At 43.9% G+C, this 57671-nt stretch carries 44 protein-coding genes and 1 tRNA gene (1 of these 45 running past the window's edge); 11 read left to right on the top strand and 34 right to left on the bottom strand.

All coding sequences use genetic code 11. From position 1 onward, the window contains the following. Positions 1 to 354, top strand: partial view of a MalM family protein gene (locus AB4274_RS01865; protein WP_372110731.1) — the 3' end only. The gene continues 552 nt to the left of window position 1, outside the view; the window shows 354 of its 906 coding nt (coding positions 553-906); its start codon lies beyond the left edge, outside the window; it ends in the stop codon at positions 352 to 354. Positions 355 to 442: 88 nt separating this feature from the next. Here AB4274_RS01865 and AB4274_RS01860 read toward each other — a convergent pair whose 3' ends face one another. After that, the gene (locus AB4274_RS01860) at positions 443 to 3256 is read right to left on the bottom strand and encodes a glycoside hydrolase family 3 C-terminal domain-containing protein (RefSeq protein WP_372110728.1); all 2814 of its coding nucleotides are present in this window, start codon (positions 3254 to 3256) and stop codon (positions 443 to 445) included. Between the two features lie 143 nt (positions 3257 to 3399). Here AB4274_RS01860 and AB4274_RS01855 point away from each other — a divergent pair, with 143 nt between their 5' ends. Continuing rightward, on the top strand, positions 3400 to 4278 hold the full coding sequence (locus AB4274_RS01855) for a helix-turn-helix domain-containing protein (RefSeq protein WP_102480523.1): 879 nt from the start codon (positions 3400 to 3402) through the stop codon (positions 4276 to 4278). Positions 4279 to 4571: 293 nt separating this feature from the next. On the opposite strand, the gene AB4274_RS01850 is transcribed toward AB4274_RS01855, so the two are convergent. Both AB4274_RS01850 and AB4274_RS01845 read right to left on the bottom strand, forming a co-directional pair. After that, the gene (locus tag AB4274_RS01850) at positions 4572 to 5903 is read right to left on the bottom strand and encodes a carbohydrate porin (protein WP_017070688.1); all 1332 of its coding nucleotides are present in this window, start codon (positions 5901 to 5903) and stop codon (positions 4572 to 4574) included. Between the two features lie 456 nt (positions 5904 to 6359). Further along, the gene (locus tag AB4274_RS01845) at positions 6360 to 7901 is read right to left on the bottom strand and encodes a family 16 glycosylhydrolase (protein WP_372110803.1); all 1542 of its coding nucleotides are present in this window, start codon (positions 7899 to 7901) and stop codon (positions 6360 to 6362) included. Between the two features lie 612 nt (positions 7902 to 8513). Between AB4274_RS01845 and AB4274_RS01840 the strand changes: the two genes are divergently transcribed. Then, a complete protein-coding gene (locus AB4274_RS01840) occupies positions 8514 to 9509 on the top strand; it encodes a LacI family DNA-binding transcriptional regulator (RefSeq protein ID WP_019821076.1) in 996 nt (331 codons plus the stop codon). A gap of 90 nt (positions 9510 to 9599) precedes the next feature. On the opposite strand, the gene AB4274_RS01835 is transcribed toward AB4274_RS01840, so the two are convergent. The 6 genes from AB4274_RS01835 to AB4274_RS01810 all read right to left on the bottom strand — a co-directional run bounded on the left by AB4274_RS01835 (position 9600) and on the right by AB4274_RS01810 (position 18733). Continuing rightward, positions 9600 to 13043, bottom strand: coding sequence for a hypothetical protein (locus tag AB4274_RS01835; RefSeq protein WP_102319663.1), 3444 nt, complete (start codon positions 13041 to 13043; stop codon positions 9600 to 9602). 74 nt (positions 13044 to 13117) lie between these two features. After that, positions 13118 to 14107 carry an ABC transporter ATP-binding protein gene (locus AB4274_RS01830; RefSeq protein ID WP_017071889.1) on the bottom strand — a complete coding sequence of 330 codons (990 nt, stop codon included), beginning with the start codon at positions 14105 to 14107 and terminating at the stop codon, positions 13118 to 13120. 10 nt (positions 14108 to 14117) lie between these two features. After that, a complete protein-coding gene (locus AB4274_RS01825) occupies positions 14118 to 15071 on the bottom strand; it encodes an ABC transporter ATP-binding protein (protein ID WP_048659634.1) in 954 nt (317 codons plus the stop codon). Continuing rightward, a complete protein-coding gene (locus tag AB4274_RS01820; protein ID WP_371957688.1) occupies positions 15071 to 16048 on the bottom strand; it encodes an ABC transporter permease in 978 nt (325 codons plus the stop codon). The genes AB4274_RS01825 and AB4274_RS01820 overlap by 1 nt, the downstream gene beginning before the upstream one ends. Before the next feature lie 20 nt (positions 16049 to 16068). After that, positions 16069 to 17043: an ABC transporter permease gene (locus tag AB4274_RS01815; protein ID WP_017071753.1), complete on the bottom strand. Its 975-nt coding sequence runs from the start codon at positions 17041 to 17043 to the stop codon at positions 16069 to 16071. Positions 17044 to 17098: 55 nt separating this feature from the next. Further along, on the bottom strand, positions 17099 to 18733 hold the full coding sequence (locus tag AB4274_RS01810; protein WP_017071752.1) for an ABC transporter substrate-binding protein: 1635 nt from the start codon (positions 18731 to 18733) through the stop codon (positions 17099 to 17101). 499 nt (positions 18734 to 19232) lie between these two features. On the opposite strand from AB4274_RS01810, the gene AB4274_RS01805 reads away from it, so the two are divergent. Then, positions 19233 to 20012 carry an ABC transporter substrate-binding protein gene (locus tag AB4274_RS01805; RefSeq protein WP_372110723.1) on the top strand — a complete coding sequence of 260 codons (780 nt, stop codon included), beginning with the start codon at positions 19233 to 19235 and terminating at the stop codon, positions 20010 to 20012. Positions 20013 to 20129: 117 nt separating this feature from the next. On the opposite strand, the gene AB4274_RS01800 is transcribed toward AB4274_RS01805, so the two are convergent. The 6 genes from AB4274_RS01800 to AB4274_RS01775 form a co-directional block, all read right to left on the bottom strand. After that, positions 20130 to 21383: a D-amino acid dehydrogenase gene (locus tag AB4274_RS01800; protein ID WP_136973585.1), complete on the bottom strand. Its 1254-nt coding sequence runs from the start codon at positions 21381 to 21383 to the stop codon at positions 20130 to 20132. A 225-nt stretch (positions 21384 to 21608) separates the two neighbouring features. Then, positions 21609 to 22535, bottom strand: coding sequence for a LysR family transcriptional regulator (locus AB4274_RS01795; RefSeq protein ID WP_136973584.1), 927 nt, complete (start codon positions 22533 to 22535; stop codon positions 21609 to 21611). A 251-nt stretch (positions 22536 to 22786) separates the two neighbouring features. After that, positions 22787 to 24001 (bottom strand): sodium/glutamate symporter, encoded by a 1215-nt coding sequence (gltS, locus tag AB4274_RS01790; RefSeq protein ID WP_017062061.1) that lies wholly within the window; start codon positions 23999 to 24001, stop codon positions 22787 to 22789. 254 nt (positions 24002 to 24255) lie between these two features. Then, positions 24256 to 24346: transfer RNA gene (locus AB4274_RS01785), tRNA-Ser, on the bottom strand. Between the two features lie 180 nt (positions 24347 to 24526). After that, positions 24527 to 24976 carry an L-alanine exporter AlaE gene (locus AB4274_RS01780; RefSeq protein WP_372110720.1) on the bottom strand — a complete coding sequence of 150 codons (450 nt, stop codon included), beginning with the start codon at positions 24974 to 24976 and terminating at the stop codon, positions 24527 to 24529. 248 nt (positions 24977 to 25224) lie between these two features. Then, positions 25225 to 27678, bottom strand: coding sequence for an ATP-binding protein (locus tag AB4274_RS01775; protein ID WP_372110717.1), 2454 nt, complete (start codon positions 27676 to 27678; stop codon positions 25225 to 25227). Positions 27679 to 27849: 171 nt separating this feature from the next. On the opposite strand from AB4274_RS01775, the gene AB4274_RS01770 reads away from it, so the two are divergent. Beyond that, positions 27850 to 28419, top strand: coding sequence for a UPF0149 family protein (locus AB4274_RS01770; protein WP_136978944.1), 570 nt, complete (start codon positions 27850 to 27852; stop codon positions 28417 to 28419). 75 nt (positions 28420 to 28494) lie between these two features. Here AB4274_RS01770 and AB4274_RS01765 read toward each other — a convergent pair whose 3' ends face one another. From AB4274_RS01765 to aspS, 18 genes are all read right to left on the bottom strand, one after another. Then, positions 28495 to 29526, bottom strand: coding sequence for a potassium channel family protein (locus AB4274_RS01765; protein WP_017063519.1), 1032 nt, complete (start codon positions 29524 to 29526; stop codon positions 28495 to 28497). 174 nt (positions 29527 to 29700) lie between these two features. Continuing rightward, a complete protein-coding gene (gene nadA, locus AB4274_RS01760; RefSeq protein WP_017062067.1) occupies positions 29701 to 30762 on the bottom strand; it encodes a quinolinate synthase NadA in 1062 nt (353 codons plus the stop codon). 209 nt (positions 30763 to 30971) lie between these two features. After that, positions 30972 to 31754 (bottom strand): tol-pal system protein YbgF, encoded by a 783-nt coding sequence (gene ybgF, locus AB4274_RS01755; RefSeq protein ID WP_017062068.1) that lies wholly within the window; start codon positions 31752 to 31754, stop codon positions 30972 to 30974. A 33-nt stretch (positions 31755 to 31787) separates the two neighbouring features. Continuing rightward, positions 31788 to 32330: a peptidoglycan-associated lipoprotein Pal gene (pal, locus tag AB4274_RS01750; RefSeq protein WP_017062069.1), complete on the bottom strand. Its 543-nt coding sequence runs from the start codon at positions 32328 to 32330 to the stop codon at positions 31788 to 31790. Between the two features lie 113 nt (positions 32331 to 32443). After that, on the bottom strand, positions 32444 to 33796 hold the full coding sequence (tolB, locus tag AB4274_RS01745) for a Tol-Pal system beta propeller repeat protein TolB (protein WP_372110714.1): 1353 nt from the start codon (positions 33794 to 33796) through the stop codon (positions 32444 to 32446). A 12-nt stretch (positions 33797 to 33808) separates the two neighbouring features. Continuing rightward, positions 33809 to 34876, bottom strand: a complete 1068-nt coding sequence (gene tolA, locus AB4274_RS01740) for a cell envelope integrity protein TolA (RefSeq protein WP_017062071.1) — start codon at positions 34874 to 34876, stop codon at positions 33809 to 33811. Between the two features lie 13 nt (positions 34877 to 34889). Next, the gene (gene tolR / locus AB4274_RS01735; protein WP_017062072.1) at positions 34890 to 35333 is read right to left on the bottom strand and encodes a protein TolR; all 444 of its coding nucleotides are present in this window, start codon (positions 35331 to 35333) and stop codon (positions 34890 to 34892) included. 3 nt (positions 35334 to 35336) lie between these two features. Beyond that, a complete protein-coding gene (gene tolQ, locus AB4274_RS01730; RefSeq protein WP_017062073.1) occupies positions 35337 to 36020 on the bottom strand; it encodes a protein TolQ in 684 nt (227 codons plus the stop codon). Next, positions 36010 to 36447: a tol-pal system-associated acyl-CoA thioesterase gene (ybgC, locus tag AB4274_RS01725; protein WP_017062074.1), complete on the bottom strand. Its 438-nt coding sequence runs from the start codon at positions 36445 to 36447 to the stop codon at positions 36010 to 36012. Before ybgC ends, tolQ begins: the two co-directional genes overlap by 11 nt. Positions 36448 to 36618: 171 nt before the next feature. Continuing rightward, the gene (gene ybgE / locus AB4274_RS01720) at positions 36619 to 36921 is read right to left on the bottom strand and encodes a cyd operon protein YbgE (RefSeq protein WP_017062075.1); all 303 of its coding nucleotides are present in this window, start codon (positions 36919 to 36921) and stop codon (positions 36619 to 36621) included. Then, entirely contained in the window at positions 36914 to 37021 is a 108-nt protein-coding gene (gene cydX, locus AB4274_RS01715; protein ID WP_000270284.1) for a cytochrome bd-I oxidase subunit CydX, read from the bottom strand. The genes ybgE and cydX overlap by 8 nt, the downstream gene beginning before the upstream one ends. Before the next feature lie 31 nt (positions 37022 to 37052). After that, positions 37053 to 38189, bottom strand: a complete 1137-nt coding sequence (gene cydB / locus AB4274_RS01710) for a cytochrome d ubiquinol oxidase subunit II (RefSeq protein ID WP_017067531.1) — start codon at positions 38187 to 38189, stop codon at positions 37053 to 37055. A gap of 13 nt (positions 38190 to 38202) precedes the next feature. Next, complete coding sequence (cydA, locus tag AB4274_RS01705) at positions 38203 to 39789, bottom strand: cytochrome ubiquinol oxidase subunit I (protein WP_017062077.1); 1587 nt, start codon at positions 39787 to 39789, stop codon at positions 38203 to 38205. A 552-nt stretch (positions 39790 to 40341) separates the two neighbouring features. Further along, the gene (ruvB, locus tag AB4274_RS01700) at positions 40342 to 41358 is read right to left on the bottom strand and encodes a Holliday junction branch migration DNA helicase RuvB (protein WP_017062078.1); all 1017 of its coding nucleotides are present in this window, start codon (positions 41356 to 41358) and stop codon (positions 40342 to 40344) included. 103 nt (positions 41359 to 41461) lie between these two features. Further along, on the bottom strand, positions 41462 to 42073 hold the full coding sequence (ruvA, locus tag AB4274_RS01695; RefSeq protein ID WP_017062079.1) for a Holliday junction branch migration protein RuvA: 612 nt from the start codon (positions 42071 to 42073) through the stop codon (positions 41462 to 41464). Positions 42074 to 42165: 92 nt separating this feature from the next. After that, positions 42166 to 43626, bottom strand: coding sequence for a methyl-accepting chemotaxis protein (locus AB4274_RS01690; RefSeq protein ID WP_372110713.1), 1461 nt, complete (start codon positions 43624 to 43626; stop codon positions 42166 to 42168). Positions 43627 to 43821: 195 nt separating this feature from the next. After that, positions 43822 to 44343: a crossover junction endodeoxyribonuclease RuvC gene (gene ruvC / locus AB4274_RS01685; RefSeq protein ID WP_372110710.1), complete on the bottom strand. Its 522-nt coding sequence runs from the start codon at positions 44341 to 44343 to the stop codon at positions 43822 to 43824. Between the two features lie 159 nt (positions 44344 to 44502). Then, a complete protein-coding gene (aspS, locus tag AB4274_RS01680) occupies positions 44503 to 46275 on the bottom strand; it encodes an aspartate--tRNA ligase (RefSeq protein WP_065585130.1) in 1773 nt (590 codons plus the stop codon). 314 nt (positions 46276 to 46589) lie between these two features. Between aspS and AB4274_RS01675 the strand changes: the two genes are divergently transcribed. From AB4274_RS01675 to AB4274_RS01650, 6 genes are all read left to right on the top strand, one after another. Further along, on the top strand, positions 46590 to 47495 hold the full coding sequence (locus AB4274_RS01675) for a DUF72 domain-containing protein (protein ID WP_372110708.1): 906 nt from the start codon (positions 46590 to 46592) through the stop codon (positions 47493 to 47495). A 139-nt stretch (positions 47496 to 47634) separates the two neighbouring features. Beyond that, positions 47635 to 48363 (top strand): carboxy-S-adenosyl-L-methionine synthase CmoA, encoded by a 729-nt coding sequence (cmoA, locus tag AB4274_RS01670; RefSeq protein ID WP_017062083.1) that lies wholly within the window; start codon positions 47635 to 47637, stop codon positions 48361 to 48363. A gap of 186 nt (positions 48364 to 48549) precedes the next feature. Further along, on the top strand, positions 48550 to 49521 hold the full coding sequence (gene cmoB / locus AB4274_RS01665) for a tRNA 5-methoxyuridine(34)/uridine 5-oxyacetic acid(34) synthase CmoB (RefSeq protein WP_017062084.1): 972 nt from the start codon (positions 48550 to 48552) through the stop codon (positions 49519 to 49521). 312 nt (positions 49522 to 49833) lie between these two features. After that, positions 49834 to 50574 (top strand): ATP-dependent zinc protease, encoded by a 741-nt coding sequence (locus AB4274_RS01660; RefSeq protein WP_372110706.1) that lies wholly within the window; start codon positions 49834 to 49836, stop codon positions 50572 to 50574. A 17-nt stretch (positions 50575 to 50591) separates the two neighbouring features. Beyond that, a complete protein-coding gene (locus AB4274_RS01655; RefSeq protein ID WP_048659662.1) occupies positions 50592 to 52097 on the top strand; it encodes an inactive transglutaminase family protein in 1506 nt (501 codons plus the stop codon). 3 nt (positions 52098 to 52100) lie between these two features. Then, positions 52101 to 53081 carry an alpha-L-glutamate ligase-like protein gene (locus AB4274_RS01650; protein WP_026084277.1) on the top strand — a complete coding sequence of 327 codons (981 nt, stop codon included), beginning with the start codon at positions 52101 to 52103 and terminating at the stop codon, positions 53079 to 53081. Between the two features lie 110 nt (positions 53082 to 53191). On the opposite strand, the gene fdhF is transcribed toward AB4274_RS01650, so the two are convergent. After that, complete coding sequence (gene fdhF / locus AB4274_RS01645) at positions 53192 to 57421, bottom strand: formate dehydrogenase subunit alpha (RefSeq protein WP_372110702.1); 4230 nt, start codon at positions 57419 to 57421, stop codon at positions 53192 to 53194. Positions 57422 to 57671 lie beyond the last annotated feature (250 nt).

The following is a 57671-nucleotide window of genomic DNA, read 5'->3' as shown; positions in this document are numbered from 1 at the left end:
GGTGATATCCAGGCAAACATCGCTCATAACACGGACTACGCCATCCCTCATTCTGCAATCGGGAAAGTCTCCTTTGATTTTAAATTCACAGCGGTAACCACCGTTGTTGAAGAACAAAACCGTCAAAAGCGAGTTCAACAAATTATTCCAGAATCAACCGTAGCCCAATCAGATTTATTAACGGAAAATACACTGAATAAGAAAGAGGTTTATCAAACTCTTATAGAAAACTCGGTTTCATCTGGAGATTTTAGTGCAGCACTGACTTACGTTGAAGAATCTGAGCGATTAGGAATCGAAGGGATGCGAAACTCCTTTGTTGACGCGATGAAGCAATATCAAAAAGCACAATAACTCAACCTCAAAGTAGTCGTTTATTTTCTCTCACTTTACCTCTTTTTTGAGCAACGAGAGTTAAATAAACGACTGTTATCCCTTAGCCCTATTCAGGCATAAACGAAAATACTAATTGCTCCAATTCTAAGCCTAATTTGATGAATTCAATATCCAAAGAATAAAAGCCTTTATCAAGCTTAACGGAGAGCCCCTCAACTGAAACTGTCTCGCCATTAGTACCATTCACTGATAGAGACATCGCGTACACGTTATTGAGACTTAAACTACACGCAGATTGAGCCAAAGTGCCACTATCGTAGTTAACAATACCTGCACATCGATACACACCAGCCTGTTTAACTTCCAAAACAATGCTACGGTTTTCTCTGATATTAAGTGGTAATACTATTGCATGTTGCTCTGCCGTCAGAGAGCAAAAGTCTCCATCAGTTTTACTCTGTTGTTTATTAAGATTTTGGGTCGCCTCAAAGCTCTTAACTGGATCAAAAGCGACTAATGGGCGACCCATTGCTGGAGAGTCCATAATAAAACGACAAATATTCATCGCGCTTCGTTGCAACTCCCCTAAGCTCAACGTTCCGTTTTCAAGCGCCTGTAACGTATCGTCATTCGACACGTTATTTTCCGCACCATCATGCTCAACAACCATATAAAGATCATTTTGAGAGCGAAGCATAAAGGATGTGTAACTTCGACTTTCAGAGCCACCTTTGATTGGGTCATTCATTTTTGCCCACCAATCCGTCATCACTATCCCTTTATAACCCCACTCCCCACGAAGAATCGTAGTATTGAGGTCGTAATTGGATGCAGCCCAGTGACCATTAATAGGGTTGTAGGAGGTCATAACACTCGAAGCTCCTCCTTGTTTTACCGCTATTTCAAAAGGCTTCAGATGAATCTCACGAAGTGCTCTTTGAGATATAACACTATCAACATCAAACCGTGACGTTTCTTGATCATTCGCCACCAAATGCTTGATTGTGCCAGATACTCCTGCAGCTTTAAGACCAAGAGTTTGAGATGCAGCTATTACCCCTGAGAGAAATGGATCTTCTGAGAAATACTCAAAATTTCGACCATTCAAAGGGTGGCGGTGGATGTTAATCCCAGGACCAAGCAACGTATCAATATGATTGGCTTGCATCTCTTTCCCCACTAAATGAAATAGTTTCTCATTCAGTTCTGGGTTCCATGTACAGCCTAATAATGTACCAATTGGGACTTGAGATGCTTTATGTCCGCTGTCCATTCGGATACCAGACGGACCATCAGCAGCTGCAACGACAGGGATACCTAAATCAAATAAGCTCGGCGAAACACCCCCAAAAGCAGCAGCAGTACCTGGCGTCACCTTAGGGCTGCACATACCTTCCCCACGAACAATTGTCGCTAACTGCTTTACGGTCATTTGCGAGATAAATTCGTCAATGTTCGCTCGCCCCTGCTTAACATCCAGTAAACGAATGCCCGTATCTTCACCAAGAGGAATAGAGCTTGGAAGCTCACTCAGAATACGTTTACTCAAATCAATAGTTCGCAGCGGCACAGATTCGTAATCGCAACTGTAAACACCATTTTCCTCGTTGCCTTTTGGGATCAACCTACTAAATCCGGTGACAGGAGCAAGTGCTTCCGTTAATTGCTCAACAACTAACAGCTCTTCTATTTTAACGCTCTCACTAACAAGCTTTGCCTGGCGAACACTTCCTCCTAGATAAAAGTGATATTCTCCAGCTTCAAGTACGTAACTATTTGGGTGTCCCGTTTTACCGGAGTCATCAAATGATGCGAAGGAAGATAGAGGACATGAAATAGTCAAACACACCGTATCTTGCGGGTCCAAGGTCGGTGTTTTCACAAAACCGATCAGTGCTCGTGAAGGCTTACCAAGGTGACCTTGAGGCGATTCAACATACAGTTGAACCACATCCTTACCACTGTATTTCTCGCCTATGTTTTTAACTTCAATATCGAAGACCAACTCTTGTTCAGAGCCGGAACCAAGAGTCGTCAATGCATTTAATTTATTGGAAAAGCGGGTGTAGGAAAGCCCGAAACCAAATTCAAATTGAACAGCTTTAGGATTGAAAGTTTCAAAATACCGATACCCGACATAGATATCTTCTTGATATAAATTCCGCTCTTTGTTTCCAAAATTCGAGCTCGAAGGGTATTCAGATAAAGAGTGCGCAATCGTGTCGGTCAAACGGCCACTTGGGCTAACATCACCAGATAAAACATCCGCAAGAGCATGCCCACCTTCCATGCCTGCGGCCCAACTATACAAAATCGCCTTGATCGACCTTGCATCTTTGAGTGAGTTTACCCATGACATATCAATAATGTTGGTCACGTTCAGTATCACAATGACATCATCAAAATGTTCTGTCACTTTCTCCAACACTTGCATTTCAAGCACGGTTAAATTGTAACTGCCTTGCTGCTGTGCATTATCTTGATCCTCACCCGCCGTTCGACCGATAAAGATAATGGCTTTGTTAGATTTGGCGGCGGCATCCATCGCAACAGAAGTTGAAAGAGGCATTTCATCTTGAAACCAAGGTTCAGCTGCCCAACCACCACCGCCGTCATTGAACGGGTTGTCCTTGATCCAACGTTGGTATACCTCCACCAAACTGAGATTAAGATTGATGTTTGGAGTTTCATACAAGCCCTGTAATGCATTTACGGAATAAGGGACATTCACCGCTCCACCAGATCCAGTGCCACTTCGGTAGGTATCAATCTGACAGCGACCAAAAAGAGACACCGTATCATTAGCCTGCAATGGCAATATTGAATCACTATTTTTTAGTAGCACAATGCCCTCAGCAGCCGCTTGTCGACTTATGGGTGCAAGTTGCTTCTGTGCTTCGAGAATTTCCACAGTATTCATTTTGAGTCCTACTATTTTTTTTACTTAGAGCAAAAGTTTTGCCTCTCGCTCTAAAAGTTAATATTGTCTTTGTTCAAAAAATAGTAATCTTAACTACGGCGTGTAACTACCAAATAAGCGACAGAAGTAGGTAAAATAGCGACATGAAAACCAAGTTTAGACTCCAAAGTCATCAGAGATATCCTCAGATAAAATTTGCCTATGTCGATGGTCATCACGATTTCGACTTTGACGTACATAGCCATGACTTTTCTGAACTTTTCTTAGTTGTGAGCGGTAGTGGAAAGCATACGGTAGCTAGCCACACCTACCCTTTAAGTACAGGAGATGTATTTGTTATTAATGGGGATATTGAACATGGATTTTGCGAAGTAAATAAACTGAAGATTGTAAACTTGATGTTTGATACGGCATTGCCTTTTTTTGAGGTCCCTTCAATGCGTCAAATGCCAGGCTATCAAGCGCTTTTCAAGGTAGAACCAATTGCTCGACAAGCATCTGAATATCAAGCAAAGCTTACGTTATCACTTTCTCAGTTGAAACGAATTAATGGACTTCTACAACAAATCAAATCGGAATACGACAACGCAGAACAGGGGTTTGAAATCATATTGACGAGCACAATGCAGCAACTTGCGATAGAACTTTCTCGGCGATATCAAGAACAGACCCATAGCTTACCAAAAACAACCTTGGCATTGAGCCGTGCTCTCGCACATATTGACCGTCATTACAAAGACGTGGGATTGGATACAGAAGCTATCGCGCAAGCGGCTTATATTAGCAAGCGGCAACTAGAAAGGCTATTTAGGCAATTTTTAAATACATCCCCAAATCAATACCTCAAAGGCCTTCAAATTAGACATTCGGCGACGCTATTATTAAACGACAGCAACAGTATCCAGCATATCGCTGAGTCTTGTGGGTTTTCTGACAGCAACTATTTTTCCAAGTGCTTTAAACTTCAAAATGGATGCAGCCCTCGAGAGTTTAGAAATCAACATGCTTGCCATAACTCATAATCCTTTCCCCCTTAAGCCTTAAGCCTTAAGCCTTAAAAGATTAGATATACCACACATAAAAAAACCGCTTCTTTCGAAGCGGTCGATGAGTATCTTTGGCAAGAACACATTTGAAATGAAATTCAAATATGGAAGACTCATAGCAATAAAAATGAAACTCTTTGTGCTGCTAGGAAAGAGCTCAACTATTGCAATAAATAGGATATCGAGAACCTTGCCCGCCCTAAAGGCAAGGCCGTCATACCACTCCCCCGGTATGCTCGATATCACTTAAGACCCGAAGGTAAAAAATTCTACCACCACATGTCAGCTTGAATACCTACAACAAAGTCGCCCTCTTTACCCGTACCATCTTGCATTTCACCATCAAGGTAAGATGCCATGAAGCGAATTTCTGGAGATGGACCGAAGCCAGAGTGCACAACTAGAGTCGGTGCTACTGTTAGCTTGTAATCATAAGAATTCTTTGACTCACCATTACGGTCTTCGTAGTTGTACATGTAACCAGCTTCGGTAGCGATAAAGAAGTTTTCTGAAATTGGGAACGTTGGTCGCACCATTGCTGATACCCAGCCGTCTGTGTCACCATTGTCAAAATCGTTGTACTGGGTTTGAAGAGAGTGGAAAATATTCACACCATTTTCAAAAAAGTACCCACCCCATGCTAAAGCACGTAGCGATACATCGTTTTCATCAACAGCCTTCAAACAAGACGTACCACAGCCCGTGCCTGTCGTTAACCAACTTTGATAGTCGCTACCAGGCTTGTACGTGTTGTAAGTCGTAAGAGTACCGCCTAAAAGGTTACCTGAACCTAAGCCTTTACCAGCCTGCGCGATGTATTTTGTAAAACCTTTATCTGACAACCCAAAGACAGACTCAGTGTGAACAATTGCCGTCATTTCATAGCCATTCTCAGCGAATGCTTCTGGGCCATTACCAAAACCTAAATCGACCATATTGTCTGGCATATACTTAGCCATAGCGTGAAGCTCAACACTGCCAAAGTTCACGCCAGCATGAAGTGCATGCATGATGTTGTTGCTGTCACCCCAGAAACTTGTATCGCCAGAGTCATCGCTTGCAATATAAGCAAAGTCCCACTTATTACCACCTAGCTCAACACCTTCAATACCAACACCAGTACCTGACATATCCGTGTAGAAAAAGTCGGTCATAAAGATGTAATTATCTTTACCATAAAAGCGCTTACCACCCCATACAACACCGGTTTCAGATACACCTTCAAACTCGACAAAAGTTTCTGCCATACCAATTTCGCTGTTGGTTGCATCGGCATTGGCACCAAGTTGGTTGGTTGCATATTCCGCATTGTTGGCTGCTGCTCGTGTTTTGATTCGAATTTTCTGACCACCGTCATTCTCAAAATTTTTCTGCAGTGCAACTTCAAAGTGGCTATCCGACTCAACACCCAATCGACCTAAACGCTCTTTAGATGCTGGGAACTTTGCTCGTTTAAAATCATCATTTTCACTGAATAGAACACCAGCACGGAAATAACCGTGAAATTCAAATCCATCCGATTTTTCGGCATGTACAGCAGGTACAGTAGACAAGCCAGCAGTAGCGACTAAACAAGCAAGGGTAAGCTTAGAAAGTTTCATAATAACTCCATGTTCCAAATTATACTTTCAAAAAGAAAGCGCTTTCTTTGTTTTTCTTAAAAAAACCAATCGAACAGATTTAAAGAAGATCAAATCTAAGCCCACATTCACTATGCACTCTTAATCTTATTGGCTCTAACCGCTCAGTTGGTATGGAAAGAGTATAAATCGATCTCGTGAATATAAACCGTGATCAACCCCACCAAAGAAAGCGCTTTCTTATGCGTGAGTCACAAAAATAAAGATGTTAAGTATTTTGTTTGAACAATCATGGAACCAAGAAAAATGTCACTGTTTACATATTAAGGACGAATTGCTCCGTTCAATCACTCAGAACCTGTTTCGGAATACATCGTCGATTGCCTTCCTCAAATAATCGTCAAAATAAAAAAGGGAACATACATTGTATGTTCCCTTTATATTCAGACTTTTATTCAAACCCCTTAGTTAAAATGCTTACTTTTCAAATCGCATATTGTCTAATTTAAAACTCATTTTTCCTTGAGGCTCAAACACTAAAAGGTTAGTGATCATTGTTGGATCAGCCTGATTCCCACCAGCAAAACGGTTGTCTCTCTTTAAAATGTCAGCTATTGGAATACGTACCGTCTTCCATTCATTCATTGCTGATAGCGGCACGGTATAGTCACTTGTTTTCGGCCAGCCACTGTCCATCTTAACCAGTAGTTCAACCCCGTCGGCCATACTCTCAACTTTCAAATCAAAGACCAGTTCACCCGTTTCTTGCCAATGTGTCACATCCGTTACAGGAGAACGAAAATAGATATTTCCTGATCCTTCATTCTTATTCACTTGTAGCATTGTTCCACGATCTGGTTCGCTCACTTCTTGATAGTCAACAATATCCAATGGGTCATAACTTGCATAAGCCAAGCTTGCGTTAAGAGTTTCGGTAAAAATCTCCAACGTTGGTCCATCAGCATAACTATCATCGGTTGCTAAGATCTCTGGAGCTTCGTGCCCTATTACTTGTATTGCATGTTCAGAGCGACTTGCACACCCTTTTCCTTTCCAACGATCAACCTTACAACGGTATACCTTTACTGAATCAACTAGCATTGTTTTCGGAAACAAACCTTCGTCGATGCCTTTATCATTTGCGTTTGCTGACCACGCTCCACCGACAGCCAAGTTCAATAACAAATGAAACTTTTCATCAAACGGAGCTGCTCCACTCGCATTAATGAGTTCCCCTTCTTCCGCTTCATATTGGCTGTACCAGCCCTCTTGAGTTTGAGTCGCGTAATGAATATTGTCTACATACCAACGAATTTCACCTTCTTCCCACTCAATCGCGTATGTATGGAAGCCCTCAGTAGGGTTCACACCATTTGGCAATGTCGCGGCCTGCCCTTTATAAACATTGTCTGGCCAATTTCGTCCGTAATGTAACGTCCCGTAGACTCGGCTCTCTAGATCATCATTTTTCACTCCCGCCGCATCTGAAAGTGTGTTTAGGTTAACCGCTTCCATAATATCGATTTCGCCAGAAGCTGCCCATGTGCCATATTTATTGTCGGTTGGCAGCATCCAAATTGCGGGCCATGAACCTTGTCCACCAGGTAACTTTGCTCTGATTTCATAACGGCCATATTTGGTGTCACGCTTGTCTTTTGTGCTAAGCCTCGCAGAAGTATAAGGGAGTGTCTTAGTTGCTCCGCCAATCGTACCTTCAGCATTGTCAGGCCCAGTATGACTTTGCTTCAGCGCGACAATGTGTAAAAAGCCATCTTTAACAAATGCGTTATTGGGATCATCCGTGTAGCACTGTTGTTCATTGTTCCCGCCCCCCCAACAGTTCACTTCTAATGACCAATTACGTTTATTTATTTGCTCGCCTTCAAACTGGTCTTCCCATACCAATAGCCAGTCTGGACTTAAAGTAACTGGAGCATGGGATAGCACGATCGGTTTTTCAGTTTGAGCTAAGTCCGGACTTTCGGATACCGGCAGCTCTATCGCCGTGCAGCCAGACATCAAAGCGGCAGAAATAAAAGACGTTAATATCTTTACCTGATTGGTTAGATGTTGCATTACAACTCCTTGTATCACGACTTTCAATGCAGGCGACACGTAATGTCGGCACCCATAAAAGAAAGTCGATTAGTGAATAACTCCGCGAGCATGGATCTAATATGAATATGCCATGCACGACTTTTTCAAAATGAGTATATAAAAGTGCATAGTTCAAAAAAGAGACAACGCTCACTTTAAGAAAGCGCTTTCTTGTTGGGTTTCACATTTTGCTAAAGTTCATTGCGGTTTATATAGATTCCCAAGAATTTTCATAACCCAATTATCTGCGATAACGCCCTAGTAGCCCTTTATTCTCAGACTTCTATTTTATCTAGTTCATAACTAAGATCAGAAAAACAGATTCACTTTCACTACAACAACAAAGAAAGCGCTTGCTTGATATTTAATCGAGTATATGAAAATATTCGTTACCTTACTTTGTATGCTTGACCTTCAAATTTAGCGTTAAGCAGTTCAGAGTTTTTAAATATTAATCATTGGATTACTAGGCTCTTATTGATCACGAAGGTAATATAGCTTAGTTCACTCCTTGTAGAGATAAGGCCACTACCATTGATCACCATTAAAGAAGTATCTGAACTTGCTCAAGTTTCTCAATCAACCGTCTCACGAGCATTAAATGGTCACCCTACGGTAAAGGAAGCCAATCGCGAAAAAGTATTCAAAGCTATTGAGCAACTGGGCTACAAGCCTAATGCGTTTGCACAAGCTCTAGCCTCCAGTCGTTCAAATAGCATTGGCATGCTAGTTGGTTCGCTTGATGGGCCTTTCTATGGACCATTAATGCATACAGCCGAAGATACCGTTCGCCAAAATAATATTCACTTAATCGTTACAAGTGGCCAGGAATCACGAACCAAAGAGCTCGATTCTATCCAGTTTTTGCAATCTAAACTTGTGGATGGCCTCATTGTTCACTCAGACAAGCTCAGTGATGACGAACTGATCAAAATCGCGAAAGACAGTGAAACAATGATTGTTCTCAACCGTTTTATTCCTGAGATTTCTGATCGCTGTATTTACATTGATAATGAGCTTGGTGGCTACCTTGCAACGAAGCACTTACTTGAAAATGGGCATAAAAAAGTCGCTTGTATCACAGGCCAGTTGAGTAAAGTTGATAGTAGAGATCGCTTTCAAGGATATCGAAATGCCTTGTTAGAGTTCGGTATCGAATACGACGCAGGGCTGTTTGTAGAGGGACGCTTTGATCATCAAGGCAACCACGAAGCTGCGCGACGCTTGTTAGACCGAGACCCTGAGATCACCGCGATTTTCTGTCAAAATGACAACATCGCGCTTGCTGTATATGACGTAGCAGCAGAGCGAAACCTCATTATTGGGCGAGACCTTTCAGTCGTAGGCTTCGATAACGATACTCATAGCCAGCATATTCGTCCTCGCTTATCGACGGTCGACTTTCCAGTTCATGAGATGGGAGAAGAAGCTGCAAAAGGTGTTTTATCGTTAATTAATAAACGCGACTACCCATTGAAGCACAAACTAACCCCGACATTGATTGTAAGAGAGTCCGTGGCTAAGCTTTGATTTTTGTATATCAAGCACCCCATTTTTTACACTTAAAAGAAAGGCTCTAAGTATTCACTTAGAGCCTTTTTATTTCACTTTAAATTAGAATTAGAGTAACTGGTGCTTTGACAACACGACAACGACTTTCTCAATAAGACCACTACGAGAAAAGAGCTGTGAAGCCATTTCATGGTTTAGCGTTAACGATGCAAATGCCTCACTTGTTCCGTCTTTAAACTGAACTTCAATACCCTGTGTTGGCTCATCATTGAGTTGGTAAATAAACGGTACCTGACAGTAAGTAAAAGCCAGTTGCCCAGCCTGAACAATAAAGCTCTGCATTTGTCCTTCAATATTTTGGCAGTCAAAAGTCGCCGCTTTTTGTAAGAACTCTTTAGGACTAAGAAGTGAAGGGTTAATTACAATTGTGCCATCAACGACCTCTAGACCTAGCTCTCCAAAACGAGTAATCACTTCTTCCTTAACTTGCCCTGTCATGCCTGGCTGCTGTGCTCCAGAGTGCTTTGGCGTATGAGAATACGGATCCGTCGGAAACGCACCGTAGTTTTCCGGCGTTTTGTTGAAACCAATACCAGCTCTCACTTTGTAATAGTAATCCGCTAATTTAAGAGTTTCCTGGCTATTAGAGTCCATACTCCAAGCATGCTGATAGTTTTCTTGCACAGCTAGCAGCAACTTAGAAACCATATGCCAATAGATACAACCTAAACCTTCATAACCAAACATGGTTCCCGAACGCCCAGTAAAGGCTTTATGGTTGAATACACGCTCATACAAACTAGATACATGACAAAATTCATCATCACTAATTGACGGGTAATCGGCTTTAATTTCATCAATCGCAGCCTGAAGGAAACCTTTGTTTTCAAAGCTTGAATTGAAGTGGTAAGAACCTTTGCTGTCTTGGTTTACTAATCGGTTATCTTTGGCAACAACCATCATGCTTAACAATTTGCTCTGGTCAATGTCTTTAGCGTCTAAACAGTTTTTGTCCATAAAAGAAGCCAGCTCACGGTCAGGGTAAAGCATGAAGCTATTTTGATCAGCACGATACATGTCACTGGCAAACAATTTATCCAACAACTCAACCGCTTGTTTAGATGATAATAGACCCGAGCTCAATACTGCAACTTGCCCTTCTAGCATAGGGTAAAGCTCTTCAACCATTAAGCTCTCACCAGAACAACTCAAGATGTTATACGCATTGTACAAACCGTCTTCACGCAAGTTGTTTGCAATCGTAGAATCTAGGACTTTTAAGCTCGCGCCCATCAATTGAACAATCGCTTCTTTCTCAACTTTCGTTTTCCCTGAGAATCCATTTACTCGGTACACGCGCTCACGATAATTAGCAGCGGATTTAGCCAGCTTAGTCAGCATTGCTTTACGCGTTTGACGAGTGACCGTATCTTGACGAATCTCTGTATTTGCCTCTGAAACGATCTGTGTAACAGAAGACATCCACTCAAACACTTCTTTGGAAATACTGTATGACGATGGTGACTTCTCTAACAGGCGCTGCATAAAGGCAACATAGCGACGCATGTAGTACAAGGTTACCATTGAGAGGCCGTTGCCAACGATAGCGTTGTTTGCATCATTCCATTCTGGACGTTGTGTATTGAGCCAAATACCACCATCAAGCACTAAGTTACTCAATTTCGCCAATAAAGGGACGAGTATCTTCTCCATTAAGTTGACCATATAAACTTCTTGGTCACCCGTCATCAACAAGCGACCGTCACTGCCTAAGCTCTTTACACGTTGCTCTGTCAATTCCTGCAAGTCTTGGTTGAACTCTACGGTATCTTTAGGGTTATCAAAGAGGCCTTGAACTCCACAAAGCTCGTAAGGCACGTTGGCATAACTAAAAATGTCACTCTCTAGTAATTCGATAAGATCGCTTTGCTCAAATTTGTCTGCTAACTCAAGGAATTTTAATAGATAAATGATTTGATGATCGCCCCAGTAACCAATGTTACTCCAAGGATCATCCGCCTCTAACAGCTCCCAATCTACACCATCTTTAGTAATTCGATACGGATTGTAACCATCCACCGTTGAAGCATTAACAAACTTAGAGATGAATGATTTGATGAACCCTGGATAACTAAGAGCCATCGCTTCCCAGTTTTGGAAAATATCACGCCAGTTGCCTTGATAAGAAAGTAAGCGTTCGCCATTTTCATCTTTAAGCTTAATCTCATAGTGGTTCCAAGGGCGACTAGGGTCACCATGACGACGTCCAAAAGTAAGCGGTAGATACTCGTAGCTCAATCGAACTAATTGAGAATCCCCTGTCGCTTTAGCGCGCGAAACTAATTCAGAATGGCTGAAAACATCCCCTAACTGATCAAAAAAGTCTTGATGGCGGCCAGCTACCTGAGAGTTGGCCTTTTCCATAGTTTTAACTACGTCAACCTTTTCTAACATATAGCCGTTTTCAAACACGCCACCACGCATGTTATTGAACAACACATTGGCATAATGGTGAACGCTGGTATTTTCTTCAGCTGTTATTTGCCACGCATCCGCGCCAGACATTAATGTGATCAATTCATCTTGATTATCTGCAACGCTCTTTTCTAAAGCTAGTGCTAGGTTAGCAGGAACAGAGAGCTCAGATTGAAGCTGACAGATATCGGAATGAGTCTTGTCTATATCAGCGACAATCGACCAAACTTTGGTTTGATGTGCTCGCAGCGTCAGAGACTTATGAACTAAATAGCTCCCTCTAACCCCTTTCGTTAAAGGTTCACTTTTAACCGCTCGACCTTTTCTGAACGCATTAACTTGAGCACTCGTCAATAAAATTTGGCTGCTTTCCGTTTCTAAGCTGAAGACTGTCGTCGCTAGCAAAGATTCAGCAGGGTCGGCTCTATCGCTCAATTTCGCGTACATGCTGAACAGAGCTAATGAACTACCATCAACTTGTTCATTCCACTTGTACGCATCAACTAATGCACTTCTTGTTTGAAGAGCTGATAACGGAGCGCCTGAAGGAAGTATATTTTGTAAGCCATCTAGTGCTTCGACTTTACGCTCAAAGCTCGCGAGGTTGGTCAGTTTTGAACGACGAATAAAGCCGTATTTTTCACTCGTATTCCAGCTGTATTGGAACTGTAGTTGCAAAGTATGGTTTATCTCTTCAAATACAATCTTGTCTCCAATCGTATTTTTATAAAGATTGCGTTCAACATCAAAAATACCATCATGGAATGTATTAAACGGTTCCCAAAGTACAACCTTGTCGCCATGTTCAATACGGAAGATGGATTTTGAGCCGGTGTTTTCCGCATTTTCATGAATATGGTCAACAGACTTGTAAGGAAAAAGCGCATTTTCCGGACGAATGCGTCCAGCTGAAAGGCTGCCTGTTGATGAAATAAATAACCAGTGATCGCTCGACGATACAACGCTAATAAAGAATGGCGTCATTTGGTCAACATTAGAGATTTGGTAGTAACGCTCACCATCTAAATCAACGAACTTGCCATCGACCTCTGGTGTTGAGTTGTAGTCTTGTTTCATATCAAAATTCCAAAAAATTCTTACACTTAAACTTTGAAAGCGCTTTCTTTTGCGTTTCAAAAAGGATTTAAAGTTTACAAATGATGACAACGAGCAAAATGCTCTTCTGCAATTTGAGTCGGTTCTGGTATTGATTGCGTGCAAAGTTTATCGGCTTTCATACAACGGCTTGCGAACGGGCAACCTACGCTACTTGGCTTCCAAGAAGGGATATCGCCTTTTTTCACGTTCATGTCACGCTTGCCCGATTTACCGACTTCTGGCACTGCTGACAACAACAACTGAGAATACGGATGTTGTGGGTTCTGAGTGACGTTGTCGCTATTGCCCCATTCGACCATATGTCCTACATACATCACCGCCGTTTTCTCAGCAAAATAACGCGCTGTCGCAATGTCATGAGTGATGTACATGAACGAAATACCATGCTTATCCTTCAAGTCAGCCATTAGGTTTAAGATTCCTAACCGCACAGACACATCAAGCATAGAGATAGGTTCATCAGCTAGGATAACTTCAGGGCTAACAGCAATTGCGCGTGCAATTGCAACACGCTGTCGTTGTCCACCACTTAGTTCATGGGGGTACTTCTCTGCGGTCTCTTTAACTGGTGTAAGCCCAACCATTTCAAGCAATTCATAAACGAGGTTCGGAATCGCTTCTTTTTCTGCTCGTTTATGGATAAGTAATGGTCGCGCAATATGGTGGTAAATCGTATGTACAGGATTCAACGAGCCAAACGGGTCTTGAAAAATCATTTGCACTTGGCGTGCATATTCAAGCTCACCATATTTTTCAATATAATCAGACAGAGGCTCACCTTTGAATTCGATATCTCCAGCCGTCTTATCGTAAATTCGGGTAAGAATTCGAGCTCCTGTGCTTTTCCCTGAGCCAGATTCGCCAACAATCGCTAATGCTTCTCCTTTACGAAGATCAAATGAAACATCATTTACGGCTCGCATCATATTGCTTTTGACTGACTGGCCAAGTGGGAAATCTTTTACCAAATTCTTAACTGATAAGATAACTTCGCTTTTATCAACGTTCTTTAAAGTATTCATAATCTTTCGCTCAAACTAGGTGACAAGATACGTGATGCCCAGTCGCAATAGCGCCCAAACGAGGCTCACTTTTAATGCACATTGAAATGCATTCGCCACATCGCTCTTGGAAGTTACATCCTTGAGGTGTATCCAAAAGGTTGACAGGATTCCCAGGGATCCCGTAGAGACGTTCTTTTGGCCCATGAATAGTCGGGAATGAAGAGATAAGCCCTTTTGTATAAGGATGCTTAGGTTCACTAAATACCGTTTTCGCATCACCTAATTCAATAAGGTTACCCGCATACATCACGCCAATTCGATCAGCAATTTCGCCCATGAGGCTTAAGTCGTGACTAATAAACAGAATAGAGAAGCCAAACTTACTCTTAAGCTCATACAGTTCATTCAAGATTTCACGTTCAACCACTACATCAAGTGCCGTTGTTGGCTCGTCCATGATGATCAGTTTAGGTTCCAGCGCCAAAGCAATCGCAATAACAACTCGCTGACGCATACCTCCACTCAGTTGATGGGGAAAGCTCGACATTCTGTCGCCATGAATCCCAACCGTTCCTAACAGCTCGACCGCACGATCGTGAGCCTGTTTATAAGGTATTTTTCTGTGCGCTAGAATAACGTCCGTTAGCTGCTCACCGATGGTAATGACAGGGTTAAGTGAGTTCATTGCGCTTTGAAAAACAATAGAAACGTCATTCCAACGGAAGTCACGTAACTGCTTGTTGTTCATCTTTAAAACATCCTGCCCTTTGTAGAGTATTTCACCCTCAGAGATAAGCGCTGGTGCTTTGTGTAGGCGTGATATAGCAAAAGCCAATGTACTTTTACCGCAACCAGACTCACCGGCAATACCGAGCGTTTCACCGGGCGCAATGGAAATACTAACGTCATTAACGGCTCTTGCTACGCCATTAGGAGAAACGTAATCAACACACAGGTTATTAATTTCTAATAGATTGCTCATTATAGGCCTCGGCGTTTATCTGCTTCTTTTTTAAGTTTGTGCCACAGTTTGATGTGTGGGCCCGTACGTAATTTAGGGTTGCTCACTTGGTCAATTGACATGTTAATCAATGCGAGTCCACCACCAGTAATCGCTAACGCCAATGCAGGAACCAGCATTTCCCACCACGCTCCGGTATATAACGATGAAGAGGTCTGTGCCCAATACAGCATAGAGCCCCAACTCACTTCTGTTGCATCACCTAAACCTAAAATACCTAGACCAGCTTCAGAGCCCATTGCGTAGATAACCGTGCCTAGGAACCCGCCAAAAACAATCGAAACTAAGTTTGGTAAGATCTCTACTAAAATAATGCGGATTTTTGATTCACCCATAACTTCTGCAGAAATGATGAATTCTTTGCTTCTAATTGCCATGGTCTGTGCACGAATCACCCTAGCTCCCCAAGGCCAGGAGGTTATTCCTAACAACACGGTAATAACCAGCGAACCGACCTGCCCTAAGAATGCGGCGAGAACAATCAGCAAGGGCAACTGTGGAAACACAAGAAATACGTTAGTAACGAAGTTCAAGCGTTCATCGACTTTTCCACCAAAGTAACCAGATGAAACCCCGACGAGCACTGCTATTGTCATCGCGATTACGCCCGCAGAGATCGCAACAGTAAGCGACTTTCTTGCTCCAAATAGAACCTGGCTATATACATCACGCCCGCTACGAGTAGTGCCCATAATATGCTCAGAACTTGGTGCAATATGTGGACGTGCTACGCGCTTTTCTGGATTATGAGTCGATAATACAGGCGCAAATAACGCCCCAGCTAAGACAATCGTAAGTAAAAAAGTACCTACAATGGCTGGAGGGTTACCGTAGAAAAATGCGTAAGCTTTACCGAGAGTTTTCTTTACGTTTTTCCACGACCATTTTGGCTCACGTACTGGCATATTCGGCTGGTTAGCGGTTTTTTGAGTATCCATTAAATTATCCATCATGCGCCTCAGTTCGAGATTCTAGGGTCAAGCCAGACATATAGAAGGTCGGCAATAAAGTTAGCGGTCAGTACCGCTGTCACCAAGATAAGAAGAATGGCTTGGATAAGTGGGTAATCACGAGCAACTATGCCTTTAAGAAGGATGTTCCCCAAGCCTTGGTAGTTAAAAACCACTTCGGTCATGATTGAGCCTGCGAATGAGAATCCGATTGCCATTGCAATAGCGGTCGCAACAGGAAGGATGGCATTTCGACCAGCATAGCGAGACATAACACGATAACTACTCAAGCCTTTGGCCTCAGCCATCGTTACGTAATCTTCACCCAACACATTGATCATCGCATTACGCATATTGAAGACCCATGTTGCGATCCCAACCAGGACCATAGAGCCCATAGGCAACACAGCGTGTTTAGCCACACTAGAAATAAACTCCCATGTAAAACCTGGCTCTAGCGATGGGTCATAAGTGTATGCCAAAGGTAATAGTTCGAGTTTTAAACCGAAGAAATAGAACAACAGTAACGCGGTCACGATGTACGGGAAGTTACTAATAAATGCCAAAACTGGCGGAACAATTTGTCCAAATAGCCCTTCACGTCGATACGATGCATACGTACCAATACTGACACCAATGATAAGAGCAACAATCAGCGAACCAAGCGCTAGGAACATAGTCCACGGCAGTGCCATAGCAAGGACATCTGAAACACTTACAGGAAACATAAGCACTGAAGGTCCCAGATCAAGAGTGAATACGCTTTTCATATACGCGAAGTATTGTTCGAAAACATTGCCATCAACAAAACCGTACATTTCACGAACAGCATCCATTTGAGCAGGATCCATTCGACCTTGAGCTGCAGCGAAAAGAGCATCAACAGGATCTCCTGGCATTAGGCGAGGCAACATGAAATTAAACGAGATAGCGATTAAGAAAGCGGTAAAATAGAAGCCAAATCGGCGAATTAAAAACGACATAAAAATCTTTTAACCTAGGGGCTACAACCTAAGCTGTAGCCCTCTCAAAAATAACTTACTTAAGGTGTAGATTGTTGAGAATTATTACTCTCTTACCACCGTCGTACCATACTGGCTGTACGTATGGGTCTTTTTCACTTGGCCAACCAACAATATGTTTAGTACTGTATTGGAACCAAGTTGGGTTAGAAAATAGAGGGATAAAGGGAAGGTTTTCAGCCGTAAATTCCTGAAGTTCACTCAACACTTTCTCTTGCTGCTCTGCATCACCAATTTTGCCGAAGCTGTCGATCAATGCGTCGATTTCTGGTGAATTAACACCGTGACCAGCATGCCAAGTTTTTCCGATTCGAGACGTTGAGAAGTACTCTTGGTACGCCAAGATTGGATTTGTCGCGACCATTGACCAGTTAATTGACATGGTATATTTGCTTTCTTTCAAATTGCTGTCATATACCGCCCAATCCACAGTCTTAACGTTTGCTTTCACACCCACTTCTTCAAAGTATTCAGATACCATCTGAACCACTTGGATCCAGTCGGTCCAACCGTTTACAACCTCGATATCAAACTCAACCGTTTCCCCGTTTGCTTTGTCGCGGAATCCATCACCGTTTTTGTCAACTAAGCCCGCTTCATCAAGTAAAGCGTTGGCTCTTTCAACATCGTACTTAGTTAGATAACCATATTTCTTAGATACATTTTTATCAATGTGCGTTTCGTATAGCTCACCGATGCCACCAGCATTGAAGTTTGCGGTCGGATAACCGTAAGCAGCAATATCAACGATGGTTTCACGATCAAGAGCCATAGAAAGTGCTTGTCGTACTCTTAGGTCATCAAATGGCGCTTCTTTGGTATTTACGTAAAGGTGGATAGCATCATTCGCTGGATACCAAAAATGGTTATTTTCTTTATCCATATCGACAAATGTTGACTCAACGTCAGCAATAAAATTTGAACCCCAATCAATCTCACCTTTGATTAAGGCAGGTTGGATCTGAGAGTTGTCATTGTAAGAACGGAAGTTGATGCAATCTAAATAAGGTCTATTTTCTAAATAGTAATTTGGGTTTCGGCACAGCTCCATCTGTTGCGGTTTAATGTATTTAACCGTCGTCATTGGGCCACTACCTACCGGGTTAAGGTTGGTAAACGTTGTCAGCTCTTCAACTTTCGACCAAATATGCTTTGGTACAATATGGTAACGCTCTAAGTTCCAAGCAAATGTAGAATCCGCTTCCGTCAGCTCAAACACGACGGTTCGCGCGTCAATAGATTTGATTTCTTTTAAATTACCTGAAGACCAAATACCTTTCTGGTCAAAAGCTGGTGCCTCTTTAGTCAACATAAAGCTAAAAACAACGTCGTCTGCAGTTAACTTTGAACCATCAGACCACTTCAAATTCTCTCGTAACTTAAGCGTCAATGTTTTCAGGTCAGTTGAATACTCAACCGACTCAGCCAGGCGATAATCAACATCACCTGTCATGTTGTTGAATACGACCAATGGCTCAAACATTACCCCATGCAGCAAGTCTTTAGTTGTATAAGGGTTAAAGTTTTCAACAAAGCCAGTATTGATAATTGGCACCGTTAGTGTGCCACCCTGCTTAACTTCATCTGCTTGTACAGAGGCTCCGAATAAAGCTCCAATGGCGAGCGAAGCAATCAATGTCTTTTTGTGCATCACGTTGTCCTTTTAATGATAATAACCAGAAAGAAAGCGCTTTCTTTTAACTTTAAAAAAGGGGGTGTTTTCGTATTCACTATCGGCAACTCGCATCAAGAAACCGCTTTCTTTAGGTGGATAATAAGCCGATAGAATGATTCTTCAACTTACATTTCGGTGAAACGAACCATAGATCACAAATTTAGAGTAGATTGAGAATAGAAATACACAACAGTGCCATTCGTCACATTAATTGTTCACTAACACGAAAAACAATTTAAAAACAATAAGTTAAAATTCACTAATGGTACCCCCATGGTCTTTCCTAATCGTCGAACCTCTAACCCATCAATGAACTTATGTGCTTTCTTTAAAATAGCCTTTCCGTCGCGATTCTCAACATACATAGACTGTATCTATGTATGATTCTCTCAAAAACAAAAGAAAGCGCTTTCTTGGGCGCTAAACCTATGTCAGCATACCAGTCATAAAATGTAAGTTCCCCCTTAGGACAACTATGTTTAACTTTTGGAATGGCAATAAATCAGGTAAAAGACAGCACTATGAGTTGGAGCTAATTCATAGCTTGTTGAATTGGGATCCGAACGAACCTATTGTCGTTCACAGCGATAATACAGACTTTCCAAGAGCTGAGGATGAAGGAAATATATTCCGCAAGAATTATGATGTACTCGTCACGGTGGCGGGAAACCGTAAATTTGCTGATAAGCCTGCAATCAAACTCAACTCTCCAATTTGTAAAGGCTTATTAGGACACCGTATCCTGATAATTAGGGAACAAGATCAACCCACATTCCATAATATCAACAGCAATAAACTGAAATCACTTATCGCTGGAATTCCTGCGACATGGGCTGATGCTGAGCTGTTTAGAGCAAATGGATATCGAGTACTAGAGCGAGGAACGTTACCAGAGATTCTGAAACTTCTCTCAGATAAAAAATGTGATTATGTGTCACTCGGAGCCAATGAAGTTGAAAGCATATACCAAGAACATACCTATTCCCTGGATGGGTTAGTCATAGAAAAAAGTATTATGCTTTATTACCCTCTTCCTCTGGTCTTCTATGTCCACCCAGACAAGGCTCAACTGGCTCAATTACTTGAGGACAAACTGCAAGACTACAAACTCAGTGGTGATTTCGAGCTATTGTTTAACCAACATTTCGGGGACGTAGTGAGATCCATTGGATTAGAACATCGCAAAGCTATTAACCTCGTAAATAAGGAGCTACCGCCAGAGCTAAGATCATTTAAGTCTCAAGTCATCTCGTGATTATAAATAGAGGAGACTTAAAACCATGCACCTAGATTTACAACATTAGGTGCATCCGCTTCATGCTCCTAATGTCGATATCATCAAACCATAGGCAAGATAACTAACGGCTTGCTTTTACATATAGCGGTGGATACTCAAGTCATCAGTTTTTATATCACTAGCAGAGCCACTGACCACGCTTGCCAAGATCTTTCCTGAGCCACATGCCATTGTCCAACCTAATGTCCCATGTCCAGTATTTGTAAATAGGTTCTTGATAGGCGTCGCGCCGATTATAGGCGTACCATCCGGAGTCATCGGTCTTAACCCTGTCCAGTATTCTGCCTTAGAGAAATCCCCCGCCTGTGGGAAAAGATCTTTTATCACCATATCAATCGTGGCTTTACGTTTTTCAGGAATAAGATAATTGAAGCCAGCAAGCTCTGCCGTCCCTGCAATACGAATTCGGTCATCGAAACGAGTCATCGCTACCTTGTAGGTTTCATCCATTACTGTAGAGGTCGGCGACTTATCTGCACTCACGATCGGAAGTGTTAACGAATACCCTTTGACTGGATAAACCGGGATTGATAAATCCACTTGCTTGAGCAGCTCACGAGAGTAGCTTCCCGAAGCTACCACATAAGCGTCCGCTTTGAATTCACCTTGAGTTGTCGTAATGCTCTTTATGGTTTGGTTCTGATGATTCAAACTTACCACTTCAGTATCAAACACGAACCTAACACCAAGTTGCTTGGCCTTCTCAGTCAGCGCTAAACAGAACTGATGACAATCACCGGTTTCATCGTGTGGTAAATACAGGCCGCCCACCAGCTTGTCTTTAACGTCTGCTAAACCAGACTCCACTGACAGACACTGTTCAACATCAAACAGCGAGTGTTCGATTCCACTCTCTGTTAATAGCTTCATATCCTGCTGAATAGCATCGAGTTGCTTCTCGCTTCGGAATACTTGCAAGGTGCCTTTCTGCCTGCCCTCATAAGCCAAATCTTCACTGATTCTTAGATGAGTCAGGCAATCTCGGCTGTAGTTAGCGACTCGTAACATCCGCGATTTATTCTGTGCGTACTTGGCTTCATTACAGTTGGCGAGCATCTTAGTCGCCCAAGACATTAACTCTGGAGAAAGAGAAGGCTTCACTTTAAGTGGCGCATGTTCTTGGGTAAGCCATTTCATCGCTTTCAAAGGGATGCCCGGTGCCGCCCATGGTGATGAATAACCGTAAGAAATTTGCCCGGCATTCGCAAAACTGGTTTCTTTGCCACTGCTATCTTGACGATCAATAACCGTGACCGAGTGACCTTCTTTTGCCAAGTACCATGCGCTGGTCAATCCAATAACACCACTGCCAATTACAATAACTTCCATTCTCTTCCCCTAATGCCTGACAAAGCCAAATCTGTCGAACACAGCTGTCAGTCTAAAACTCGTTTCGTTAATAATTTGTAACTTATTCCGCATGTGTTGACTTAACAATAGAGGTGGCATTGACAAAACATCAATTCGACTCGAAAACAAATCCAGCAGTTTGGAAGTGTGATATTGGCGGTATTTGAAAGCTTAGGTAGGAGTCGCTAAGTAAACTGATTAAGCCTAGATATTGTAAGCGTCATGACTCAAGAAAGTGGCGTTCTCGAGTAAGAAATCTAACAAGGTTTCCGCTTGTAGCGTTAGTGCACGGCCTTTCAAAGATTGAACCTTAACCGTCGCCTTCGATAGCATCTCCAACTCGGTCGCAACCACTTCTATCTGCCCTGACTTTATCTCATCGATCACAGTGAGCTTAGGCATAAAGGTGACGCCCAACCCTGCTGAAACGAAGTTAGTCAGTGCCGTGACTGAGTTAGTTTGAAGTTTTGGCTGCAAGGTAAGATGGGAAATTTGTTCAGCCTGCTTTACCAGCCTCCCCATACCGGTCGAGTTATCGATCAAGGCGAGAGAAGCGTCTTGAATATCTTGCATTACCACTGGTGCATCTTTCATCGTAAGGAAGTGCCCCTTCGGAGCAATCAATTCGAGCGGATGACTACGCTCGACGTGTGAATGCAGTTTAGGATGAGGTGCAGACGCATAGGTGATCGCGAAATCTATCTGTTGATCTTCTAACATTTTCACGGCATCCAATGCACCTGCAATTTCAATCGATAAATTGATATCAGGGTATCGAGCCATGAAGGTTTGCATCGGTTTAGAGACCAAGTTAGTAATAAATCCTTCTCCAATCGCGATGCTAACATTACCGCCCTTGAGGTTTTTAAGCTTGGTTAGTCGAGCAAGCACTGCCGCCTCTCCACGAACAATGGAGCGATAGTAGTTCAACAGTTCGTTCCCCGCCTCAGTCAGCAGAGATTGGCGGTTGTTGCGCTCCCATACTTTCATTTCCGCTTGCGCTTCTAACTGTGTCAGCATTCGACTCATCGCGGCAGGGTCAACGTTCATCATCTTAGATGCCTTACGTAACGACCTGTATTTTGATAACGCGTTTAAGTACTCGAGAGCACGGATATTAAAGTGGTGCATTCAACTTCCTTGTAATTCAACTGACACTTAATCAAGCGTCTCACAAATTTGCTGCGAACATATATCCCAATTTATCAAGATCGTCATTGCTCTTACTAACTTGTGCACCGAGTCACTTCAAGACATCACATCAAAGGCTGATATACGTGTTTTAGCTTGCTGTCGATAAAACAAAGGCGACAACTTTCGTCATCGCCTTTGTGGTCATTATCCCGATGTAAACCTCAAGCAGTCAATAACCGGTCACTTCACTACAGACCAACAAAGAAACTGATCACCAATGCGTTGATCAAATCAACAAAGAAACCACATACTAATGGCACCACAATGAATGCTTGTGGGCTTGCGCCATATCGATGAGTTACTGCGGTCATGTTCACAATTGCTGTTGCGGTCGAGCCTAGAGTGATACCACCGAAGCCTGAACATATCACCACAGAATCGTAGTTTCTTCCCATCAAGTAATAAACGACAAACACAGTAAACAACAGGGAAAGCAAGATCTGGATACTCATGACAACAGAGATATAGCCAAACAGTCCATCGAGATCCCAGATACGCAACCCCATCAATGCCATGGTCAAGAACATGCCTAAACAAATATCAGAGATCATCGCTAAGCCTTTGCGGCCTTGAGCGATTTTCTCTTGTGTACGACGTTTCTTAAACAGTGCGCGACCAACGTTTCCGATTAGGATACCTGCGATCAAACAGCTAACGAATAACGGCAGTTTTAGGCCCATCGAGTCGATAACTTCACTCAAGCTGTAACCCAGCATTAGTGTTAAGTTAAGAATCAACCACGCCCACAGAACGCCGTAGTGGCTAAGCTCTGTTTTTGTTTCACTCTCTTGGAATGCACCAACCGTAACCTCTTCTTCATTAGAAGGGCTTACTTTGTGTTTATTGAGCAGGTAGTTCGCAATCGGACCACCAATCACACACGCTGCAATTAAACCAACCGTGTTTGAAGCGACACCAAGTTCGAGCGCGTTAGCAATACCAAACTCTTCCACAAACATTGGCGCCCAAGCTAACGTTGTGCCTACGCCGCCTATCAAGCTAACAGACCCAGATAGCAAGCCTGCTTTCGCATCCATTCCAAAGCCAGAAGCGACTGCCATTCCGACTACGTTTTGCAACACGATAAAAATGGCAGCAAGACACAGTAGGATGAACAACGGTCGCCCGCCTTTAATCAGTGTTTTAATATCCGCTTGGAGCCCGATGCCAGCAAAAAAGTAGAGAAGCAAAAAGTCTCTGACATCTAGGCTAAAAGTGATTTGGATTTCAAAAATATAGTAAAGCGCCGCTACGGTCGCTGCGCAGACAAAGCCACCAATCACAGGCTCTGGCAGTGAATACTTTCTTAATACTTCAGATCGCTCGATCAAACCTTTACCGATAAACAGTAATGAAATCGCGATCGTAAAAGAGAGCATTGGAGAAACTAGGGTTTCTGTCATGAGGTTATGGATTCCTAATAGTTAGATTATTCATAATATTGCGTACTATTAATAATCTAGGTTCACGCCAAAAAATCAAGCGATTATCTATGATAAAAACACCTAATATGGTTAATTCTGCGACGGTATTAATAGAGATTATAACTATAAAGCAATGATTAAAGGAACGGATATTAGGGAGGTATACAGATGAGGTGGGATATAGAGGCTCTAAAACGAGAAAACCCCAGCATTTCTGCTAGGGTTTTGAATAGTGGTGGAAGGATGGGGATTTGAACCCCAGATACGCTATAAACGTATACTCGCTTTCCAGGCGAGCGCCTTAAGCCACTCAGCCATCCTTCCACAAATTGTGTGTTGAGCATGTCACTCAACGAGGCGCTACTTTATTGATTCTGCTTGCTTTGGTCAAGGGGCATTCTCAAAAAAAGTGCCTTTTTCGGTTTGTTCGATTACAAATTAACTCATTAGATCAAAAACAAACCAAATTTCATTCTTTCGCTGCACTTACGCTTGTTGCTTTTCTTAAGCTTGTTGATAGTAGCCAGGAACTCGAAACCATTGACGACACATATCGAGGAAGTAGCCGTAAAGTACGCCCATACCGCACGAGATAACTGCATTACTGGTGACAGCCGTAACGATCTGGTCGCCTGAAGCACCCACTGCCAACAAAATACCCGCATACACTGGAGACTGGAATAACACGTATGCCATCAAATCAGACAAGTTTTTCATCAATGAGCTTTCTGAAAGTTTTGCACCATTGCGTAAGAACCAATCACGAAAAACGCCATAAGGCCAAGCGATAGCAATGTTTACAGGAATAGATAACGTTCGAGAAGCAAGAGATTGCTCAAACGTCATACCAGAAATAAACACTTCTACGATCATGCCAGAAATAAAACAGAAAACGACCATAGCAAATGTATCCGCAGCTGCGTTTCGAATACAAAATGGACCACGAGACTTCATTGACGACAAACCTAAAATATATCACTGCTTAATTAGTGATTTAGTAACATATAAACAAGGCACATTTGCACCTCACCAGATAATGTCGCTATTAAATCACAAGATTAGTAGTCATACACTCCAAATTAAAAATCAAGTTGTAAATTAACAACCAAAAACCACTTTAAAAGCAGTCACTTTCACCAAAAAATCCAACCAAGGTCAAATATTGGACAGTTCGTCATTTACTAACCGTAATTAAACAACATTTAAGCCATAGGTAGATTTACAGTAATGATATTAATGACATCTTGTGTAGGTGGTGATCCTAAAGCAACCTGCTCTAACGCTTTATCGACTTGTTCAGTAAGTTCCGCGTTGTTCATAGCTTCAACGTGGACACGTAGGCTCTCTAGTGCAAATTGAATCAGTTCTAGGTTGTTGTCTTCTAGCGCCACATACAACGTCACTAACAGCTCTTCAGTGTTATCTTTGTTGCGAAGATCAGGTTTAGGCAGTGACTCGCTTTTACTTTTCGAATCGTGTGGTTTTACGTCTTGGCTTTCGAGCTCATCCGCTTTTACTTCATGGTATTGATAAAGCTTATTTGAATAGCGGAACAAGGCATCATCCAGTTCACGCTCGTCAATCGGCTTAGCAATAATATAATCCACACCTGCCCCCAACATACGCTCACGAGTCTCTTTAAAGACATCAGCCGTACAACCAAACACCAATACCGATGACACATCGCCTATCAAAGCACGAATAGCAGTGGTTGATTCAACGCCATCCATCACAGGCATATGGTTATCCATGAGCACCAAATCAAAGCGCTCAGCAACCACGGCTTGTATCGCAAGTTCACCGTTTTCGACGCTCTTACAGGTAAAGCCTTTACTGCTCATGAAGGCTTCAATGATCACCGTGTTAGTTCGGTTGTCCTCGACGATCAGTACCTTTAAGCCAGAGTAGTCCAACTTCTTATGTGGCAAACTCTCGATTTCTCCTGGCTGACATGGCTGAATCTTCAAGCGAACATCAAAACTCGTGCCTATCCCTTCTTCACTGGTGACGGTAATACTGCCATCCATCAACTGGGCAATTTTCTTCACAATCGCGAGGCCAAGGCCAGTACCGCCAAAACGCCTTGTGGTCGAAGACTCCGCTTGTTCAAACGGTTTAAAAATACGCTTCTGAGCTTCTTTAGAAATACCAATTCCGGTATCACGAACTCGAATGCTCAGATAGGTGTCACTCCCCTCTACAACTTCTTTCAGGTACACCTCAACAAAGCCTCTGGAGGTGAACTTCACCGCGTTGTTCAATAGATTAAACAAAATTTGGCGAAGGCGAGCTTTATCTGAGAAGTACCAACGACCCGAAGTCACCTCAGAGTACACTTTGAATTGAAGCCCTTTCTCGGAAGACAATGTGTAGTAAACACTGTTAATACTGCCGATGATCGAATCAAGCGGGAAACGCGTTTCATCAAGATCCAACCTGCCCTGCTCGATCTTCGAGAAGTCTAAGATCTCGTTGAGTAGAGTCATCATATGATCGCCGGACTCATACAAGCTCTTAAGATGCTTCTCTTGTTCAGAATTTAGAGGCGTTTTTAATAGGATTTGAGCGGTACCCAATACCCCATTCATCGGAGTGCGAATTTCATGTGACAAGGTCGCAAGGAAAGCGGTTTTTGCATTGGTGGATGCCTGAGCTTTAACCTTTTCCGCTTCGAGATAAATGGTCTTTTCGTTGAAGGTTTTAATCAAATGGCCGATTTCGTCATCACTCGAGTAATCCACATCAATGATTTCGCCGGCTTTCGAACTATCAACCTGTGCTGCAATCCTTGTGATTGGACTAATCAAATAACGGTTCAATAAGTAATACCCCGCCATGACACAAAGTAGCAATAGCGGAACGATACCGCCTTCAATGCTCATCACCTGACGAAACACTTCGTCTTCTACTCGTGATTTGGAGTTCACCACATCCACTTGCCAGCCGAAATCACCAAATTGATTGCTACTGATGTAAATGCCTTCAACGAGATTAAAGTTATGCGAAACCAACACTTGGTTAAGCTTATCTCTGAGCGTAATGCCAAGGTTGTATTCTTCGGCGTGGTTCTTGATAAAACCAAGCAGCTCTTCGAGCGAGAGATCCACCGTGGCAACACCGGCAAAAGTACCGTCGTAATAATAAGGGGAAGACGCCGTAATCATTCGAACGTGTGTGTATGGATCGATATACACATCGCTCCAAGAGATCGTGCCTTGTTTTTGGTTGACGACAGAGGTGTACCAATACTCTCCTTGATAAGGGGCATTTTGGGGGTTGTTGTAAGAATATATCTGGTCGATTATTCCATCGTCGGCTTTATTAAAAAAGTAACTGTTGAGAAGCTTTTTAGAATCAAGCGCATAAGGTTCGGGCCAAATACCGGCACTGACAATCGTATCGTCGCTCGCCGCCAACATGGACTTAAAGAGCGGAATAACATCATCACCGTTACGATGCGCTTGAGCAAACCCAACGAGACTGTCTACGAAGCCTCGAGAACTACTGAGTGGCTCTGTAATCAATGCGGATAACAGTTGCGTACGCAAGTCGAGGTTTTGTTGTAATTTGGCGCGCACAGGGGATTCTACGACGTAATACGTCACACTACCGACAATGGCAATAAACATCGCAAGGTATAATCCAAGCGCTACCATGCTTTTTTTCTTTAAAGACGACCGTATCTGCATAATTCTTTTATTGTTTTCTTTTCTGTTAAACCTAGTGTTTATCATCCATGACATCAAGCCTTTTTAGATTGAAGCTTGATTGGCACAAGTTCATTGGTACTATAAGCGCAAATATGTTCCCTTTTACGGTACCTCACTTTGACTTTACAAGATATTCTTGCGCTTCCAGAGTTGGAAGGAAAGCTAATCACAGAACACAAAACAATGGGCTTTGTCACTGCAATGGCAGCGGCACCGAATGTGTTAACCCCGCATGAGTGGCTACCGTTCTTATGGGGTGGCGAAGAAGTCGCACCTTTTACGGATGGTGAACAGCTAGAAAGCTACATTGAAGTTATCATCGAGCTTTGGAATAAAACCCGCCCAGAACTGATTGAAGGGACTTGGGTTTGGCCTGAAGCTTGTCAATTAGACGACGAAGAAGTGGTGAACACTGCCGCTCGTGATTTTTGTGAAGGCTTGCTTCAAGGCTGGCAGATTGCTCGCGACGATTGGGAAACACTAATGCCTGAAGAGAGCGAAGATAACGCACTCGTTGGCGGTGTCCTGCTGTCACTGAGCATGCTTTACGATCCAGAAACGTCAATTGCTACGCTTGCAGAGCAAGGCATCGAAGGCCTAGAGCAGTTCGAAGAGATCTTTAACGCTGTTCCTGTGATGCTTTGCGGACTAACGCAGCGTGGCATTGCACTGGCTGAAACTCAATAACAGTTAGCTTTATACAAGCCAAAAGGCCTCATTATGAGGCCTTTTTTAGTTTTCAGACGAAATAAAATAGTCGCTTTAGAAGCCTTTCCAATCGAAGTCATCAATTCGCTCATCAGCAATATAAAACAGCTTAGTGCCACTGCTGACCACTTGATCTAACTCTGGGTTGAGTTCAATACCGCTCCCCGTATCAATGGCGATCAGAGTTGCTTGATACTTCTCTTTAAACACTGAGAAAATAGGCGCGACGGTGACAGACTCAGCGTCTTCAGGGAAATACGTTGAATACTGTGTCATGCCTCTTGTTGAGCTCAATAATTCTTGGTGAAGCGCACTGGAACCTGGGTCTACCGCAGCCTTTGCTAGCATCTCAGCACCCACCGCTGGAATACATTCTGAGTTAGGGCAATGCTTGTGTAACAAATCGCTCAGCGCTTCATCTTTAAAGTAAACAAGAAGGTGCGCTTTAGGGTTTCGGTTGGCACAGTAAAGCGCCGCAGATAACGTAATGTCGTCTTCTGGGTTATCAATCAGGATGCAACTTGCAGACTCAATGCCCGTTTTCTCCATCTCTTTGCCATCGGTGTAGCTGTTTACTTTGACGAAATTGATTTCACCGGGTAACGGGTTCTCGATATCTGAACGCGTACATAGCACGATTGGTCGTTTACCCGTTTCTTCGTGTTGTAGCATGCGGATGAGATGAATGGTTCTTTGCTCATTCCACCCCAACATCAAAATGTGGTTGTCCACTCTAACTCTCCTTTTTCCTAGCAAGCCCGCTCGCCAATATTCAACACCTTCTGTCGCCACTTTACCGAGCAACGCGGCAAAAAGGCTCAACCCGCCTGGAATCACAAATAGAATAACGATCCACTGCCCCGCTACCGTGGTCGGTGATAAATCACCATAACCAACCGTAGAAGCCGTCACCACCAAGTAGTAAGCGAATACGGTAACCGAACTGGTTAAATCTGTTTCACCCGCCAAATACAGCATCGACCACGATAAAGCGATGTAGCCAAGAAAAGTGAACAGTAAGTTTTTGCCATTCAAAACAAAGATGTTTGCTTTGATCCAGCGTTTGAGTTGTAACCAGATTATCATTCGAGCCTCTAATCTTTTCCTCTTACTTACATGCTAGAAAAAATACGCGATATCAACAAGATGTATCATCAGAAAAAGATACATGACCACAAGATTGATATTGGCGGCCTATACGCAGATACAAAAAACCAGCACTATTGGCTGGTTTTTTTATTGGTTAGATAAAAGAACGACTTACGCGTTACCTTTTACCTGCACATTTAACTGCTCTGCAAAATCTAGCATGCGGTTCAATGGAATAAGAGACTTCACGCGTAATTCGTCAGAAACGAAGATTTCGTGTTGCTCACCACCATTCTCAAGCGCGTTTTCAATCGCTTCAAGGCCGTTCATTGCCATCCAAGGACAGTGTGCGCAGCTACGACACGTTGCACCAGCACCCGCTGTCGGCGCTTCAATCAGCTCTTTTTCAGGAACCAATTGCTGCATCTTGAAGAAGATGCCTTTGTCTGTCGCAACAATCATCTGTGGATGAGGCAGCTCTTTTGCTTTCTTGATCAGTTGGCTTGTTGAGCCTACAGCATCAGCCAGTTCAACCACGCTTGCTGGTGATTCTGGGTGAACCAAGATAGCCGCTTCTGGGTATACCGATTTCATTTTCTTCAAAGCATCAGCTGAGAACTCATCATGAACGATACACTCACCTTGCCAAAGCAACATGTCAGCGCCAGTTTGATTTGCGATGTAAGAACCTAGGTGACGGTCTGGCCCCCAAATAATGGGTTTGCCTTCAGCGTCTAGGCTTTCAACGATTTCTAAAGCGATGCTCGACGTAACTACCCAGTCTGCACGAGCTTTAACAGCTGCAGAGGTGTTCGCGTATACAACCACAGTGTGGTCAGGGTGAGCATCACAAAATTCTGTAAATTTGTCAGCTGGGCAGCCAAGATCAAGCGAACATTCAGCTTCAAGTGTTGGCATTAAAATGCGTTTTTCAGGAGTAAGAATCTTTGCAGACTCACCCATGAAACGAACACCAGCGATGATCAAAGTGCTTGCTGAGTGACGGTTACCGAACTTAGCCATCTCTAATGAATCGCCAACGAAACCACCAGTTTCTTCTGCCAGAGCCTGAATTTCAGGATCGGTGTAGTAGTGTGCAATTAGAACTGCATCTTTTTCTTGAAGTAGTTTTTTGATGTTTGCGATGTGGGCCTGTTTCTGAGCGTCGCTCAATGGAACTGGCTTAGGCGGAAACGGGTAAACTGTATCGATTTTATCTAGTATATGACTCATTGCTCTTGCTCTACGCAACTTCTTCCGAGAATCCGAGTATTCTACACAGGACAGCGATTGGGATCAAAAAGGATTGGTTGCAAGCGGTGACTAGCTAATGCTTAAAACGCATAAACAAGGCGATGTGTTGTCATCACTAGCAAGAGAAGTAAACACTAAACGGAAGTGAACAGGTATAAAAAAGAGGCGCCTAAGCACCCCTATTTTGGTTATAAGTGGGTTTTGGCCACTTTAGCCGAAGCACTGTTTGGGTGCTCGGTTACGACTTGTTGGTAATATTTCTTAGCTTGCGTCGCGTTATTGTTGCGCGCTGCTATGTCACCAAGCTTAACCAGTGCATCTGCTCGCTTGTTTGAGTCTTTGTACGACACAACAGCAGCGAAGCTCTTCACGGCTTCTTTATCTTGCTTCTTAGCGAAATAAAGCTGACCTAACCAGTAATGTGAGTTAGGTGTGAAGGTAGAATCTGGGAAGTCTTTTTGAAACTTTTGGAATGCAGCGATAGCACCCGTGTAGTCTCGTTGCTTTAGAATCATATCTACAGCATTTTGATAAGCAGTTTGCTCATCCACATCAGTACTGAACGTACCAGAAGCGTCTTTAGAGCCTTCGCTCGCCGCCACTGCTACCGTTGCTGTTCCTGCTGCTTTCACCTCGCCTCTTACGCGATCCAGTTCAATGAACAGTTCACGCTGACGCTCTAGCATTTGCTTCATATCGTAGCTGTTTCGTTCCAGATCACCACGAAGTTCACTGATCTCCAGTGCCATGTCGTCGATTTGCTGTTGCATTTGAAGCTGAACGAGATTGCGATTTTGAAGCAGGCGCTCTAAACGCTCAATATCTGATTCGTTAGATGCTGATCGAGAGGAAGATGATGAATTGGTTGCGGTGCTATTGAGATCGGATACTGGAGCTGGTGCAGCGAACGCGGTGTTCGCTGCACTTGCCAGTAACGAAAGCAAAATGACTCGCTTTGTGTTACTGAACATGAGGCAATTCCTCAATTATATAGTCTACTAAAATTAGTAAACTAGTACTGCGCGACGGTTTTTAGCGTACACATCTTCAGATTGACCTAGAAGAAGTGGCTTCTCTTCACCGTAGCTTACGATAGAGATTTGGTCAGCTTGAACACCTAGAGCTTGTAGGTATTTCGCTACAGCTTGTGCACGACGCTCGCCAAGTGCGATGTTGTACTCAGGAGTACCGCGCTCATCAGCGTGACCTTCGATAGTAACGTTCATGTCAACGTTCTTAACTAGGTATGCTGCGTGAGCTGCTAGCATTTCTTCGTAATCGCCAGCGATAGTAGAGTTATCGAATGCGAAGTAGATTGTTTGAGTTTCACGTAGCGCTTGCTCTTTAAGCTCTTGCTCAGACAGTTGACCGTTAGCGTCAATTGGCGTTACAACAGTTGTGTCTACATTGCCTTCTGAACCTGAAGTTGTTTGGTTGCTTTCAGTACCAGATGTTGCAGATGTTGCTTCATCAGTTGAGCTACATGCCGTTACTGCCATCACTGGTAGTGCAATCATCAAGCCTTTAAGAACTTTGTTAAGTTGCATCTTTTTTTCCTTACGTTATCAAACTTAGTTTCTACAGCGACTAAGAGTGCTATAGATAGTTAAATGCCACAATAGTTAACACTATCAATAGCTAAAAGAATATGTAATTTTCCCTAGAGGAACGGTGACCATGCAGGCGCTCTTACGCGTCCGTTAGTTGCCGGTAATCTAGCTTTAAAACGTCCATCGATAGAAACCATCGATAGTACATTTGTTTTGTTGTAAATAGAGCTATAGATAACCATACCTCCATTCGGTGCAATACTTGGAGACTCATCTAACAATGTTTTTGTTAGTACCTGAACCGCACCGGTTTCCAAATCTTGCTTAGCCAAGTTAAAACCTGAGTTGCTGCGATTCACCATGATCATGAATCGACCATCAGGAGTGATCTGGCCACCTAAGTTTTGGCTACCTTGCCAAGTAATACGAGAAGTCGAATTATTGGACAAATTTACATTATAAATCTGTGGTTTACCACCACGATCCGATGTGAAAATAAGAGACTTGCCATCTGGGTGCCAGAATGGTTCAGTATTATTCGAACGGCCGCGGGTAATTTGAGTCAGCTTACGGCTAGCAAGGTCAAGTGTGTACACCTGAAGGCTGCCCGTTTTCGACAATACCAATGCCAATGTTGTACCATCTGGCGAGAATCTTGGCGCACCATTGTGACGAGGGTATGACGTCACTTTCTCACGTTCACCCGTGTAAATATTCATGATGAATATTTCAGCTTGGCCATTCTGGAAGCTCACATAAGCTAGCTTTTTGCCGTCTGGTGACCATGCTGGAGACATGAGAGGCTGCTTAGAACGAAGTACTAAACGCTCGTTAAAGCCATCGTAGTCAGCAACACGAAGTTGATACGGGTACTTGTCTTTATCGTTCACTACCACGTAAGAGATACGAGTTAAGAACGCGCCTTTCTCACCAGTTAGCTCTTCATACACTAGGTCTGAGATACGGTGTGCGTACTCTCTCAAGCGATTACCAGGAACCGTAGCCTTCTTATTGAATAGAACGTGATCTTTAGAAAGCACTAATTGGCCTTCATCACTCAGCGCACGACTTTGTCCTTTGGTCAGTTGACCACGAACAATGTCGATCAATTGGTAATTCACCACATACTGCCCTTCGGCATTTTTAGTGATACTACCGGTAAGCAATGAGTCAACACCTAGGTTAGTCCAAGCATCAAAGTTAACCTCAGTTTCGCTGTAAGGCGTTTGAGGCATTTTGCTTGTCGCAACTGGGCTGAATTTACCACTGCGCTGTAAGTCAGAAGCGATAACCGCTGATACATCGTGTGGCAATGGCTCTGAGCCTTCCCAACGGAAAGGTACAATAGCGATAGGTCTTGCAGAGTTAATACCGTCTGTAATAACCAGCTCCAGCGCTGCATGTGCAAACTGGCTGCTTGTAGCTATTAAGAAAACAAAACTCAGTAATAGTTTCTTTAACACAAGTTCGTCCTTTTACTCTGGTGATACAGTTAAGTTAATGTCTTTCAGTGAGTTCACAATGTCTGGGTCTTTAGGCAACGGGTAAGATTGTACTTGTGCCACCGCACGCTTGGTTGCTGCACATAAACGGCTATCGCCATCTAAGATACTCAAACTACCCAATATCGCGTTAGAGCCCGTTGGAATCAGCTTAAGGTTCACTCGACATGAGCGTCCTCGATAGCTGTCTTCTAACAACAGGTTCTGTTGAATCAGTTGGGTATAGATAGCCCCGTAACGTTGCGCTTCATCAGTGATAAATTGTTGTCTTGCTGAAGAGTTTTGAGTCGCTTCCGTTTCAAGCCCAGCAAAGATATCGTTCAATGCGGCTTCTTGTTGTTTACGCTCTTTTTCTGCTTTTGCTGCAGCTTCTTTTGCCTTACGGGCTTTCTCTGCTGCGGCTGCCGCTTCTTTCTCTTTCGCTATGCGTTGCTTTTCCGCGAGTTCAGCGGCTTCTTTCTCTTTACGAGCTTTGTCTGCTGCCTCTTTCGCTGCTTTTTCTTTTGCCACGCGTTCTTGTTCAGCTTTTGCGATTGCCGCTTCTTTGGCTTTACGCTCGTTCTCGGCTTTCACTAACGCAGCTTCTTTTAGCTTACGGTCAGCTTCGGCTTTAGCGGCTTTCTTTTGCTCTTGCTGTAAACGCGCTTCTTCAGCTTTGCGTTGTTTCTCTTTCTCAACTCGACGCTTTTCAGCTTCACGAGTTGCTTTAGCTTCTTTCGCTTGCTGTTCTTTTAGCTTGCGAATATTTTCTTCTTCAGCTTTACGATTCTTTTCAAGTCGTTCGCTTTCACGTCTTAGTTTGTCAAGACGCTCTTGCTCTTTCTTGCTTGCCGCTTCTCTTTGTTGACGAATCTGTTGAGCTTGCTGGCGAACCAACTGAGGATCAATCACCACTGCTTGAACCATCTGCCCTGTAGGCTTTGGCTCTGACATCGTGAAATCCGCCCCCCAAATGAGCGCAACGAATAAAATGACGTGCAGCCCAAGAGAAATAAGAAGCGGTGATCTGAAATTATTGGATTTTTTATTATTCGCTTTCATGAATGCTACGGAGCTATTCCCTTATATCCGTTAAAAGGCCAACCTTTGGCACACCTGCACGGCTTAATTCATCAAGTAATAAAACCACTTCAGCGTATGGCGTTGCGGCATCACCACCAACCGCCACTGGAGAGTTTGGCTTCAGAGACAACTCGGCTTTCACACGGACGATAATATCTTCCATTGATAAGCCACGCTGTACTTCTTCGTCATTAACGCTCAAGCCAAGTTCACCGTCTTTGTTCACTTCAACGATGATGAAACTTGCATTGTCGTCACCCAGTAGGTCTTGTGCCGATTTAGCCGTTGAAGCCTGAGGCAATTCAACGTCAACGCCTTGAGTAACAAACGGCGAAGTCACCATAAAAATGATCAGCAAAACAAGCATAACGTCGATGTAAGGTACAACGTTAATCTCTGCTGTCATTTTGCGTTTTTTAGGTTGGTATCCAGCCATCTATTATTCCCTGCCAGCCATCGCTTGACGGTGAAGAATACTGTGAAACTCTTCAGAGAAAGTCGCGTAGTTGTGTTCTAGCTTGCCTACTCGGCTGCTGAAGCGGTTGTACGCCATTACCGCTGGAATCGCAGCGAATAGACCCATTGCTGTTGCGATCAGTGCTTCTGCAATACCAGGAGCAACCATTGCGAGCGTCGCTTGCTTCACTTCACCTAATGCGATGAATGAGTGCATGATGCCCCAAACCGTACCAAATAGGCCGATGTATGGGCTGATAGAGCCAACGGTCGCCAAGAAAGGTAAGTTAGTTTCTAGTTCATCAACCTCACGAGCAACGGCAACGCGCATCGCACGGCCAGTGCCTTCCATAATGAAGTCAGGTGATGTTGCATTCGATTTACGAAGGCGAGCGAACTCAGTAAAGCCTGCGTAGAAAATTTCTTCAGTACCAGAAAGCTCGTCTTTGCGTTTGTTGCTCTCTTGGTACAGTTTTGCAAGATCAACGCCTGACCAAAATTTGTCTTCAAACACTTCTGTTTGTTTAGAAGCTTGAGATAACACTTTACTTCTTTTTATGATCATCGCCCAAGAAACAACAGACATGCCCATAAGAGTCAGCATGACCATCTTAACTAGTAAACTAGCTTCTAAAATTAGGCCTAAGATTGAGATTTCAGCAGTCACTATTCGTTAGCTCCGTGAGAATAAATGTTGGCATTGCTTTGGGTTTCATTTTTTGATTATCGATACATGCTACCTTAACCATTGCTTTACACAATGCCTTGCCATCAGGATTTACGATCTCTTGACAGAAGACCAAGGTAGCTCGCTTCAACTCGTAAATATTTGTAATGACTTGTAAAGAATCATCAAGACGCGCGCCTTGAATAAAATCAATGTCCATATGTCGGACTACAAAACCGATGTTTTGTTCTAACAATACTTGCTGAGAAACGCCAATTGAGCGCAACATCTCAGTTCGAGCGCGTTCGAAAAACTTAAGATAGTTTGAATGGTATACAACGCCACCCGCATCGGTGTCTTCGTAATACACAGTCACTGGCCACGTAAATAGCTTAGATAATCCCTGCAATTTGCTACCACAATCCAAAACGATAAAGATCTCACTATAACCTAACTCCTTATCATTAATAGTATATCGCTGTGAATTTTTTGATTTGAGAGACGAAAAAAAGGCCATCTGTATAAGATGACCTCTTTTTGGCTAAAAACCCAACAAGTATAAAGGCTCACGTTGTTATGAACCTAAATCCTTTGCCTTTTATAGAAGGCGCAGCACCGTTAGGTAGAGCAAAATTGTGAGTGAAACATATGGGCTAAACAGTAGCTGCCACATCCAAGCTCTTGGCTTAAATCCGATACCGTAAACCATGCTTGAGCATACTGCCCAAATAAACATTGGTCCGATGATCGCGTTAAAGCCACCGATGCTTGTCGCATACGCTTCAGGATCCCACATCACTAAACCCACATGCATGAAACCCAATACTAGGGCTAAGGCTCTAAGCAGAGTCTTATCCATTGGTTGATGCAGCTTAGCGATTTGCTCTGCGAGATTACTCACTGTCTTTGTCCATCATTTCTGAATGCTCTAGCCATAGAGCATTGATGATGCCGAATGCACATGCTAGAAGTACACCCAAAATCCATGCGAAATACCACATAAAATTTCTCCTAAGTTATTTCACTTCTAGCTTAGTAAGCTGAAACGTCGTTATCTTCGATGTGTTTCTTATCTAGACGACCGAACATTTTGTAGTATGTCCAAGTTGTGTAGCCAAGAATCACAGGAACCATTACCGCCGCAACGACAGTCATAAGACCAAGCGTTAGCTCACTCGCTGTTGAATCCCACATAGTCAAGCTTTGGTTAGGGTTCAGGCTTGATGGCATTACGAATGGGAACATTGCAAAACCAGCCGTTAGAATAACACCAGCGTTCGATAGGCTTGAGAACAAGAATGCGAAACCACCACGCTCAAAGCGAGATGCAATCACAGCAAGCAGTGGCATTGCTACACCAAGGATCGGCGCAGCCCACATTGCTGGATAAGTTTCGAAGTTTGTCATCCAAGCACCCACTTGAAGTGATACTTCTTTGTTTAGTGGGTTTGAGTCAGCAAACGTATCGATAGTGCTCGTAATTACATAGCCTTCGATAGATTGAACCCAGAAACCACCAATAACGAATAGAGCAATAGCAATTAGGCCAGTGATCTGAGCAACGTTACGAGCACGAGCGTGCAGCGCTTCTGTTGTCTTCATTTGAAGCCATGTTGCACCTTGCATCACGAACAACATCAGAGCCAACACACCACAAAGCAATGCAAATGGGTTAAGCAGAGCGAAGAACGTACCATGGTACTTAGACATCATAAATTCGTTCAGTTCAAATGGAACACCTTGTAGTAGGTTACCAAATGCCACACCGAAAATGATTGGTGGTACTGCGCCACTAAAGCAAAGTGCATAGTCCCAAGTTTTGCGCCATTTTGGATCTTCGATCTTAGAGCGGTAGTCAAGTGCAAGTGGACGTAACCAAAGCGCTGCTAACGTCGCGTACATTGCGAAGTAGAAGCCAGAAAACGACGTTGCGTAAACCAGTGGCCATGCAGCAAACAATGCACCACCCGCAGTGATAAGCCAAACTTGGTTACCATCCCAGTGAGGGGCAATCGTGTTTAGCATAATACGACGTTCAGTGTCGCTCTTACCGATAACAGGTGACAGAGCGGCAACACCCATATCAAAGCCATCAGTTACGGCGAAACCAACCAGTAGAACACCGATCAATACCCACCAAATAAGTCGTAAGCTTTCGTAATCAAACATAATATTCCCTCACTTATACTTCAACTGAACGGCTAACTTTGTCTTCAACAGAGTTATCGTTTTGTTCGAAGTGGTAACGGCCTGTCTTCAAGCTACTTGGACCTTTACGTGCGAATTTCAGCATTAGGTAAACTTCAGCAATCAAGAACACTGTGTAAAGTGCCAGGATAGCGAATAGAGAAGTCCAAAGCTGTTCAATAGTCAGTGCTGATGCAGCAACGTTAACCGGTAGGATTTCACCAACCGCCCATGGTTGACGACCAAACTCAGCAACGAACCAACCTGCTTCAATCGCAATCCAAGGAAGTGGGATTGAGAATAGCGCAGCTTTAAGTACCCATGGTTTCTGTTCGATTTTCTGACGACACGTTTGAACAAACGCAGCACCGAATACAAACAGCATGATGAAGCCACAAGCAACCATCAGACGGAATGACCAGAATAGAGGCCAAACTGTTGGGATAGAATCATCCGCAGCCATTTGGATTTGGTCTTCAGTTGCATCAACAACGTCGTCTGTGTAGCGCTTAAGAAGCAAGCCGTAACCTAGGTCACCTTTCACTTCGTCGAACGCAGCCATGTTTTCTTCAGACTTATCGCCTGCACGTAGCTTTTCAAGCAGCTCGTACGCGTACATACCAGTACGGATACGATCAACGTGGTCATCACGTAGGTCACGTAGGCCCGTTACTTCAGTATCAAGCGAACGCGTTGCGATGATACCCATTACGTAAGGAATTTTAATTGCGTAGTCAGTATTCATTGTCTCTTGGTTTGGAATACCAAAAACAGTAAATGCGGCTGGTGCTTCTTCAGTGTGCCATTCCGCTTCTACAGCAGCGAGCTTCACTTTTTGAACTTCACCAAGCTCGTAACCAGATTCATCACCTAGTACGATTACTGACAAGATCGCCGCCATACCGAAAGACGCTGCAATCGCGAAAGAGCGACGAGCAAAGGCAAGGTCACGACCTTTAAGAATGTAGTATGAGCTGATACCAAGGATGAACATTGCACCCGTTGTGTAACCAGAAGCTACTGTGTGTACGAATTTAACTTGTGCTACTGGGTTTAGTACAACTTCAGCGAAGCTCACCATTTCCATACGCATAGTTTCAAAGTTAAATTCCGCACCCACTGGGTTTTGCATCCAGCCGTTTGCTACCAAGATCCAAAGCGCAGAGAAGTTAGAGCCAAGTGCTACTAACCAAGTTACCGCTAAGTGCTGACGCTTTGACAGTCTGTCCCAACCGAAGAAGAATAGGCCAACAAAAGTAGACTCTAGGAAGAATGCAACAAGCGCTTCGATAGCTAGCGGAGCACCAAAAATGTCGCCAACATAGTGAGAATAGTAAGACCAGTTAGTACCAAACTGGAACTCCATGGTTAAGCCTGTCGCTACACCAAGAGCAAAGTTAATACCAAACAATTTACCCCAGAACTTGGTCATGTCCTTGTAAATTTGCTTGCCAGTCATTACATAAACTGACTCCATAATGGCAAGTAGAAATGCCATACCTAAAGTCAGTGGAACAAATAGGAAGTGATACATCGCTGTAAATGCAAACTGCAATCGCGACAGATCAACAACATCAATCATGGTAACTCCTTTGTGTCGGCTGAATGACACTTGTGTGATTATTCACCGCAAAAATCCATGTTAAAACAATTTATGTAATTGTTATTACAAGTTGAAATTTGTAGCAAAAACGTACCGTTATAGTTAGATTATTGTTAAGCATGAGCTAATATAGCTGGCGCTAATATTACTGGTAAAATCAGTATGTTTCAAAAGGTTTATGGGAGAACCCTGCGTTGATTTGTATCAAATTTATTCGAGCAAATTAGAGTTATTTTTGTACAATTATGATTAAAATCACACCAATTATGCTTGTCTTAATAACAGCGCATGATATCTGTGACAAATGCTCAGCACCGCCTCAACATCCGAATTACAACTACCTATAAAGTATTAACAAAAAATATGACAACTTATTTCATTTCCTGTTATCTAAATCAAATCTGAAATCAAAGTTTCCATTTTTGAAGCTCCCTTTTCGATCTTTTTATCGACTCGCTCAAAGAGTTATTATTCAGTAAAAAGCAAAAAAACCCAGCGCTTATGCAACTGGGATCTTTAAAAATGAATAATTTAACGATTGGAGGGTTTATCTATTCCAAAGTGTAAATACGCTCTGTCGGTCGCGATTCGACCTCTTGGCGTCCTTTGTAGGTAACCTTGTTGAATCAAGTAAGGTTCTAACACATCTTCAATAGTGTCTCTCTCTTCACCAATCGCGGCAGCCATGTTGTCGATACCTACCGGACCACCACCAAACTTCTCCATAATCGCCAGCAGAAGCTTTCTATCCATGTAGTCGAAACCTTTAGCATCGACATCCAACATGTTTAGCGCTTTGTCAGCAACCTCCGGACAAATATGCCCGTCGCCTTTTACTTCCGCATAATCACGAACACGGCGCAGTAGACGGTTAGCAATACGTGGCGTACCACGAGCTCGGCGAGCAACTTCTAGCGCCCCTTCGGACTCCATAGAAAGACCAAGGCAATCTGCACTGCGCTGAACGATGTTTTGTAGATCTTCAACCTTGTAGTACTCAAGACGCTGAGTAATACCAAAACGGTCACGTAACGGCGATGTCAGTGAGCCAGCACGAGTGGTTGCGCCAATCAAAGTAAAAGGAGGAAGGTCAATCTTGATAGAGCGTGCCGCTGGGCCTTCACCAATCATGATATCTAATTGGTAGTCTTCCATTGCAGGGTACAACACCTCTTCAACCACAGGGCTTAAACGGTGAATCTCATCAATGAACAGGACATCATTTTCTTCGAGATTGGTCAGTAACGCCGCTAGGTCGCCTGCTTTTTCTAGAACAGGGCCTGAAGTCGTACGAATGTTGACATCCATCTCATTGGCAACAATGTTCGCCAACGTGGTTTTACCCAAGCCTGGAGGGCCAAATATCAACAGATGGTCGAGCGCCTCGTTACGCAGTTGTGCCGCTTTGATGAAAATCTCCATCTGGCCACGAACGTGATCCTGACCTTGATAGTCAGCCAGTGCTTTAGGGCGTATTGCACGATCAATGACATCTTCATCTTTGAATACTGGGTTATCCGGTGCAATCAGGCGATCGGCTTCAATCATAAATTCTGTTATTCCTAACTATGCTCTTGTTGACTCTGCGCTTCTTGACTCTGTGTAAAGGCAAAGTGAATGAGTCTATTTTGTCGAACAAGTATATTGGGTATTAAACCATCGATTTCAGAGCTTCGCGAATCAACTGTTCGCTGGTCATGCCATCTTTAGCCACTTGAGAAACCACCTTGGAAGCTTGAGTCGGCTTGTAGCCTAATGCAAGTAGCGCACTTACCGCTTCTTCTTCCGCGTCGTGAACGGTTGGCATAGAATCAATCGGAGCTGCATCTGTCGCTGGAGTAAACAAGTCACCCGCGCCCCACCCTTTCAGGCGGTCTTTCATTTCAACAACCAGACGTTCAGCGGTTTTCTTACCCACACCCGGAAGTTTAACCAGCGTCGAGATGTCTTCACGTTCAACACTTTGAACAAACTGGCTAGCCGTCATGCCTGAAAGAATGCCAAGGCCTAGCTTAGGGCCCACACCGTTCGCTTTGATCACTTCACGGAACAGCGCACGCTCTTTAACCGTGTTAAAACCATAAAGTAGCTGCGCATCTTCACGTACAACAAAGTGCGTGTAGATGATTGCCTCTTCGCCCACGTTTGGTAATTCGTAAAAACAGCTCATTGGCATTTGAACTTCATAGCCAACGCCACTCACTTCGATTAGTAATTCTGGTGGCTGTTTTTCTATTAATGTACCGCGTAGACGTCCGATCACAATTCACTCTCTTGATGGAATATAATTTGAGGGACAGAATATAAAAGAACTGGATGCTTATCCAGTTCTTTGTGTTTATTAGGATGATTTATTTAAGCTTGCTTAGCTTGGGAAACCACGCTGTTTAAGCCTTCGACCAGTTCTTTTACTGAGGTGACATGCCCGGTCAGTTCAGAACCATAATTAGCGACTAAACTTGACACGGATTTGGTTTCTGCAACGCTCTGCGCCACTTCTGAACTGGCGAGATCGAGTTCTTTCAATGAGCTCATCTGCATCGCCATAATATTGGTGAGCTGATTAACATCGGTCGAGATGGTTTGCACCTCAGAGATAATGCCGTTCATTTCATTGGCCGTAGTTTCAATGATGGCTCTGCCATGTTCCACTTCTTCTTTACTTCGGTCTAATAAGGTTCGAATTTCTATCGCGGAATGGCTGCTTTTCGCCGATAGCTCTCTCACTTGGTCTGCAACTACCGCAAAACCTCGTCCTTGCTCACCGGCACGAGCCGCTTCTATAGCTGCATTGAGTGCTAATAGGTTGGTTTGCTCGGCAACCGAGGTAATCAAATCAGCGACTTTCATGATTTCTTGATTACTTTGAATGATCTGGCTGATTGCACTGGTTGAGGCTTCTAGTGATTCTGAGCTCTTTTGCGCTTTCATTCCGACCGCTTCGCTGCGCTCTTTTAGCTCACCCACAAATGAATTAGATTCTTCGATGCCTTGAGTCATTTGATGCAGTTGTTGGCTCATCTGTTCTGCTGCACTCGCCTGAGATTCGCAATTGATGTTCAACACTTCAACTTGAGCATGCAGGTCTTGAGACTGCTGATCTAAATGGACAGATACGCCCTGTAAGCTTTCAGAGTTTGAGTTAGCTTGGTCTAGGACAATAGAAAGTCGACCTTCACTTTGCGTCGCTTGATTGGCAATCTGTTGGCTTTCCGAGATCGCATCTTCTGCCATTTCAATCGCCACCTCTTTTTGCTTAGCGGTAAACGCTTGAGCAATGCAAATCACCACCAGCGGCATGATCACACCAGACCATGTTTCAACCACCACCGCTTCCGGAGTAAGTACTAACTGCGGAAATTCAAAGCCATCAAGATGAGCTGAAGTCATCACCAAAGAAACGCCAATCACTAACCCACTCCATACAAGGGCGACAATTCGAGTTCCCGACAAGAAAAAAGCGACCACTAACAAAGGCACCCAATAAGCCTGTGTTGACGCCACCACACCACCGCTTTGGTAGATGATGTTCAACGCGTGTACTGCCATCCCGACAAAACCAAAGCTAAGTGCAAGGCTGGGTTTACTGGTAACACGCAACAGCAGTGCGGAGATCAGTTCAAACACGATAAGGAATACAGATGTGGTGATCAGAAGTTGCTCTTCGTGCTTTGTCCATTTAATTAAGCTGTAGACACCCACAAAGAAGGCGATAAAGGTAAAGAGTAATAAGATATCGGCTTGTCTGACTTGGTTGTTACTCCACCCATTACTTTTGGGTAGAAACAACGCGCGCCACAGCTTGATAGGGTTCATCAGTGATCATCCTTGATTAACTTGTTAGACCTCTAACCAATGTTAATAAAATGTTAAATGATGCGCAATGTTATTATTTGTTTGTGTTCGAAAGATCTCATTTCATCAAGGATTTAGGGGCGTATTGTTTTGAACTGAGCCAAACGAGGCGTAAGGCTCATGTAATGCAAGCTATTAGAAAATAGAGGGATGGGATTAACGGTAGCGCCCTTTTCTCGCGCCTGTCGCTTTACCAGCAAGAGCTACCAAGGTTTTATTGGTGTTGGCGTGAGTGATCGCTACGCCTAGAGCATCGGCAGCATCGGCCTGTGGTTTAGCGGGTAACTTAAGCATGCTCATCACCATGTTCTGAACCATCGACTTATCTGCACCACCATTGCCTGTCACCGCTTGTTTGATTAGACGAGCCGCATATTCATGAACGGGGAGATCAGCATTTACCGCTGCCACTATCGCACTGCCACGCGCTTGTCCCAGCTTAAGTGCAGAATCCGCATTCTTCGCCATGAAGACCTGTTCTATCGCAAACACATCCGGTTGAAACTGAGTGATGATTTCGCTCACACCGGCGTAGATTTGTTTGAGTCGGCCCGGCAGGTCTTTTTCAGAGGTGCGAATACAACCGCTACCTAAGTAATATAGATGGCGACCATTTTGACGAATCACGCCGTAACCGGTAATGCGTGAGCCAGGGTCAATCCCTAAGATAATAGACATAACTTCAAATACTGATTATTTATACATGCTTTATGAGCTTAGTATATCGAACGCAAAAAAAAATGCCCGTCAAATTAACGGGCATTTTATTGTTCTACTACAAAATTTAGCTCTATCGAAAACTCAAAGCTTCAGTAGAAAGTTAGGCTAATCGCTTGATTAGTCTTCTTTCTTCGCTAGTTTAACTGCGATTGCTAGCTCTTCCAGTGATGCTGGGTTCGCTAGGCTTGGCGCGTCTGTTAGTAGACATGCTGCAGCTGTTGTTTTCGGAAATGCGATAACGTCACGGATGTTCTCAGTACCACAAAGCAGCATTGCTAGACGGTCAAGACCGAATGCTAGACCAGCGTGCGGTGGCGTGCCGTACTTAAGCGCTTCAAGTAGGAAGCCGAACTTCTCTTGTTGCTCTTGTGCTTCGATACCTAGGATACCAAATACCGCTGTTTGCATTTCTGCGTTGTGGATACGTACAGAACCGCCTCCTACTTCGTAGCCGTTGATTACCATGTCGTATGCATCAGAATTTGCTGCTGCTGGGTTCGCTTTTAGCTCTTCTGCGTTCACACCTAGTGGTGATGTGAATGGGTGGTGCATTGCGTGTAGGTTACCTTCGCCGTCTTCTTCGAACATTGGGAAGTCAACAACCCACAGTGGAGCCCATGCAGATGTGTCTGTTAGCTCTAGATCCGTACCTAGTTTAAGACGAAGTGCGCCCATTGCTTCAGCAACGATGCCCGCTTTGTCTGCGCCGAACAGAATGATATCGCCAGATTCAGCTTGAGTACGATCTAGAATACCGTTGATTACGTCTTCGCTTAGGAATTTAGCAACTGGAGATTGAATACCTTCCATGCCTGCAGCACGGTCGTTAACCTTCATCCAAGCTAGGCCTTTCGCGCCGTAGATGTTTACATGTTCAGCGTAGCCGTCGATTTGCTTACGAGTTAGCTTAGCACCACCTGGAACACGGATAACTGCTACACGACCTTTTTCGTCGTTAGCTGGGCCAGAGAATACCTTGAATTCAACATCTTTAACCAAGTCAGCAACGTCAACTAGCTCTAGTGGGTTACGTAGATCTGGCTTATCAGAACCGAAACGACGAATCGCTTCAGAGAAAGGCATTACTGGGAATTGACCTAGTTCAACATCTAGAAGTTCTTTCCACATATCGTGAACAAGCTTCTCAGTCACGTTACGTACTTCTTGAGAAGTCATGAAAGATGTTTCGATATCGATTTGAGTAAATTCAGGCTGACGGTCAGCACGTAAATCTTCATCACGGAAACATTTAACGATTTGGTAGTAACGGTCAAAACCAGACATCATCAGCAGTTGCTTGAAAAGCTGAGGAGATTGAGGAAGTGCGTAGAAGCTACCTTTGTGAACACGGCTTGGTACTAGGTAGTCACGAGCACCTTCTGGTGTCGCTTTCGTTAGTACTGGCGTTTCGATGTCTAGGAATAAGTTCTCATCTAGGAAACGACGAACGAAGCTAGAAGCACGTGCACGAAGCTTAATACGGTCGCTCATTTCTGGACGACGAAGATCGATGTAACGGTACTTAAGACGCTGCTCTTCAGAGTTCGTTTGGTTGAAGTCTAGTGGAAGCGCTTCTGAACGGTTAATGATCTCTAGACCCGTCGCGTAAAGTTCTACTTCACCAGTAGCCATGTCTTTATTTACTTGGCTGTCCGGACGAACTCGTACTTCACCAGTAAACTTGATACAGAATTCATTACGCAGTTGGTTAGCGATCGGGAAGATATCTTTCATATCTGGATCGACAACAACCTGAACGATGCCTTCACGATCACGCATATCAATAAAGATAAGACCGCCTAAATCACGGCGACGGTTTACCCAGCCGCACAATTCTACAGTTTGTCCCGCCAGGGACTTGTTCAGGTTACCACAGTAATGGGTACGCATAATGAATTTCCCAATCTCTTAATTATTTACTAATTTCCAAGCTGTCAGTGGTCATTCCACACAACAGAGCAAAGGAACATTTATACGCGGAAACTCGCTTAAAATCGACCTTCCACATTCGAATTTATTGTGTTTTATCTGGCTTTGCTGCTTTTTAGCCCATCAAGTGCGCAAAGATTCATCAAAACCGAAAAAATTGCGATAATTATATCTCGAAAGTACCTTAATCAGCAAAACTCTCGTAAAGTAGATTTTCGTTTCAACCCAAAAACTTTTTGTAATGACTGATGGCGTGATGGATAACGGTGTAATAGATGGATAATCGTGTAATAACAACAGAAACTTTACCTCTAAGACTTGGATTAACTATGTGGTCTCATTCTGAGTGGCAAAGTCAGTTCTACGGTAAAGGCACCAAGCCTGCCGAACGCTTGGAAAAATACACCCAAGTTTTCCATACCGTTGAGGGCAACACCACCTTTTACGCTACGCCAAGTATGTCTACCGTTCACAATTGGAAAGCCGCCAGTCACGATGATTTCAAGTTCACCTTCAAATTGCCCAAATTCATCACCCACCAGCAACAACTGAGACACTGCCAAGCCGAACTCAAAGAGTTCTTGATGACGATGTCGCCACTGCATGACCGTATTGGTCAATGGACGATTCAGCTGCCGCACAGTTTTGAGCCCAGCATGCTGCCTGCCCTACAAAAGTTTTGCACCTTATTCCCAAAAGATATGCAGCTTGGCGTCGAAGTTCGACACTTAGGTTTCTTTGATAAGGGCGATGCGGAAAAACGCTTCAACCAATGGCTGGTTGAGGAAGGCATCAATCGCATCATTATGGACAGCCGCCCCGTTTTCTCTGCGCCACCCACCACAGAAGCGGTGATCGATGCGCATCAGAAAAAACCGCGTGTTCCTGTTCATGCAATTGCTACCGCCAATAACCCGATGATTCGATTTATTGGTCACCCAGACCAAGAACCTAATATTGAGTTTTTTAAGCCTTGGTTTGCCAAAATCCCAAACTGGCTTAATGAAGGCAAGCAGCCCTATTTAATGATCCACACCCCAGACAATAACCACGCACCTGAACTTGCGATTGCTATTTATAAGAGGCTACAAAAGCAAGTCTCTGAAAATACGTCATTATTACTGCCCGAACTGGCTCAGTTTCCAGCTCGAAAAGGCAATCACCAAATCTCGATGTTTTAACCTCTCACTTGTAAGTAGCTTCGAACCTTGAGCTAAATCTCAGTTTTCGTGACAGTGGCGTTTTTTTTACGTAAAATACGCCCCCTTTTATTTGGTACGAATTTTGTGCCAATTACGCTGACTGTCGAGAGAAAATGCTATGAGCAACACAGACAATATCTTTTCCGCTCCTATTGATAAAATTGGAGACTTCACCTTTGATGCAAGGGTTGCTGAAGTATTTCCGGATATGATTCAACGTTCGGTGCCTGGCTATAGCAATATCATCTCTGCAATCGGCATGCTGGCTGAGCGCTTTGTAAAGCCACACTCAAATATTTACGACCTTGGCTGCTCGCTTGGTGCTGCGACACTTTCTATGCGTCGTCACATTCAGCAAGAAGGCTGCACGATTTTCGCGATCGATAATTCAGAAGCCATGGTTGAGCGCTGCAAATTGCACGTTAATGCTTACCGCAGTGACACACCGGTAGAAGTGATTGAAGCCGACATCCGTGAAGTGGAAATCAAAGACGCTTCTGTTGTGGTGCTTAACTTTACGCTGCAATTTCTTTCTCCAGACGATCGATACGCTCTGCTTGAGAAAATTCATGCTGGCTTGCGCCCAGGCGGGATCTTAATCCTGTCAGAAAAATACGTATTCGAAGATGAAAGCTCAAATGAACTGCTTATCGACCTGCACCATGATTTCAAACGTGCTAACGGGTACAGCGAGCTAGAAGTAAGTCAGAAACGTAGCGCAATTGAAAACGTGATGCGCCCGGATTCGATCCCTGTTCACAGAGAGCGATTTGATAAGATTGGCTTCTCAAGCAGCGAAGTCTGGTTCCAATGTTTCAACTTTGGTTCAATGTTCGCGATAAAGTAAACATTTTAGATTACGTAACCGTCGCGACACCGTTAGCACGTACTAAAATGTCATCCTCAAGAGCGAGGAACAAACGAATTGGGGATCTCTTATCAAACACGATAAACGAGATTCCCTAGCATGTTTGTCCACACTCTTAATGGAGTGACAAATTTAATTTCTACACCACCAACTCAGTGAAAACCTATGTTTAATTTTGCCAATTTTTATCAACTTATTGCCCAAGATACTCGCCTTCAGCCGTGGCTAAATGTCCTGCCACAGCAACTGACCGATTGGCAAAATGCAGAGCACGGTGACTTTGACCGCTGGCTACGTGCACTAAACAAGATTCCACAAGACGTGCCAGATCAAGTTGACCTGAAAAATTCAGTGACGATTGGTAGTTCTACGCCATACCACACAGGCGAACTGAAAAAGCTAGAAAGCTTATTGAAGACTTTCCACCCGTGGAGAAAAGGTCCTTATACGGTTCACGACATTCATATCGATACAGAGTGGCGCAGTGACTGGAAATGGGATCGTGTGCTTCCACATATATCTCCATTAAAAAACCGTTCGGTTCTCGATGTAGGTTGTGGCAATGGTTACCACATGTGGCGCATGCTGGGTGAAGGTGCTCGCTTAACGGTTGGTATCGATCCTTCCCACCTATTCTTGGTTCAGTTTGAAGCAATTCGTAAGTTGATGGGCGATGACCAACGAGCTCACCTATTACCTCTAGGTATTGAGCAGCTCCCAAAGCTAGAAGCCTACGACACGGTATTCAGCATGGGCGTGCTTTACCATCGTCGTTCACCACTGGACCACTTGATTCAACTGAAAGACCAATTGGTGTCTGGCGGTGAACTGGTTCTTGAAACCTTGGTGATTGAAGGCGATGAGAACGCAGTATTAGTTCCGGTTGACCGTTACGCGCAAATGAGAAACGTCTACTTCTTCCCTTCAGCTCGCGCACTGAAACGCTGGCTAGAACAAGTTGGTTTTGAAGACGTACGAATCGTTGACGAAAATGTCACGACAATTGGTGAACAACGCACCACAGAATGGATGACACACAACTCTCTTCCAGATTACCTCGATCCGAACGATCCAAGTAAAACGGTTGAAGGTCACCCTGCACCGAGACGTGCGATTCTGGTAGCAACAAAGCCATAGATTTACTGCCCACAAAGCAGTGGCATATTGAGTAAATAAAGCACAAGCCTATTAAGGCAGCAAAACAATTGCTTGCATGGTCAAAAAGCCACTGTTAATTTCGCGGTGAACCTTGCTTCCTTAGCTTAAGAATTGAACAAAAATTGACTTGTGTTTAATAAGTGAGCTATTCCAAATAGCAATAATTGGCGTAGCGCTCACATTGCGATTCAATATGACCAGACTCTTACAATAGGATGCTTCACGCATCCTTTTTTGTGGGCTAAACTTCTAAATAGTCTGAACTATTCTCTAATTCTCAAAGGTTTTTTTATGTTTAAGCGATTATCGCCTATTGTGGCGGTTGGTTTGCTCTCTGGTTGTACTCTTACAAATGGTGCTACCTACCACCAAGAAACTCTCGATGCTATTGCCCGCTCAGAGACAAACATCGCAAATAAGGTTCAAAATCTTGAACTGCAAGTCAGTAATCAAAGTGATTACATTGAAAGCTTAGAAGACGAAATCATCACCCTTTCAAATCAGTTAGATGTTCATCTAACAAGCATGGAACACAAAGTCATTGAAGAGCTAGAGGAAGAAGAACCCGTGGCAGTTGCAGCGGCTCCTATCGCTCCTACCTCACAACCGACTATCCTTGGCGGAATCGAAAAAGTGTCTATCGACTCAATCAAACAAAGCTTTGATGCGCGAGTGGATACCGGCGCAACAACCTCTTCTTTGAATGCCGTCGATATTAAAGAATTCGAACGAAATGGTAAGAACTGGGTTAAGTTCCACCTAGAAGACCAAGGACAAGCGGCAGAAGACCAAAAATGGATTGAAGCGCCTGTTGTACGTTATGTGAAAATCCGCCAATCAACCAATGATCAGACAGAACGTCGAGCTGTGATTGAATTATGGGTTAAAGTTGGAAAAATCCATGAAAAAGCGCAATTTACATTGGCGGATCGCTCTCAAATGAGTCACCCTGTATTACTAGGGCGCGAATTTATCAAAGACATAGCGCTAGTAGATGTAAGTAAAAAGTACGTACAAACGGAAGTTAAATAACAATAGTAGGGTAAGCTATGACGTCAAGAATTCCATTTTATATCTCTATATTCCTGCTTATCGTGGCAGGCATAACACTGAGTATGTTCAGACATACGACCTACGGTGTACCTTGGACTCCAGGGGAAACCAGACAGGTTTGGGACGTTGAAGCTCGCATCGAGTTCAACGCAGTAGGCAAAGAAGCAAAAGTTTCCTTAGCGGCTCCTCATACTCAGTCTAACTACACACTTATCGGCGAATCGGCTTCATCGCCAGGTTATGGTATCTCTTACTTGAATACCGAATCAGGTCGCCGCGCAGAGTGGTCTATTCGATACGCAGATGGCCCTCAAACTATCTACTACAAAACACAATTCCTAGTCGACAACCAAGCAAAAGTTGATGCTATACCGCCAGAAGGCGAAGTCGCACAGCCAAGCTTCGACGGCCCTGAAGAAGCCGCTTCTTTTGCATTGATTGATAGAGCGACAAAGCGTTCTGCAGACAACCTCACTTTTACCCGTGAGCTCATCAAAACACTTAACGATCCAGACAGCCAAAACTCAGCGCTTATTCTGAATAACATGACTAAAGTGGAAGCGACACACAAGCTACTTTCAGCAGCGAAAATACACAACAAAGTCGTTGGTGTTATCGAGCTAGAAGACGGCCGTCGTCGTCAGTCGATTCAAAACATGATTCAGATCTGGGATAACGACCAGTGGATTCTGTTCTCTCCGGAATCAAGCGAACAACAAGTTCAACCAAACCTACTCATCTGGGACGAATCAAACGTTTCTCTACTGGATGTTGTTGGCGGTCAGAACAGTAAAGTTCACTTCTCTATGATTGCTCAAGAGGTTTCACCAACGGAAGCAACCAACAGTAAGGTCTCTGCAGACCAGCTATTGAACCTATCGATTCACAGCCTACCGCTAGAAGAGCAAGCGATGTTTAAAACCATCATGCTGATTCCTATCGGTGCTCTGATTGTTGTGTTCCTACGTGTCATCATCGGTCTGAAAACGTCCGGTACCTTCATGCCAGTACTGATTGCGGTAGCCTTTGTGCAAACACAATTGGTAACGGGTATTGTCGGTTTCCTACTTATCGTAGGTACGGGTCTGATTATTCGAAGTTACTTGTCCAAACTCAACTTACTACTGGTCGCCAGGATATCCGCCGTAATCATCACGGTAATCATGATTATTTCTGTATTCACTGTGGTCGCGTTTAAAGTGGGTCTGACTGAAGGTCTATCCATTACGTTCTTCCCAATGATTATCCTATCTTGGACTATCGAACGTATGTCTATCCTATGGGAAGAAGAAGGCGCGAAAGAAGTAATGCTACAAGGTGGTGGTTCTCTATTTACTGCGGTTCTTGTTTACTTAGGCATGACTAACCCGTTCATTCAGCACTTAACGTTTAACTTTATTGGTTTACAACTTGTTATTCTAGCGACCATCTTGCTACTAGGTAACTACACAGGATACCGTCTAACCGAGCTTCGTCGCTTTAAACCGCTAGCGGAGGACTAAGTTATGTTTGATCAGTTTACTTCACCGTTTAGGTTGAAAGACAAAGGCATAATGGGAATGAACAAGCGTAACCATAGTTATATTGGTCGCTACAATGATCGTTCCAAGTATCCACTCGTTGATGACAAGCTTAAGACGAAGATCATTGCTGAACAGGCTGGTGCTACTGTACCAAAACTGATTGGCGTGATTGGTCATCAAGCTGAAGTAAAAACAATCCACAAGATGGTAAAAGAGTGGCCGGGTTTCGTAATCAAGCCAGCTCAAGGCAGTGGTGGTAAAGGTATCCTTGTTGTGACTTCTCACAAGGACGGCGTTTACACCAAGCCATCGGGTTCGACTATCAATGAAGAAGACGTAGAGCGCCACATCAGTAACGCTCTCGCGGGTCTTTTCTCACTTGGTGGTAAGAACGATGTTGCGGTAGTTGAAAACCTCATCAAGTTTGATGAGTGTTTTGATGGCTTCAGTTACGAAGGTGTGCCAGATGTACGAATCATCGTATTCAAGGGCTACCCTGTGATGGCGATGATGCGTTTATCTACTTCGGCTTCCGACGGTAAGGCTAACTTACACCAAGGCGCTGTAGGTGTAGGTATTTGTATTGCAACGGGTAAAGCCGTTCGTGCGGTTCAATTTGACCACCCAGTAACTCACCACCCAGATACGGGTAAAGAGTTGGCGCTACTTCAGGTACCACACTGGGAAAAACTGCTAACACTAGCTTCAAGCGCTTGGGAAATGACAGGTCTTGGTTACATGGGTACTGACATGGTTCTAGACCAAGAAGAAGGCCCAATGGTACTTGAGCTTAACGCACGTCCAGGTTTGGCTATCCAAATCGCGAACGGCGCAGGTTTATTGCCTCGATTGCACCATATTGAGAACCTTGGTACACCGGCTGAATACCCGAAACCAGCAGAGCGCGTTGCATACGCTGCCAAGCAATTCGGTGTTCACGGTAACGAGATTGTTCCAAACTAAGCGATTTGCTGACTAGGTCACTTGATACCTAATAGAGCTTATAAAAAAGGCCGCATAACTCTGAGAGTTACGCGGCTTTTTAGTATCTGCGGTTAAATTAGCGGATTAGGTTAAGTCTCTGTAGATTCAATTACAGGCTCTCGAATTGGATCAATCCGCACAGCCGCCACCTTAAATTCAGGGATCTTCGCGTGTGGATCAGTCGCTGTGGTAGTCAAACGGTTAACTGGTGATTCAACAAAATGGAATGGAATAAATACCACACCCTTTTGCATTCGTTTAGTCACAAAGGCCGCGATTTCGATTTCACCACGACGTGTTGAGACCTTAAGCATCTGACCATTCGAGATACCTAGCGCTTCAGCATCATGAACACTCACCATGGCACGCGGCCCTGCTAAGTTATCCAACCCTTTTGTTTTACGTGTCATGGTTCCGGTGTGGAACTGTTCTAGAATACGGCCTGTCGTTAATACTAACGGGTATTCCGCATCCGGTAGCTCAGCAGCGTATCTAAACGGAATCGCCTCCATTTGACCACGCCCACGCGTAAATTGGGTCTGGTGCATGATACGTGTGCCATCAGGGTTGTTCTTATTACTTGGCCATTGCACGCCGTTCACCGTAATGTTCTCCCAACGTAAACCACCATACTGTGGCGTGACACGCGCTATCTCATTGGTGATATCAGCAACCGAGTCATATTCCCAATTGCCGCCCATCGCATTAGCCAACATTTGGATAATCACCCAATCTTCTTTCGCTTCACCTGGAGGCAATACCGCCGGGTTAATACGCTGAACACGACGCTCGGTATTAGTAAAATGACCAGACTTCTCAGCAAACGAGCAAGACGGTAGCACCACATCGGCATATTGAGCGGTTTCGGTTAAGAAAATATCTTGAACCACGAGGAAATCTAACGCTTCAAGACCTTCAATCACATGCGCTTGGTTCGGGTCACTCAGCACTGGGTTCTCGCCCATTACGTACAGACCACGAACATCTCGATGACACGCTCCATCAATAATTTCGGTCAACGTTAAGCCTGTTTCAGCCGGTAGGTCAGAAACACCCCACTCCATCGCGAATTTTTGACGAACCATTGGGTTGTACACTTTCTGATAACCCGGAAGGTTATTTGGCAATGCGCCCATGTCACACGCACCCTGAACATTGGATTGACCACGTAATGGGTTGATACCGCCGCCTTCAATTCCGATATTGCCACACAAGAGCTGTAGGTTAGCGATTGATCGAACGTTATCGTGACCAGTGGTATGTTGCGTAATGCCCATCGAGTAGTACACCGCTGTACGCTCTGCAGTACCAATCAATCGCGCCATTGCGAAGATGTCTTCCGCTTTAACGCCAGTTACCAGCTCCACTTTGTCTAGTGAATAACTTGGTGACATTACCTCTTGAAGCAAGGTATCAAAGCCGTCCACACGATCTTCGATATACTCTTGGTCATACCAACCATGTTTGATGATCTGCTGCATCACACCATTTATCAGCATTACATCGGTACCCGGTCGGTGCGCTAAGTAAAGCTCAGCATGGTCAGCAATATCTATTCGTTTTGGATCGGCAACGATCAATCGCGCTCCACCATGTCTCACAGCCTGCTTAATGTGCGAACCAATAATTGGGTGCGCTGACGTGGTATCCGAACCAATAATAAAGATCACATCAGAGTGCTTGATACTTGGAATATCATTGGTCATCGCTCCACTGCCTAACGATGCTTCAAGTCCAGTCACCGTCGAGGCATGACAAAGGCGAGCACAATGGTCGACGTTATTGGTGCCTAGTTCGCGACGTATGAATTTTTGGAAGGCATAGTTATCTTCGTTGGTGGTTTTAGCCGATGAGAAACCCGCTAGAGCATTGCTACCAAAACCTTGTTTAATAGCCGTGAACTTATCGGCAATCAGCGTAATGGCTTCTTCCCAACTCGCTGGTTGTAACCAGCCATCTTTACGAATTAACGGTGTTGTAAGGCGGGCATCACTGCCGACGAAGTCGAAACCGAAACGTCCCTTAACACACAGCATGCCCTCGTTGACCGGAGAATCACCGCCCTCGATATAACGGATTTTGTTCTTCGCTTCGTCTACATGCATGGTCAGTTTACAGCCCACACCACAGTAGGTGCAGATAGTATCGATCTTCTTGAGAATATCTGTGTCGCCTTGTTTTCTATCTCTCGCGTCTACCATCGCACCTGTTGGACACGCTTGAATACACGAGCCACATTGAACACAGTTTGAGTCACCCATTACGGTCTTGTCTGCCCCAAAGTTAGGACGACATTCAGGCCTCGAAGCAGGCTTGCCATCGGATTGGTTCATGAAGCTTAGAACGCCATGAACATTCTGTTCGCGACAGGCTTGGATACACTGGCCACAACTGATACAGCGGTTGGCGTCAAAGATAATGAACTCAGAACTGTCATCGACCGAAAATTTTTGTCTTGTTAACCCGACCTTCGCTTCTTCAGCACGAATCGCCTGCCAACTCTCATTCGAAGCCACATCGATTTTGTACTCTGGATGCGTTTGCGTTGCTTTGTATTCGGTCGAGTAGTCTCGTAGGTCGCAATCGGTATTGGCTTGGCAACCACACTCTAGACATCTTGCTGCTTCCGCTATTGCATCAGCATTATCAAACCCTGTTTCTACTTCATCAAAGCTTTGTTCACGCTGCTCGGGCGTTAGTTCTGGCATGATCTTACGAGCCATACGTTGTATCGACTGGTATTGCTCAGGATCCACCGCTTTGAGCTGTTTGTGTTTTCTTGAGTTAAACGGTTTGGCCGGAATATTTTCCATATCACCGTGGAAGAAGCGATCGATCGCTTGTGCAGCAATACGCCCATCCCCCACCGCTTCGACTGCGGTTGCAGGGCCGCGTCGGAAATCACCAATACTGAAAATATTTCCGGTTCCGGTATGCATGGTTTGTGGATCAGCATCTGCGGTATTCCAACGAGTAAGAGGAATATCAATCGCTTCATTGTCCATAAAGCTCAGATCAGGCTTTTGCGACACGGCAGCAATAACCGTATCAAACGCTTCAACAAAGAACTCGCCAGTTGGTTTAGGGCTGCGGCGGCCTGAAGCATCAGCAGGACCCAAAGCCATTCGTTCTAATCGTATTTCTGATACATGACCATTTTCATCGGCTATGTTTTCTGCAGGGTTGGTTAAGAAGTGGAACTTCACACCCTCATGTTCAGCTTCTTCGATTTCGTAATCTTCTGCTGGCATCTCATCTCGAGTACGACGATAAATCAGCGTAGTATCCGCGCCATCACGAACTGCGGTTCGAGCACAGTCAATCGCTGTATTACCGCCACCGATCACGGCAACCTTTTTACCAGTGACGTACTGCTGATCGGTCACGTAATCTTTCAGATAATCGACACCCAAATAACAACCTCCGAGTTCGCTACCCGGGTAATTCATCTCGACCGCTTGCGATGCACCAACGGCTAAACAAACCGCATCAAAATCGTTACTTAAATCAGACAGTGTAAAATCAACACCGAGTTTTTTACCGCACTCAACCACCATTCCGTTGCGACACATCAACTCGATTTCTTTATCTAGAATCGACTTAGGTAAGCGATATTCAGGGATACCGTAACGCAGCCAACCACCCGCTTTGGGCATCGACTCATAGACACTGACTTCATAGCCTTCGTTAGATAGGTAATAACCCGCCGTAAGCCCACCGGGGCCACTACCAACAATAGCAATGCTCTTGCCTTTATTTGGTTTCTTCGCTGGCATGTAGCTCTCTTGAGCCGCTAGATCCGCATCGGCAGCGTGTCGTTTGAGTTGGCGAATCGCAATGGATTCATCGACCAAGTTACGACGACATTCGGTTTCACAGAAAGCAGGACACACACGACCAATTGAAAGCGGCATTGGCAATGTCTTTTTGATCACTTCAATCGCTTTAACGTGATCATTTTGAGCAATATGGTGCAGGTAAGATTGGATGTCGACCCCAGCAGGACAGGCTGTTTGGCATGGCGCTTCACAATCGGCGTAATGATCGGTCATGATGCGGTTCAACGCGTCTTGCCGATGAATCGTTAACTGTTTTGACTGGGTAGTAATATTCAGCCCATTAGACACTTCAAGCTCACAAGAACGAGTGACACCAACGCCATCAACTTCAACGACACACAAATCACACGGCACTTTATCCGCTGTTTTGTTCAAACCACATAAAGATGGGATTTCCAAACCACATGTTTTTGCCGCTTCAAGAACGGTTTGTCCTTGCTCGACGATTCGATATTTCCCATCAATCACGATTTGAATCATACCTAAGTCCTACCTTTACCTTTCGCACACGCGAGTTATCAATAATTAAAATTTAAGTAATACAATATTATTAATATTATTAAATCTATGTCATTACCATACATTATTTGTGGTTTTGTGCGTGTGACCTCAAACAAGTTCCATTGATAATAACCACAAGGTATGAGTGGTCTTATCAGTATCGATAAAAGAATTAGGCGAGAGGAGTTCAGTTGAGGAAATTAGATTCAATGTCTCGTCCTAAAATACG

The sequence above is a fragment of the Vibrio sp. 10N.261.55.A10 genome (genome assembly GCF_041470825.1).
Taxonomy (GTDB): domain Bacteria; phylum Pseudomonadota; class Gammaproteobacteria; order Enterobacterales; family Vibrionaceae; genus Vibrio; species Vibrio crassostreae_C.
Note: the sequence above shows the minus strand (reverse complement) of the source record. Positions and strands in the feature narration are given on the sequence as shown.

Coding starts and splice junctions, on each gene's coding strand:
- AB4274_RS01780 (WP_372110720.1), bottom strand. CDS start 24,976: ATGAAGTCTCGTGGTCCATTTTGTATTCGAAACGCAGCTGCGGATACA.
- AB4274_RS01810 (WP_017071752.1), bottom strand. CDS start 18,733: ATGCACAAAAAGACATTGATTGCTTCGCTCGCCATTGGAGCTTTATTC.
- ruvB (WP_017062078.1), bottom strand. CDS start 41,358: ATGATTGAAGCCGATCGCCTGATTGCACCGGATAACCCAGTATTCAAA.
- AB4274_RS01850 (WP_017070688.1), bottom strand. CDS start 5,903: ATGAAACTTTCTAAGCTTACCCTTGCTTGTTTAGTCGCTACTGCTGGC.
- AB4274_RS01855 (WP_102480523.1), top strand. CDS start 3,400: ATGAAAACCAAGTTTAGACTCCAAAGTCATCAGAGATATCCTCAGATA.
- AB4274_RS01805 (WP_372110723.1), top strand. CDS start 19,233: ATGTTTAACTTTTGGAATGGCAATAAATCAGGTAAAAGACAGCACTAT.
- AB4274_RS01860 (WP_372110728.1), bottom strand. CDS start 3,256: ATGAATACTGTGGAAATTCTCGAAGCACAGAAGCAACTTGCACCCATA.
- cydX (WP_000270284.1), bottom strand. CDS start 37,021: ATGTGGTATTTCGCATGGATTTTGGGTGTACTTCTAGCATGTGCATTC.
- AB4274_RS01815 (WP_017071753.1), bottom strand. CDS start 17,043: ATGTCGTTTTTAATTCGCCGATTTGGCTTCTATTTTACCGCTTTCTTA.
- tolR (WP_017062072.1), bottom strand. CDS start 35,333: ATGGCTGGATACCAACCTAAAAAACGCAAAATGACAGCAGAGATTAAC.
- cmoB (WP_017062084.1), top strand. CDS start 48,550: ATGTTTAATTTTGCCAATTTTTATCAACTTATTGCCCAAGATACTCGC.
- gltS (WP_017062061.1), bottom strand. CDS start 24,001: ATGACAGAAACCCTAGTTTCTCCAATGCTCTCTTTTACGATCGCGATT.
- AB4274_RS01820 (WP_371957688.1), bottom strand. CDS start 16,048: ATGGATACTCAAAAAACCGCTAACCAGCCGAATATGCCAGTACGTGAG.
- AB4274_RS01795 (WP_136973584.1), bottom strand. CDS start 22,535: ATGCACCACTTTAATATCCGTGCTCTCGAGTACTTAAACGCGTTATCA.
- AB4274_RS01825 (WP_048659634.1), bottom strand. CDS start 15,071: ATGAGCAATCTATTAGAAATTAATAACCTGTGTGTTGATTACGTTTCT.
- fdhF (WP_372110702.1), bottom strand. CDS start 57,421: ATGATTCAAATCGTGATTGATGGGAAATATCGAATCGTCGAGCAAGGA.
- aspS (WP_065585130.1), bottom strand. CDS start 46,275: ATGCGTACCCATTACTGTGGTAACCTGAACAAGTCCCTGGCGGGACAA.
- nadA (WP_017062067.1), bottom strand. CDS start 30,762: ATGAGTCATATACTAGATAAAATCGATACAGTTTACCCGTTTCCGCCT.
- AB4274_RS01650 (WP_026084277.1), top strand. CDS start 52,101: ATGTTTGATCAGTTTACTTCACCGTTTAGGTTGAAAGACAAAGGCATA.
- AB4274_RS01660 (WP_372110706.1), top strand. CDS start 49,834: ATGTTTAAGCGATTATCGCCTATTGTGGCGGTTGGTTTGCTCTCTGGT.
- cmoA (WP_017062083.1), top strand. CDS start 47,635: ATGAGCAACACAGACAATATCTTTTCCGCTCCTATTGATAAAATTGGA.
- cydB (WP_017067531.1), bottom strand. CDS start 38,189: ATGTTTGATTACGAAAGCTTACGACTTATTTGGTGGGTATTGATCGGT.
- ybgF (WP_017062068.1), bottom strand. CDS start 31,754: ATGTTCAGTAACACAAAGCGAGTCATTTTGCTTTCGTTACTGGCAAGT.
- ruvC (WP_372110710.1), bottom strand. CDS start 44,343: ATGTCTATTATCTTAGGGATTGACCCTGGCTCACGCATTACCGGTTAC.
- AB4274_RS01690 (WP_372110713.1), bottom strand. CDS start 43,626: ATGAACCCTATCAAGCTGTGGCGCGCGTTGTTTCTACCCAAAAGTAAT.
- AB4274_RS01655 (WP_048659662.1), top strand. CDS start 50,592: ATGACGTCAAGAATTCCATTTTATATCTCTATATTCCTGCTTATCGTG.
- cydA (WP_017062077.1), bottom strand. CDS start 39,789: ATGATTGATGTTGTTGATCTGTCGCGATTGCAGTTTGCATTTACAGCG.
- AB4274_RS01835 (WP_102319663.1), bottom strand. CDS start 13,043: ATGAAACAAGACTACAACTCAACACCAGAGGTCGATGGCAAGTTCGTT.
- AB4274_RS01830 (WP_017071889.1), bottom strand. CDS start 14,107: ATGAATACTTTAAAGAACGTTGATAAAAGCGAAGTTATCTTATCAGTT.
- pal (WP_017062069.1), bottom strand. CDS start 32,330: ATGCAACTTAACAAAGTTCTTAAAGGCTTGATGATTGCACTACCAGTG.
- AB4274_RS01675 (WP_372110708.1), top strand. CDS start 46,590: ATGGATAATCGTGTAATAACAACAGAAACTTTACCTCTAAGACTTGGA.
- tolA (WP_017062071.1), bottom strand. CDS start 34,876: ATGAAAGCGAATAATAAAAAATCCAATAATTTCAGATCACCGCTTCTT.
- AB4274_RS01845 (WP_372110803.1), bottom strand. CDS start 7,901: ATGTCTGGCTGCACGGCGATAGAGCTGCCGGTATCCGAAAGTCCGGAC.
- AB4274_RS01775 (WP_372110717.1), bottom strand. CDS start 27,678: ATGGTAGCGCTTGGATTATACCTTGCGATGTTTATTGCCATTGTCGGT.
- AB4274_RS01765 (WP_017063519.1), bottom strand. CDS start 29,526: ATGATAATCTGGTTACAACTCAAACGCTGGATCAAAGCAAACATCTTT.
- AB4274_RS01800 (WP_136973585.1), bottom strand. CDS start 21,383: ATGGAAGTTATTGTAATTGGCAGTGGTGTTATTGGATTGACCAGCGCA.